At 68.9% G+C, this 44,378-nt stretch carries 36 protein-coding genes and 2 riboswitches; of the genes, 22 read left to right on the forward strand and 14 right to left on the reverse strand.

Annotation, left to right across the window (positions count from 1 at the left end; genetic code table 11):
- Nucleotides 1-226 precede the first annotated feature (226 nt).
- Nucleotides 227-1,804 carry a glycosyltransferase family 87 protein gene (locus KHA85_RS09000; RefSeq protein ID WP_213185535.1) on the forward strand — a complete coding sequence of 526 codons (1,578 nt, stop codon included), beginning with the start codon at nt 227-229 and terminating at the stop codon, nt 1,802-1,804.
- Complete coding sequence (locus tag KHA85_RS09005; RefSeq protein WP_043567330.1) at nt 1,801-1,992, forward strand: hypothetical protein; 192 nt, start codon at nt 1,801-1,803, stop codon at nt 1,990-1,992. The genes KHA85_RS09000 and KHA85_RS09005 overlap by 4 nt, the downstream gene beginning before the upstream one ends.
- Nucleotides 1,993-2,038: 46 nt before the next feature.
- On the opposite strand, the gene KHA85_RS09010 is transcribed toward KHA85_RS09005, so the two are convergent.
- Nucleotides 2,039-6,007 carry an nSTAND1 domain-containing NTPase gene (locus KHA85_RS09010; RefSeq protein ID WP_213185536.1) on the reverse strand — a complete coding sequence of 1,323 codons (3,969 nt, stop codon included), beginning with the start codon at nt 6,005-6,007 and terminating at the stop codon, nt 2,039-2,041.
- A gap of 176 nt (nt 6,008-6,183) precedes the next feature.
- Here KHA85_RS09010 and KHA85_RS09015 point away from each other — a divergent pair, with 176 nt between their 5' ends.
- The 9 genes from KHA85_RS09015 (at nt 6,184) to KHA85_RS09055 (ending at nt 14,150) form a co-directional block, all read left to right on the forward strand.
- Nucleotides 6,184-6,444, forward strand: a complete 261-nt coding sequence (locus KHA85_RS09015; RefSeq protein WP_213185537.1) for a LuxR C-terminal-related transcriptional regulator — start codon at nt 6,184-6,186, stop codon at nt 6,442-6,444.
- 154 nt (nt 6,445-6,598) lie between these two features.
- The gene (gene rpsF / locus KHA85_RS09020; RefSeq protein WP_213185538.1) at nt 6,599-6,886 is read left to right on the forward strand and encodes a 30S ribosomal protein S6; all 288 of its coding nucleotides are present in this window, start codon (nt 6,599-6,601) and stop codon (nt 6,884-6,886) included.
- A 92-nt stretch (nt 6,887-6,978) separates the two neighbouring features.
- A complete protein-coding gene (locus tag KHA85_RS09025; protein WP_007632070.1) occupies nt 6,979-7,563 on the forward strand; it encodes a single-stranded DNA-binding protein in 585 nt (194 codons plus the stop codon).
- A 114-nt stretch (nt 7,564-7,677) separates the two neighbouring features.
- Entirely contained in the window at nt 7,678-8,130 is a 453-nt protein-coding gene (gene rplI, locus KHA85_RS09030) for a 50S ribosomal protein L9 (RefSeq protein ID WP_063972775.1), read from the forward strand.
- 458 nt (nt 8,131-8,588) lie between these two features.
- A complete protein-coding gene (gene dnaB, locus KHA85_RS09035; protein ID WP_306666428.1) occupies nt 8,589-10,412 on the forward strand; it encodes a replicative DNA helicase in 1,824 nt (607 codons plus the stop codon).
- Between the two features lie 330 nt (nt 10,413-10,742).
- Nucleotides 10,743-11,216, forward strand: coding sequence for a hypothetical protein (locus KHA85_RS09040; RefSeq protein ID WP_213185539.1), 474 nt, complete (start codon nt 10,743-10,745; stop codon nt 11,214-11,216).
- A 111-nt stretch (nt 11,217-11,327) separates the two neighbouring features.
- Nucleotides 11,328-12,986, forward strand: a complete 1,659-nt coding sequence (gene istA, locus KHA85_RS09045) for an IS21 family transposase (protein WP_308936905.1) — start codon at nt 11,328-11,330, stop codon at nt 12,984-12,986.
- On the forward strand, nt 12,983-13,741 hold the full coding sequence (locus tag KHA85_RS09050; protein WP_007633699.1) for an ATP-binding protein: 759 nt from the start codon (nt 12,983-12,985) through the stop codon (nt 13,739-13,741). Before istA ends, KHA85_RS09050 begins: the two co-directional genes overlap by 4 nt.
- Before the next feature lie 91 nt (nt 13,742-13,832).
- A complete protein-coding gene (locus tag KHA85_RS09055; RefSeq protein WP_308936907.1) occupies nt 13,833-14,150 on the forward strand; it encodes a DUF4839 domain-containing protein in 318 nt (105 codons plus the stop codon).
- Nucleotides 14,151-14,242: 92 nt separating this feature from the next.
- Here the strand turns inward: KHA85_RS09055 and KHA85_RS09060 are convergent, their stop codons facing one another.
- From KHA85_RS09060 to KHA85_RS09070, 3 genes are read right to left on the reverse strand one after another with little or no spacing between them, the layout of a single operon-like run.
- The gene (locus KHA85_RS09060; RefSeq protein ID WP_213185540.1) at nt 14,243-17,353 is read right to left on the reverse strand and encodes a type I restriction endonuclease subunit R; all 3,111 of its coding nucleotides are present in this window, start codon (nt 17,351-17,353) and stop codon (nt 14,243-14,245) included.
- A gap of 2 nt (nt 17,354-17,355) precedes the next feature.
- Nucleotides 17,356-18,645 carry a restriction endonuclease subunit S gene (locus KHA85_RS09065; protein ID WP_213185541.1) on the reverse strand — a complete coding sequence of 430 codons (1,290 nt, stop codon included), beginning with the start codon at nt 18,643-18,645 and terminating at the stop codon, nt 17,356-17,358.
- A complete protein-coding gene (locus tag KHA85_RS09070; protein WP_213185542.1) occupies nt 18,642-20,621 on the reverse strand; it encodes a type I restriction-modification system subunit M in 1,980 nt (659 codons plus the stop codon). The genes KHA85_RS09065 and KHA85_RS09070 overlap by 4 nt, the downstream gene beginning before the upstream one ends.
- 388 nt (nt 20,622-21,009) lie before the next feature.
- Between KHA85_RS09070 and KHA85_RS09075 the strand changes: the two genes are divergently transcribed.
- A complete protein-coding gene (locus KHA85_RS09075; RefSeq protein ID WP_236885425.1) occupies nt 21,010-21,519 on the forward strand; it encodes a YflT domain-containing protein in 510 nt (169 codons plus the stop codon).
- Nucleotides 21,520-21,538: 19 nt separating this feature from the next.
- Here the strand turns inward: KHA85_RS09075 and KHA85_RS09080 are convergent, their stop codons facing one another.
- Both KHA85_RS09080 and KHA85_RS09085 read right to left on the reverse strand, forming a co-directional pair.
- On the reverse strand, nt 21,539-22,231 hold the full coding sequence (locus KHA85_RS09080; RefSeq protein WP_213185543.1) for a phosphatase PAP2 family protein: 693 nt from the start codon (nt 22,229-22,231) through the stop codon (nt 21,539-21,541).
- A gap of 204 nt (nt 22,232-22,435) precedes the next feature.
- Nucleotides 22,436-22,612, reverse strand: coding sequence for a hypothetical protein (locus tag KHA85_RS09085; protein WP_167400748.1), 177 nt, complete (start codon nt 22,610-22,612; stop codon nt 22,436-22,438).
- A gap of 270 nt (nt 22,613-22,882) precedes the next feature.
- Here KHA85_RS09085 and KHA85_RS09090 point away from each other — a divergent pair, with 270 nt between their 5' ends.
- From KHA85_RS09090 to KHA85_RS09120, 7 genes are all read left to right on the forward strand, one after another.
- Nucleotides 22,883-23,236 (forward strand): hypothetical protein, encoded by a 354-nt coding sequence (locus KHA85_RS09090; RefSeq protein WP_213185544.1) that lies wholly within the window; start codon nt 22,883-22,885, stop codon nt 23,234-23,236.
- Nucleotides 23,237-23,300: 64 nt separating this feature from the next.
- Nucleotides 23,301-24,692: an NAD(P)/FAD-dependent oxidoreductase gene (locus tag KHA85_RS09095; protein ID WP_213185545.1), complete on the forward strand. Its 1,392-nt coding sequence runs from the start codon at nt 23,301-23,303 to the stop codon at nt 24,690-24,692.
- Nucleotides 24,693-25,070: 378 nt separating this feature from the next.
- Entirely contained in the window at nt 25,071-26,324 is a 1,254-nt protein-coding gene (locus tag KHA85_RS09100) for a Mur ligase family protein (RefSeq protein ID WP_308936906.1), read from the forward strand.
- Between the two features lie 60 nt (nt 26,325-26,384).
- Nucleotides 26,385-26,948, forward strand: coding sequence for a dihydrofolate reductase family protein (locus tag KHA85_RS09105; protein ID WP_213185546.1), 564 nt, complete (start codon nt 26,385-26,387; stop codon nt 26,946-26,948).
- Between the two features lie 250 nt (nt 26,949-27,198).
- The gene (locus KHA85_RS09110) at nt 27,199-28,647 is read left to right on the forward strand and encodes an MFS transporter (protein WP_236885427.1); all 1,449 of its coding nucleotides are present in this window, start codon (nt 27,199-27,201) and stop codon (nt 28,645-28,647) included.
- A 63-nt stretch (nt 28,648-28,710) separates the two neighbouring features.
- Nucleotides 28,711-28,870: riboswitch (cobalamin riboswitch) on the forward strand.
- A 37-nt stretch (nt 28,871-28,907) separates the two neighbouring features.
- Entirely contained in the window at nt 28,908-30,524 is a 1,617-nt protein-coding gene (locus KHA85_RS09115; protein WP_213185547.1) for a cobyric acid synthase, read from the forward strand.
- On the forward strand, nt 30,521-31,270 hold the full coding sequence (locus KHA85_RS09120; RefSeq protein WP_213185548.1) for a cobalt-precorrin-6A reductase: 750 nt from the start codon (nt 30,521-30,523) through the stop codon (nt 31,268-31,270). The genes KHA85_RS09115 and KHA85_RS09120 overlap by 4 nt, the downstream gene beginning before the upstream one ends.
- A 121-nt stretch (nt 31,271-31,391) precedes the next feature.
- Here the strand turns inward: KHA85_RS09120 and KHA85_RS09125 are convergent, their stop codons facing one another.
- The 4 genes from KHA85_RS09125 to KHA85_RS09140 all read right to left on the reverse strand — a co-directional run bounded on the left by KHA85_RS09125 (nt 31,392) and on the right by KHA85_RS09140 (nt 36,222).
- The gene (locus KHA85_RS09125) at nt 31,392-31,817 is read right to left on the reverse strand and encodes a nuclear transport factor 2 family protein (RefSeq protein WP_236885433.1); all 426 of its coding nucleotides are present in this window, start codon (nt 31,815-31,817) and stop codon (nt 31,392-31,394) included.
- Between the two features lie 93 nt (nt 31,818-31,910).
- A complete protein-coding gene (locus tag KHA85_RS09130; protein ID WP_213185549.1) occupies nt 31,911-33,479 on the reverse strand; it encodes a cobyrinic acid a,c-diamide synthase CobB in 1,569 nt (522 codons plus the stop codon).
- Nucleotides 33,473-34,087 (reverse strand): cob(I)yrinic acid a,c-diamide adenosyltransferase, encoded by a 615-nt coding sequence (gene cobO, locus KHA85_RS09135; RefSeq protein ID WP_213185550.1) that lies wholly within the window; start codon nt 34,085-34,087, stop codon nt 33,473-33,475. The genes KHA85_RS09130 and cobO overlap by 7 nt, the downstream gene beginning before the upstream one ends.
- On the reverse strand, nt 34,087-36,222 hold the full coding sequence (locus KHA85_RS09140) for a VWA domain-containing protein (RefSeq protein WP_213185551.1): 2,136 nt from the start codon (nt 36,220-36,222) through the stop codon (nt 34,087-34,089). Before KHA85_RS09140 ends, cobO begins: the two co-directional genes overlap by 1 nt.
- Before the next feature lie 22 nt (nt 36,223-36,244).
- Nucleotides 36,245-36,431, reverse strand: a riboswitch (cobalamin riboswitch).
- A 76-nt stretch (nt 36,432-36,507) separates the two neighbouring features.
- Here KHA85_RS09140 and cbiE point away from each other — a divergent pair.
- Both cbiE and KHA85_RS09150 read left to right on the forward strand, forming a co-directional pair.
- Nucleotides 36,508-37,752, forward strand: coding sequence for a precorrin-6y C5,15-methyltransferase (decarboxylating) subunit CbiE (gene cbiE / locus KHA85_RS09145; RefSeq protein WP_213185552.1), 1,245 nt, complete (start codon nt 36,508-36,510; stop codon nt 37,750-37,752).
- Nucleotides 37,749-38,531, forward strand: coding sequence for a cobalt-precorrin-4/precorrin-4 C(11)-methyltransferase (locus KHA85_RS09150; RefSeq protein WP_213185553.1), 783 nt, complete (start codon nt 37,749-37,751; stop codon nt 38,529-38,531). The genes cbiE and KHA85_RS09150 overlap by 4 nt, the downstream gene beginning before the upstream one ends.
- Nucleotides 38,532-39,579: 1,048 nt before the next feature.
- Here KHA85_RS09150 and KHA85_RS09155 read toward each other — a convergent pair.
- The 3 genes from KHA85_RS09155 to merA all read right to left on the reverse strand — a co-directional run bounded on the left by KHA85_RS09155 (nt 39,580) and on the right by merA (nt 42,172).
- A complete protein-coding gene (locus KHA85_RS09155; protein ID WP_061917937.1) occupies nt 39,580-40,176 on the reverse strand; it encodes a cadmium resistance transporter in 597 nt (198 codons plus the stop codon).
- A complete protein-coding gene (cmtR, locus tag KHA85_RS09160; protein WP_033098512.1) occupies nt 40,173-40,532 on the reverse strand; it encodes a Cd(II)/Pb(II)-sensing metalloregulatory transcriptional regulator CmtR in 360 nt (119 codons plus the stop codon). Before cmtR ends, KHA85_RS09155 begins: the two co-directional genes overlap by 4 nt.
- Nucleotides 40,533-40,771: 239 nt before the next feature.
- Nucleotides 40,772-42,172: a mercury(II) reductase gene (gene merA / locus KHA85_RS09165; RefSeq protein ID WP_213185554.1), complete on the reverse strand. Its 1,401-nt coding sequence runs from the start codon at nt 42,170-42,172 to the stop codon at nt 40,772-40,774.
- Between the two features lie 105 nt (nt 42,173-42,277).
- On the opposite strand from merA, the gene KHA85_RS09170 reads away from it, so the two are divergent.
- Nucleotides 42,278-42,667 (forward strand): heavy metal-responsive transcriptional regulator, encoded by a 390-nt coding sequence (locus KHA85_RS09170; protein WP_007928756.1) that lies wholly within the window; start codon nt 42,278-42,280, stop codon nt 42,665-42,667.
- Nucleotides 42,668-42,908: 241 nt separating this feature from the next.
- On the opposite strand, the gene KHA85_RS09175 is transcribed toward KHA85_RS09170, so the two are convergent.
- On the reverse strand, nt 42,909-44,378 hold a 1,470-nt coding region (locus KHA85_RS09175; protein ID WP_213185555.1), incomplete at its 5' end, for an MFS transporter.

The following is a 44,378-nucleotide window of genomic DNA, read 5'->3' on the forward strand; positions in this document are numbered from 1 at the left end:
CCCCGCCGGGGCGGCCGGGGCGGCCGCCCCCCGGGCGGGGCCGCCGGACCCCGGCGCGGCCGCGGGGGCGGGCCGGGGGGGGGGGGTGCGGCGCCCGCGGGCGGGCGTCGGGCGGCGGCGGGGGGCGGTGGCCGTCGGGCGCCGCGGGGACGGCGGGGCGGGCCCGGCGGACGTCGGCGCGGGGGTTGCCGCCGGCGGCGACGACGACGGCGGGGCCTGACCCGGTGTGACCGTGCAGAACGACGGCCACCTCTCCCCGCTGCCGCTCGACGACGACCTGCGGTCGCTCGAGCCGCACGAGCGGGTCCGACCCGGCGACGGAGCCGGTGCGGGCGCGCTCGCCGCGTGGGGCGGCCCCCTCGGCCGGCACGCCGTGGTCGGCCGCCAGCGCTTCTGGACGCCGCTGCGCGTGATCATGCTGTTCGCCGTGATCTTCCTGGCATTCGGCTTCTTCTCCAAGGCCGCCTGCCTGGAGACCACCCATCCCACCGACGGGTCGCAGCCCGGCCTCAACTGGGACGGTCGGCAGTACTACAAGGCCTGCTATGCGGACCCGCTGCCGCTGTACTCGGCCGAGGGCCTGGACACCGGGGCGCTGCCCTACAAGTACTCGTGGATCGCCGACGGCGGCGAGGTCCGCTACATGGAGTACCCGGTGCTGTCCGGGATGTTCCAGTACGTCACGGCGCAGGCCGCCCAGGCGCTGCACGAGATCTTCCCCGGCGGGCCGCTCGAGGTGGTCACGTACTTCGCGCTGGGTTGTGTCCTGCTGGCGTTCATGTGGATGGTCGCCGTGTGGGCCACCTACCGCTCGGCCGGCCGCCGGCCCTGGGACACGCTGCTCATGGCGGCCAGCCCGCTCGTGATCTTCCAGGCCTTCACCAACTACGACCTCATGGCGGTGATGTTCGCCTCCGTCGCGTTGCTGCTGTGGGCCCGCCGCCGCCCGGTCTGGGCCGGCGTCGTGCTGGGGCTGGGCGTGGCGGCCAAGCTGTACCCGCTGTTCCTGTTCGGCGCGCTGCTGGTGGTGGCGATCCGCCGCAGGCGGTTCGTCGAGCTAGGGAAGGCCGCGGCCGCCGCCGTCGTGGCGTGGTTGGCCGTCAACCTGCCGATCATGGTCCTGTTCCCTGACGGGTGGCGGGAGTTCTTCCGACTCAACTCCGACCGGCCCGCCAACCCCGAGAGTATCTACGTCGTCATCCAGACGCTCACCGGCTGGCAGGGCTTCGACGCGGGCCGCGCCGTCGGGGAGGCCCCCGCGACGCTGAACACCGTCTCGTTGGTGCTGTTCGCGTTCGCCTGCCTGGCGGTACTGGTGATCGGCCTGACCGCACCCGTGACCCCGCGCGTGGCGCAGCTGGCGTTCCTCATCGTGGCGTTCTTCCTGCTCACCAACAAGGTGTGGAGCCCGCAGTATTCGCTGTGGCTGGTCCCGCTCGCGGTGCTCGCCGTCCCGCGCGTGCGCCTGCTGCTGACGTGGATGGCGTTCGACGCGCTGCTGTGGGTGGCGCACATGTCGTACTTCCACGGTGTCGCCAACAAGGGGATCGGCCCCGAGCTCTTCCACCCGCTCGTGTTGGTGCGCGACCTGCTCGTCCTCGCCGTGTGCGCGGTCGTGATCCTCGAGATCTACCGGCCCCACCTCGACCGAGTCCGCATGACGCATCAGGCCACGCCCGAGGGACCCGACCCGCTCGCCGGGGTCCTCGCCGATCCCGGGGAACGACCGGTCACCCGTGCGACCCCCTCAGACTCCGGCGGGACACAGCCCGCCGACCCCGAGACGAAAGACCCGATCCGATGACTACCAGCGCCATGATCTGGATGTTCTTATGCATCCTGGTCGGATTCATCTGCATGGTGACCGCCGCCGGCGGCTACCGCGCGGGGTGGCGTCAACCCGTGTGGATCGGCTGGACCGTCGCGGCCTTCCTGTTCCTCACGGTGATCCCGGTGGCGCAGGCACTGACGATCGGGCTGCAGCACGGCTGACGCATCCCCGCCGCGCGCGGCCCCGCCGCGGCGACAGCCCGAGGGCTCAGCCGCACAGGTCGAACGGCTCGGTGTCCGGGAAGTGCCGCTCCCACTCCTCGCCGGTGAGCTGGACCCCGCCGGCGCAGGCCTCGCTCACCACGCGGTCGGGGTCGAGCTGCCACATCCACATGGCGCCCTCCGCGCCCACCGCGAGCAGTCCGCCCGCCGGGGAGGCGCTGCGGCCCTGGTAGAGCAGCGGGTCGGTGGTCGAGCCGAGCACCGCCCACGGTCGCGGGTCGGACGGGTCGGCGACGTCGATCACCGTCACCTGGCCGGTACTGGAGGTGAGCAGCAGGAGATCGTCATCGGCGGAGAACGCGGTCCAGTAGATCTCACCGGGTGGAGCCGCGAACGAGGCGAGTTCGGCGGGCGCGGACGCGTCGGAGACGTCCCACAGTCGGACGGTCTTGTCGCCGCCGGAGGTGGCGAGCAGCGGGGAGTGGTGGGCGTACCCGGCGGACGGCGACGCGCCGATCCCGGTGGTGAGCCGGTGCGCGACCACCGGCCGGTCGGGGTCGGCGGTGTCGAGGATGACGGTCTCCGGGCCGAGGGTCGGGACGACGAGCTGCCGGGAGTCGGAGGAGAACTCGGCGACCACGCACGGGTCGGGCAGCGGCACGGTCACCCGCAGCGCGGGCCGGGTGGGATCCGTGACGTCGACCAGGCCGAGGTCGGGGCTGGTGTCGCTGCACACGGCGAGGGTGCGGCCGTCGGGGCTGAGCGGGTTGGCCACCACGACGCCGGAGGTGACGGGCAGGCTCGCGACCGGCCGGGTGGCGGGTCCGTAGGGCGCGGTGAACACCTGCACGCCGCCGTCCGCCAGGCCCGCGTAGACGACCCGCCCGTCGGGGGACATCGCCACGGAGCCGGAGAACCGGGTGTCGTCGCCGGGGATGACGCGGCCGGTCTCGCGCGGGACGGGACCGGTGGTATCGACGACGGTGTGGTGCATCTCCGCGGCGGTGACGCCGAGGACCCCGGAGGTCCGGTCCTGCGAGGAGGCGGTCTGGAAGATCGAGTTGGACTCCGACGCGGCCCCGAGGCGTCCCAGCGGCCAGAGCCGGATCAGGCCGTCGACCGAGTACGTCACCAGGTGGTCGGAGTCGGTGAACCGGACGCCGGTCGCGACCTGCGAGGCGGGTAGTTCGGTGAGCACACGCCCCGCGGGATCGTAGACGCGGACCCGCTCGTCGGACCCGGCGGCGGCGAGTCGGCCGAGATCGTCGAAGGCCACGTCGTTGACGTAGGCGTCCCACCCGGTCAACTCCGGCAGCGCCCGCGCGCCGGCGAGCGCCGCGATGCCCGACCCGTCGCCACCGGAGCCGTCAGCACCCGACCCGTCACCGCCGGAGCCCCCCGCGGCGCCGCCCGGCAGCTGCCACAGCTGCACGGTACGGCCGGTCGTGCCGGCGGCGATGCGGCGGCCGTCCGGGCTCACCGCCAACGACATCGGCATCGCGACGGGCCCGGTGTCGAGGGCGGGTCCGCGGCGGGCGGGCCCCTCGGCGTGGGCGCCGACCAGTGTCTTGATCCCGGCGGTCCGGTTGGTTGCGAGCAGGGTCCGCGAATCGGGCAGCCAGGCCAGCGATTCGACGGGCTTGGCGACCTCGGTGCCGGGGTCCGGGACGGCCACGCGCGCCCGCTGGTCGGTGACGGCGGGGGCGCCGCCCCGCGTGGCGAGCGGCCAGCGCAGGACGCGGCCGTCGCCGGTGCCGGCGGCGAGGGTGGCGCCGTCGGGGGCGAAGGCGACGGAGTGGAACGGGCCGGTGCCGGCCTCGAGGACGGACAGGATCGCCGGGGCGGCGGGTTCACGGAGGTCGACCAGGTGCACCCCGCCCTGCCCGGCGGCCGCGAGGACCGAGCCGTCCGGCGAGAGGTCGGCGGCGTACAGCTCGTGCCGGGGCCCGGCGCCGAGCGCGAGGGTGGCGTAGGCGGCCTCGTCGCCCAGTCGGAAGAGCCGCAGCACACCGTCGGAGCTGACGGAGGCGACGCCCGCGCCGTCGGGCAGGGCCACGACGCGCCCGGAGCCGGCGGCGGCCTCGAATCGCAGCGGGACGTCGGCGCGGCTGGTGTTGAGCAGCGCCGATCGCGCCTCGGTGGTGGGGTGGATCCGGTAGGCGGCCAGCGCGAGAGCGCGCCCTAGTCCGGGGTCGCGGCTGAACGCGGTGGTCGAGGACACCGACCCCGAGCGCGACAGGGCGACGTCGCGGGTGTGGCGGGCGTCCGCCTCCGCACGGAGCGCGAGCACACTGGCGACCAGGGCCAGGACGGTCACCACCGCCAACGACGCCGCGAGCCCTGTCAGCGCGCGGATGCGTCTGCGGTCCCGCCGGGCCACGGACCGGTGATGCGATTCCGCGGCGGCGAGGAACTGCCTCTCCGATTCCGCCAGGTGGGAGCTGGCGACCTCGTCGTCGTCCCTCCATCTCACATAGTCGGCGGTGGCCGACGCCGGCGGCAGGGCGGCGTCGGCGCGGCCGGAGTCCTCCCAGTCGGTGGCGGCCGCGCGCACGCGGGCGAGGACGCGCAGGCCCTCGCGGTCCGCGTCGATCCAGTCGACCAGGCGCGGCCAGGAGGAGAAGAGGACCTCGTGGGTGGGGGTGACCGAGTCACCGTCCACGGTGAGGAGTCCGGCGTGGGCGAAGGGGGTGGCGACGACGAGGAGGTCCTCGGACAGCTCGGCGAGCGGGGCGTGGCGACGGACGGGTCGGGCGGAGCGGACGTCGACGAGCCGGAGGAAGAGGGCCCGGCAGTTCGCCCGTCCCGCCCGGTCGAGTTCCTGGTAGACGGACTCCGCCGACGCGCGGACGGCGCCTTCGACCCCGCCCGACGAGTAGTAGTCGTCCACGGTGATCCGGCGCCGTCGGCTGCGCTCCCAGCACACGAGCAGCACGTGCGACAGCAGCGGCAGCAGCGAGCGCTCGTCGGCGCCGGCGTGGGTGGGGGCGACCGCGTCGAGCAGGAGGTTCACCAGTGACGGCTCGACCGTGTAACCCAGGGACCGGGCGGGCTCGACGATGATCTCGGCCAGCTGCTCGCGGCTCGGCGGGCCGAGCACCACCGGGTCGTCGAGCGCGTCGCGGAGGACCGGTTCGGCGAGGGCGGACTGGAAGAAGTCGGCGCGCAACGCCAGGACGGTCGGATGGCCGGCGGCGGCACGTCGGCCCAGCTGGTCGAGGATCGCGGAGCGGCGGACGGCCTCGACGTCGTCCGCCCAGATCTCCTCGAGCTGGTCCACCACCAGGAGGCCGGCGCCGTCGGCGGACTCCGCGGTGACCTCGGTCGGCCGGACGATCACCACGGACGCGTCACCGGGGACCCCGCCGGCGGTCCAGCGCGGGGCGAGACCCGCGGCGAGCAGCGAGGACTTACCCGACCCGGACGCCCCCACCACCATCAGCGGGCGGACCCGCGGCGAGGCCAGCCGGCGGAGGATCTGTTCGACTTCCGCCTCGCGGCCGTGGAACAGCGGCGCGTCACCCGCCAGATAGGGACGCAGTCCGACGTACGGGCTGCCGGTGTCGTCGGGCTGGGGCACCGGTGTGCGGGGCACCGGCCGGGTGGGCTCGGTGATCTCTCCGCCCAGACGATCCCGGTCCGCCGTCGTGGCCCGGCCACCCGGTGGGCCCACGCCCGGGGAGCGGCGGACGGGACGTCGCGGCCCCGGTCGGGACCGGACCCGTTCGACGGCGGCACGCCATTCCGCCATGGACCCGGCGTCGTCCACGCCCAGGAGCCGGAGCATCTCGACGAGCGTCGATTCGCTGGCGCGGGTGGGGACGTGCTGGCCGGAGAACCACCCCGAGGCGGTCCCCAGGGACAGTGAGGGCACCAGGCGGACGACGTCGCGGACCGACAGGCCGGCCCCCGCACGGAGCGCGGTGAGGGCGGCCCCGAGCTCCTCCCGTGTCCGAACCTGAGAGGGCGCTGATCGATCGTCGGCGTTATCGCCGGGCCCACGGGTTGTCTCCACGGTCAACATCGTACGGCCGACCTCCGCTTGTGCGGGGCAAGAAGGCGCAGGAAAACCAGGCGTTTCATGTGAACGTACGACGCGACCGTACGGACTCGTCCGGACATCTCGCCCCGAGTCGACGGTGGCCGTGCGGGTCCTCAGGATGAACTCGCATTCATCTCGACGGGGGCATCATGACGGCAACACTTCCTTTCTCATCCGCCGCGAACCGGCCGGACCTCAGCGACCGCGAGGTCGAGGTCCTCATCGCCTGGCTCACCTCGGACAGCAAGCGGGAGGTCACCGAGCGGCTGTTCCTGGCCGACTCGACGGTCAGTACGTACATCCAACGTGTGCGGTCGAAGTACGACGCGGTGGGCAGACCCGCGCGGACCAAGGTGCGCCTGCTCCTGCGCGCCGTCGAGGACGGGTACGTCCGGCTCGACGATCTGTGAAGGGGCGGGCCGCGCCCGGCGCGGTCCGACTCCTGCGGGGATTTCGTCAGCCGAGTTCGGGCGGGGTAGCCTTGAGCGGTTGCTGACGCAACGACCCTCCTGCCACGGAGACACCGTGGCCGAATCTGTAGTCCACAGGAGGTGATGAGGTCCCATGCGTCAATACGAAGTGATGGTCATCCTCGATCCCAGTCTCGACGAGCGCACCGTGGCGCCGTCGCTGGACACGTTCCTCAACGTGATCCGGCAAGAGGGTGGATCGGTCGACAAGGTCGATGTCTGGGGGAAGCGCCGCTTCGCCTACGAGATCAACAAGCTCAACGAGGGCATCTACGCCGTCATCCAGCTCAAGTCCGAGCCGGACGCGGTCAAGGAGCTGGATCGTCAGCTCGGTCTGAACGAGAACGTTCTCCGCACCAAGGTGCTGCGCGCCGACAAGTGACCCGGACTGTCCGACCACCCCGGTACTCTGGGCGCGGTCGGTCGGCCTCCGATCACCATCCACACCAGGCCTGAAACACGGAGGACAAGCGAATGGCACAGGGCGACACCCCCATCACGGTGGTCGGGAACATCGTCGCGGACCCCGAGCTGCGGTTCACGCCGTCGGGTGCCGCGGTGGCGAACTTCCGGATCGCCTCCACGCCGCGTCGCTTCAACTCGCAGACCAACCAGTGGGAGGACGGCGAAGGCCTGTTCCTCACCTGCAACGTCTGGCGGCAGGCGGCGGAGAACGTCGCCGAGTCGCTGCAGAAGGGCATGCGCGTCATCGTCAACGGCCGGCTCCGCCAGCGGTCGTACGAGACCCGTGAGGGCGAGAAGCGCACGGTGTACGAGGTGGAGGTCGACGAGGTCGGCCCGTCCCTCAAGTACGCCACCGCCAAGGTGACCCGCACCAACCGCGAAGGCGGCGGGGGCGGCGGTTTCCAGGGCGGCGGCCAGCAGGGTGGTGGCTTCCAGGGCGGCGGCCAGCAGGGTGGCTACGGCGGCGGTCAGTCGCAGGGCGGCTACGGCGGCGGCCAGGGCCGCGGCCAGCAGAACGACGACCCGTGGGGCAGCGCCCCGCAGGCCGGCGGTTCCGGTGGCTTCGGCGGCATGGACGACGAGCCCCCGTTCTAGATCGGGTCGATTCCTCGGGGCGCTGCCGGCGTCCCACCCCACAAGCATGAGACATGACCTCGCGACAATCCGGCCCAGGTCGGGTCCGTCGGAGGAAAGAAAGGTAGACGGATCATGAAGCTGATCCTCACCGCCGACGTCGACAAGCTCGGTGCGCCGGGCGACATCGTCGAGGTCAAGGGCGGATACGGTCGTAACTTCCTGCTCCCGCGCGGGATGGCCATCGTGGCCACCCCGGGTGCCGAGCGCCAGATCGAGTCCATCAAGCGTGCCCGCGAGGCCCGCGAGGTCCGCGACTCGGATCACGCCAACGAACTCAAGCAGAAGCTCGAGTCGATGACCGACGTCAAGGTCGCGGTCAAGACCTCCGACACGGGCAAGCTGTTCGGCTCCGTCACCGCGGGTGACGTCGCCTCGGCCATCAAGGCCGCCGGCGGCCCCACGCTCGACAAGCGCTCCGTGGAGATGCCCAAGGAGCACATCAAGGCGACCGGCAGCCACAACGTCGTCGTCGACCTGGGCCACGACACCACCGCGCGCGTCGCGGTCGAGGTCGTCCCCGCCTGATACACCGCGCAGGGCCCCGGTCGTCACTGTGACGGCCGGGGCCCTCGCCATTGTGGACGGCCTGTGGATAACTGGTTGTAAAGGCCAGAGTCCGATGCGTTCTCAGATCCGTGGTGTTCATCTTTCGTTATCTATTGTGTCCCGGTTTGTGACGTGATACACGAGGTTCTCCACGGGGCCTCCGACCTGCGGCGATGCCCGTGACCTGCGGTTATTCGGGAAGTGACCTGGGCTTTCCACCGGTTCTCCACAGTGATACGCCCATCGGCCCTGCGTAACCCCCAACCATTCACAGTTCTCCACAGACGCCCTCTCGCAAATGTGGAGAAGCCTGTGGATAACCGTGGGGGCGCGACTCCGGGCGTGTCGTGTCGGTGCCCTACAGTGAAGGGGTCGCTCGCCGGTTCCCAGTCGGGACCGGGCGGGCGGCCGAGTTCGACAGTGAAAGAGGAGCGGTCATGGCGCAGGCGGGATACGACGGTCCCGGCGAGCTGCCCCCTCCGCCCGACGAGGGTGGCGGCGGCGAGTTCGGCCGTACCCCGCCGCAGGATCTCACCGCCGAGCAGTCTGTGCTGGGCGGCATGCTGCTGAGCAAGGACGCCATCGCGGACGTGGTGGAGGAGATCCAGCCGGGTGACTTCTACAAGCCGGCGCATCAGGCCATCTACGACGTCATCCTCGACCTGTACGCGCGCGGGGAGCCGGCCGATGCGGTGACCGTGGCCGCCGAGCTGGATCGCCGCGGGGATCTCCGCCGCGCCGGTGGTGCGCCCTACCTCCACACGCTCATCTCGACCGTGCCCACCGCGGCCAACGCGGGGTACTACGCCCAGATCGTCGCGGAGAAGGCGGTACTGCGTCGTCTGGTCGACGCGGGCACCCGCATCGTGCAGTACGGCTACTCGGGATCCGAGGGCTCGGACGTCGCCGAGGTCGTGGACCGGGCGCAGGCGGAGATCTTCGAGGTCACCGAGCGCCGCACCACCGAGGACTACGTCATCATCGAGGAGCTGCTGCAGCCCACGATGGACGAGATCGACAACATCCATACCGCGGGCGGTCTCGCACAGGGTGTTCCCACGGGGTTCGCGGACCTCGACGCCGTGACGAACGGCCTGCACGGCGGGCAGATGATCATCATCGCCGCCCGCCCCGGCGTCGGTAAGGCCCTCGGCCTGGACACCGTCCTGCCCACCCCGGACGGTCAGACCACCATGGGCGAGGTCGCGGTGGGTGACCGCGTGCTCGGCGCCGACGGGCAGCCCACCGAGGTCGTGGCCGTGACCGAGGTGTGGGAGGACCGTCCTTGCTTCACCGTGCGGTTCAACGACGGCACCGAGCTGGTCGCCGACGCCGAGCACGAGTGGCGCATCGAGATGGGCGGCACCGAGCAGATCGTCACCACCAAGTCGCTGGACACGCTCATGCTGGTCTGCGACTTCGGCATCGTCGTCCCCGAGCACCCGGACTCCGGACGCGCGGCTCGGCTCATCACCGACGTGCGTGGCGCCGCGAGCGTGCCGGTCAAGTGCATCGAGGTGGCCGCCGACGACCACCTCTACCTGGCGGGTCCCACCGCGATCCCGACGCACAACTCCACCATCGGCCTGGACATCATGCGGTCCTGCTCCATCAAGCACGGGCTCACTTCCGTGGTGTTCTCGCTGGAGATGAGCCGCACCGAGATCGTCATGCGTCTGATGAGCGCCGAGGCGCGGGTCAAGTTGTCCGACATGAAGTCGGGCAAGATGAGCGACGAGGACTGGACGCGGCTGGCCCGGCGGATGGGCGAGATCTCCGAGGCGCCCCTGTTCATCGACGACTCTCCCAACATGACGATGATGGAGATCCGCGCCAAGGCCCGTCGGCTCAAGCAGAAGCACGACCTGCGCCTGATCGTGGTGGATTACCTCCAGCTGATGTCCTCGGGCAAGAAGGTCGAGTCTCGTCAGCAGGAGGTCTCGGAGTTCTCCCGTCAGCTCAAGCTGCTGGCCAAGGAGATCGACGTGCCCTTGATCGCGATCTCGCAGCTGAACCGTGGGCCGGAGCAGCGTACCGACAAGCGGCCGCAGGTCTCCGACCTGCGTGAGTCGGGCTCGCTGGAGCAGGACGCGGACATCGTCATGCTGCTGCACCGCCCGGACGCCTCCGAGCGCGACGACCCGCGTGCCGGTGAGGCCGACCTGATCCTCGGTAAGCACCGTGGCGGTCCGACGTCCACGATCACGGTCGCGCACCAGCTCCACTACTCGCGCTTCGTGGACATGGCGCGCGGGCTGTAGTCACTCTGTCGGTTCTCAAACAATCTGTCAATTTCTCACTGGCGTGTCACACGGTTCGCAGGAATCTGTCACCTCCCCGGTAGAAGGAGACCCTGGAGGGCCGTGAGTAGGCGGGCACGGCGAGCAAAGCAACACAGTGCGATTCAAAGCGCCGCTGCGCTGTCGCTGACTGCAATGGCGCTGTCTAGCTTCGTTGTAAACTCCCAGAGTCGCTGTGCCCATTCGAGGCGGCGTAGAGATGGTCAATTCGACATTGAGGGTCGTGCTTTTGATCGGTTTACTTCCGCCGCGCTAAGAGTGCGGGTCTCGCTCCGAGAATGTAGGTACAGAATGGCTAACGAGGACATCAAGTATCAGTTCGTTGAGGTGACTGCAGTGCGCGGCACCGAACGCCGGGCGGTGGCTAAGAAAGAGGCAGAGGGCTGGGAGCTGGTCGAACAGGACCAGGGCAGGGTGAAGACCACTTTGAAATTCCGGCGACCCAAACCGCCCCTCCCGCGGAAGCAGATTGCCATCGGTGCAGGGGTCGCAGTGGTGCTGGTTGGCATTCTTGCGGTGGGTGCGGCGCTGGAGGGCGATGACGACGCAGTAGAGGCGGAATCGGCGGCCGCGATGATCGAGGAACCGGCGGAGCCCCTGGATCTGCCGCCAGCGATTGAAGCTGGGGCACCCAGCGACAATCCGGTCGCAGCTGAGGCTCTCACCGCCGAGACCAACCCGGATCTGGCCGCGCTACTGCAGCTGACAGACACGTGCTCGCCGAGCATCGCTGTTAGGGACGTGCTTCGGAAAGCAGGGTTCTGATGATCGGGTAGCGCGAGTATGAGCATCCGATAGCGGTGCCGGTCACCGTGTGCTCGTGTCGGTTCTACGTGTGGCAACTGGGCTGCGCGTGATTCCGAACAGGAGGCGCGGGTGACTGATTACCGATTGGTGATGTCGCTACTGCTGCAGGACAGGTCCTACCGAGACATCGAGGCGATCGCGGGCTGCTCGCACCGCACGATCGCCAAGGCGAAAAAGGTGTGCCGCGAGCACGGGTTGACCGCCGTCGATCAGGTCGAGGCGCTCAGCGGCGAGGAGATCGACGCCTTGTTCACCGATGGCCGTAAGACGCCGTCGGCGGAGTTCGTCGCCTTCGACGTGGCGGCGACCGTGAAGAAGCGCACGGGCAAGAACAAGCTGCCGCTGCGGGTGCTGTGGGCCAATTACCTCGACAGCGAGGGATCGCCGGGGCAGCGGCACTACAGTTATCAGCGGTTCTGCCAGATCGTCGGCGAGTACGTCGAGGTCAACGAGCTGACGATGCGGATCGCGCACGTGCCCGGGCACACGATGCAGGTCGACTGGGCGGGCACGAAGATGGCGATCTTCGATCCCGTCCTCGGCACCAAGACCACGGTCTCGGTGTTCGTGGCGTCGCTGCCGTACTCGGGGTTGGTCTTCGCCTCGGGCTGCGTGGACGAGAAGATGCCGAACTGGCTCGACGCGCACCTGCAGGCCTTCGAGTACTTCGGCGGCGCGGCGCAGGTGATCGTCCCGGACAACGCCTCGACGGCATCGAACCAGATCGCCCGCGGCGACCGGGCCCGCGAGGTCAACCGTGAATACCGTGACTTCCTCGAGTACCACCACACCGCCGCGGTGCCCACTCGGCCGGTGCGCCCGACGGACAAGGGCAATGTCGAGGCCGGGGTGAAGGTGGTGACGAACTGGGTGATCGGACGGCTGGCCGATCGGCGTTTCGCGAGCCTGGACGATCTGAATGAGGCGATCGCCGCCGAGGTGGAGGCGATCAACGACCGGATCCCGTTCCGCGGCCAGAAGACCAGCCGCCGCGAGCTGTTCACCGAGCACGAGCAGTCGGAGCTGATCGCTCTGCCCGAGGTCCGCTGGCAGCCGGTCATCTGGAAGAAGTCCAAGGTCAACCGGGACTATCACGTGGAGATCGCCACGGTGAAGTACTCGGTGCCCTACACCTTCGCCGGCCAGCACGTCGACGTGAAGATCACCGGCCCCACACTGGTGGTCATGGCTGGCGGGGAGGTCATCGCCTCCCACACCGTCTCCGGTAGGCGGCACGCGTTCGTCACCGACCCTGACCACGTGCCCGCCCAGCACCTGCAGTCATCCGACCTGTGGTCACGGGCCTACTTCGTGCGCCAGGCCCACAAGATCGGACCGAACACCGTCGCCACGATCAGCGAGGTCCTCGATCGCCAGCGGATCGAAGCGCAGGGCTACCGATCGTGCCAGAACATCCTCGCCATGGCCCGCGGCGACAACAAGCAGCTCCTCGAGCGGGCCTGCGGGCAACTCGTCTCCGAGACCGCACACCGGGCTATCAGCTACACCGCCGTCAAACAGCAACTGGCGGCCCTGCGGGCCCAGGCCGCGGCCCGACCCACGACGACGGAGGCGCCGCCGGCAACGACGGCCCGGGTGGAGCCGCCGCCGGGTCGGCGGGATACAACGGGGGCGCATCTGGCCGGGCCTGAGCAGTTCAGTCTCGCCGCCCTGACCGGACGCCCGAGTACGAGCACCGGCATCGCGGGGAAGGAGGAGCTGCAGTGACTGATCGTCATCTCACCGACGCCGACATGCCGCTGTTCACGCAGTTGCGGATGACCGCGTTCGGACAGACCGTCATTGACCTGGCCAACGATCCCGCCTGCGACGAGTGGACCTTCTCCGAGAAAATCTTTCACGCCCTGGACAAGGAGATCACGGCCAGGCAGGAACGCCGGACCCAGAAACTACTCAAGGCCTCCAGATCGCCAAACCCTGACGCCTGCGTAGAAGAGATCCGCTACCTGCCTGACCGCAACGTCAACCGCGAGCTAATCGCACGACTGAGTAGCTGTCAATGGATCGACGCCACTCGTAATCTCGTCGTGCTCGGCCAGTCCAGCGTGGGCAAGACCTACCTCGCCCAAGCGCTTCTCAATGCCGCGTGCCGAAAGTACTACACCGCGAGATTCTTCCGGCTCGACGACCTGGCCAACCGGCTCGCCGTGCTGGAGCCGACCTCGCAGCGCCGGCTGGACTTCCTCACCGACCTGCACAACTGCGACCTACTGGTTCTGGACGATTTCCTGACCACGCCGGTGGCCCCGCACACCGCGGCCGAGCTGCTCAACATCCTGGCCGCTCGGGAAGGGCGGGGTTCGACTCTGGTGACCTCACAGTTTGATCCGCCCGATTGGTACAAGTCGCTCCAAGACGCGGTCATCGCCGAATCGATCCTCAACCGGATCGTCGCCGGCGCCGAGATCATCGCCCTCGACGGCCCCAACATGAGACGGCACCTCGCCACGGCAACGCCATAGCGGCCAAGCGGTCGGACGGGCCGCTATCCGATGCCCGTCCGACCGCTACCCGATCATCAGATCCGCGCTTTCCGAAAGGCGTCCCAAACACATCGCCGATTTCGCAGCAACCTACGCCGGCCAGACGATTCAGTTCGACGGACATATTGGAGCTCTCGCCAACTACGAGAACTACGACACCCGCTACCTCGTGTTGCTGTCCGTTGGGGACTATGACGAGTCCAATCCCACCGGGCCGAATTTCCAGTACCGGGACGTCAACCTCGTTAGTGACCTCAACTGGACTGGGCTCAACATTCCCGACGGCATCAAGGTCAACGACAGGTTCCGATTCACCTCGACTGTCCAGACGTACGAAGAGCAGACATGTCTGCTTCAGCTCGAGCCTGTCGCCACCGAGGCGCGCTAGGCGCACTCAGGGGAGCTTCACCCTCAGACCGGATACTCAACCTGCGTGGACAGAACAGCTAGTCACGACTTGAAAAGCGCGGGCTGCGCCACTCAGCTCGCCTTGCTCAGGGCCCGGTAGATGCTCGGCAGAAGCTCGTCGCGGAGAGCGCGGGCCAGGTCCTGATTGTTGAGGATCTGGGCGGACAGGTCTGCCGAGGAGTCCATGGATCCGATGACGGCGTCGGTGAAGGCGACATCGATGTCGGGGCTCGCGCGGAACTGGGCGAGTGAATTGTTCTGGGCCTGGGTCTTAAGGGTCTCGCTCTCTTCGAGACGGTCCTTGATGTGGGTAACCACGTTGCGGACGGAGGAGTCGGGGTGGTTTCCGGCGAACAGGTCGTTGATGCGGTTGATCACTTCGTCGAGGGCGACCATGTCGGGGTCGCGGACCGTGCCGGTGCCAGCCTCGCGCGCGGGCTCGAGCGGGGTGCCGCCAGAGAGCTCGCCGTCCCGGGTGGTTTGACGGTGGTGGCCGAGGTAGTCGATAGCCACCGCCGACAAGTCGATCGGCGTGTCTTTCTCCCCACTGCTTAGCTGCGGGGCCAAGAGTTTGAGATACAGCGCGAGCTTCTCCAGCCACGGGTTTTCGTAGTCGAACAGCTGGGACAGGAACTCGTACTGCCGCACGTAGGTGCCCACGTCCTTACGGAACATCTGCAGCTCGTCGATCTCTACTGCATCTGAGGCTTCGACCGCGGACCGCATCCGAACCGTGAAACGGTCGGCAGCGGGAGCGACCCACTTCACCAGCGCGTTGTGGCCCTCACGGGCCAGGAGTGCATTGGCGAAGCCGTCGACCTCGGAGCGTTCATAGATGCCGGCGACGGAGAGTTTGCGTTCGGTGTCGTGGACGATGTTGGGATCCGTGACGTCGGCCAGGGTGGTGGCCTCATAGTAGGGCGCGAACGCGTCAACGATGTCGTCGACCTCGTTGGTGAAATCCAGCACGAAGGTCTGGTCTTTCAGCGGCGGAAACGTCCGGTTTAGCCGCGAGAGGGTCTGCACAGCCTGGACCCCGCCGAGCCGCTTGTCGACGTACATAGCAACGAGTTTGGGCTGGTCGAAACCGGTCTGGAACTTGTTGGCCACCAGCATCACTTGGAACTCGTCGGTGGCAAATGCTTCCCGCAGGTCGCGGCCCTTGAGTCCGGGGTTCATGTTGATCTCGGAGAACGGCTCGTCGGCACCGGACTCGGGGTCGGTGACCTCCCCAGAGAACGCGACCAGCGCGGCGACGTCGGTGTAGCCGTTTTCGGCCACGTACTTGTCAAAGGCGAGTTTGTAGCGCACGGCAGCCTTGCGGGAACTGGTCACCACCATCGCCTTGGCTCGCCCATCCAGGCGCCAGGCCACGTTCTGTCGGAAGTGCTCGACGATGATCTGCACCTTTTGCGAGATGTTGGTGGGGTGCAGCTTGACCCAGTTCATCACCGACCTCACCGCGGCGGACCGGTCTACCAGGTCGTCGTCGCCACCCTCGGTGGTCACGGCGACGGTGCCTTCCCCGGTGTCGCTGGTGGCGTAGGTTTGGCCGTTGTGCGAGAGCCGGAACGCGGTCTTGTACGGGGTGTAGTTGCGCAGAACATCCAGGATGAAGCCCTCGTCGATCGCCTGCTGCATCGAGTACAGGTGGAACGGCTGCGGCGTGCCGTCGGGGCCAGGGCGGCCGAACAGTTCCAGCGTGGTGGCCTTGGGTGTGGCGGTGAAGGCGAAGAAGGAGATGTTGCCGGCCTCGGCGCGGGCTTTGGTTTCGGCGGCGATCAGGTCCTCCGCCGACACGGCCCCGCCCTGGGCGACCTCGTCGAGCTCGGCTTGCGACAGGACCTGCTTGAGTTTGTTGGACGCTCCGCCAGCCTGGGAGGAATGGGCTTCGTCGGCGATGATCGCAAAGGACCGACCGCGGAGGGTGGTGCGGTCGGCGATGGCGTCCAGAGCGTAGGGGAAGGTCTGGATGGTGACGACGACGATGTGGGTCCCCGACTCGAGAGCCTCGGCCAGTTCCGCCGATTTCGAGCCGGTCAACCCATCGATGTGGGCCACGACGCCGGTGGTGCGGTTGATCTGGTGGATGGCCTCTTGCAACTGCGCGTCGAGCACGGTCCGGTCGGTGACCACGATGACGGAGGAGAACACCTTGTCGTCGTCATCGTTGTACAGCGACGATAGGCGCTGGGCGAGCCAGGAAATCGAGTTGGTCTTTCCCGAACCGGCGGAGTGCTGGACGAGGTACTTATGCCCGGGACCTTCGGTGCGGGCGGCCTGGACGAGTCGAGTGACGGCGTCCCACTGGTGGTAGCGCGGAAAGAGCAGGGTCTCTTTCCGTGTCTTCTTGCCGGTGTCCGGGTCGCGCTTGTCGGTGATCTCCAGATGCATGAACCGGTCGAGGATCTCCAGCCAGGTGTCGCGCTGCAGGATGGTCTCCCACAGGTAGGCGGTGGACGAGCCGTGCGGGTTGGGCGGATTGCCGGCGTGGTGGCCGTTGCCGCGGTTAAAGGGCAGGAACACGGTGTCCTGGCCGGCGAGCCGGGTGGTCATGTGCACTTCGGTGTTGGAGACGGCGAAGTGCACGAGGGCGCGGGTGGCAAAGCCGAGCAGCGGCTCGCCCTTAGGTAGGCGGTCCTTCTTGTACTGCTCGATAGCGTGCTCGACCGATTGGGTGAAGTCCGTCTTGAGCTCGGCCGTCGCCACCGGGATTCCGTTGACGAAGAACACCAGGTCGATGGACTTCTTCGGGTTGGATTTGGAGTAATGGACCTGCCGCATGACTCTTAGCCGCACCGCCTGGTACTTGGCGGCGGTGGTGGCGTTGAGTCCGGAGTTGGGCTTGAACTGGCACATCGCGAAGTTCGCGTTGAAATCCGAGAAACCGCGCCGCAGCACCGCAAGCGTCCCGCCGTCGGCTTTCAGATCCGCCGAAAGTGCTTTGGCCAGCCGCTGCAGAAGCGCGGCCTTTGACTTTTCCTGTGCCGCGGAAGGGTCGGCGGGCTTGACGCGCTTGTCCCACTCGTCGGGCTGGGAGTGCTGCAGCCACCAGCACACGTCTTCGGGGATCAGCGCGAGGTCGCGGTCGTACCCGGCATCGTTGGGCGAGTACTCCCACCCATGCGCGGCAAGATGCGCACAGATCTCGTCCTCAAGCACGGATTCGTGATGCTGGGCCATGACTACACAGCCTCCCTCACGTCGATCTTTCCCGTCACAGCATTGGTGATCAGCGCTGACCGATACTCGCTGAGAGTCTCGATCATCTCAACCGACTTGTCGATGAGCGCGTCAATTCTCGAGCAACGTGAGTCGAGAAACTTCACAATTTCGCTCTGCTCTGCGAATGGAGGGAATCCGACTCGCTCATTAAAGTAGCTCTGCTGGTCTAGGTTCTGGATCCCTGTGTTTTGCTTTATCGAGGGGTAGGTCAAACGCGATTGATACAAGCAATGGTGTACGTAAGTCCAGAACTTTGGATCTTGATTTGGGGCCAATTGCACTCGAGCGACAAAGTTTGAGCAAATCGCCGGTTCGTCTTTTTCGTAGAGGACGACGAAGCCGACCGGGTTCTTATCGCCGCCGCCTGACTTCTCGAGTAGTAGGTCTCCACGCTGGAGGATGCGCCCACTGCGTTCCGATGAGGTGACCTTACGGTATGTGATGTTTCGATCGTGGATAGCGAGTTGGGGGCGGTCGAAATCAGCCACACGGACACAGCGGATATCCTCGCTGCCACCATCTGGTTCCGCTCCCCAGACTCCGTTCCGAGCAGACTCGACGGAATTTTTGATCCGATCCACGCACCAATGGGCTGGTATCGCTCCCATCCACCGCACGCCGGACTCCCGTAGTTCAACCTGCGAATCGAGCCCCTTTGTGACCGCCTGGGTGATCGTGGCGGCGCGGTCATCGCGCAGGGTGGCGATGAGCTGCTCCTGCTTGTCGATCAGCGCATCGATCTTGGCGGTCTCACGGTCGAGAAATTGCGAAATCTCCCGCTGGTCAGCCAGCCCGGGGAGCGGAATTCGCATCGCCCTGTACTTACTGGCGCTGAAGTTCTCTATGGTGGAACCTACGTAGCCGCTTCGAATCTGATGTCCGTAGTGCGAGGACTGGGTCCAATACGCGACAAAGCGTGGATGCGCCAATGCCTTATCGGCGCGAAATCGGACAAGGTAGCCCGCGAAGCAGGCAGGGTCGTCAGACTGATGGATATAGGCGCTGCCAACTGTAGCGCCGACTGCTGCCATTAGGATGTCGTCTCGTTTCACCGTGGCCTTCGCGGCTAGAGCCGGTTCCAGCGACATTCTGTCTTCAGACTTCAACTGGTCGAGGCCGCGGATATCGGTGATTCTTATGTACCTTGGCCAGTCCGGTTCGCCGACATCAGATGCCTCCCCGATGCCATTGATAATAGGGGTCGCGGCAATTCGCGATAGCCGAATGTCTGAGTAAATCTGCGCACTCACGCCCCCACCTCCGCGAGCATGGCTTGGATCTCCGTGACGAGTTGGCGCAGGTCCTTCTGGATTTCTTCGAGGGGGCGGGGTGGGGTGTAGCGGTAGAAGTGGCGTGTGAAGGGGATTTCGTAGCCGATGCGGGTCTTGTCGTGGTCGATCCACGCGTCCGGCACGTGGGGCAGGACCTCGCTTCCGAAGTACTCCTCGATGTCCTCGGTCAGCGGGACGTTCTCTGTGTCCCGGAGTGAGGTGTCGGGTTCGGGCTTGCCCTTGGTGGTGATGACGTCGGCCTCGGGATCGTGTTCGCCGATCGTCGTCCAAATCGTCTTGATCACCGGGGCACCGACCTTGGCCATGCCCGCAGCCTTCAGCGCGGCCCTGAGCTCGGTGACAAAGGCATCGCGGTTGGTCCACTCGCGGCCCGAGAGGCCATCGAGGGCGCTGCGGATGGCGTCCTGGTCGGCCGCAGGGAGCTTGGCGATGGCCTTGGTCGCGAGCACGAGTTCGGCGGTGTCGTCGGCGATGTGGAATCGCAGCTGCAGGGGCCGCTCAACGGTGATGGTGCGGTATCCGAACTCCGAGTTGTCGAACACCTTCGAGAGGGCGGGCGCGTTGTCGTCGTCGTTGTCGTGGTTTTCGAAGCCGTCGTAGAGCTCACAGATCTTCTCGATGTCCTGCGGGCGCAGCATCTTGCGCTTGGAGCCCAGGGACTTGCGCATCTTGCCGAACATCTCGACTGCGTTGATGAGCTGGATCTTGCCCTTGCGCTCGTCGGTCTTGGCGTTGTCGAGGATCCAGATGTAGGTGGAGATGCCGGTGTTGTAGAACATGTCCGTCGGCAGCGCGATGATCGCGTCCAGCAGATCGTTCTCGATGATCCACTGCCGGATGTTGGACTCGCCCGAGCCGGCGCCGCCGGTGAACAGGGGCGAGCCGTTGAGGACGATCGCCAGCCGGGAGCCCTTGTCGTCGGGTGAGCGGACGGGCCGCATCTTGCTGATCAGGTGCATCAGGAACAGCAGAGAGCCGTCGGAGACCCGCGGTAGGCCGGGACCGAAACGGCCCGCGAAGCCCCGCTGCTCGTGCTCGTCCTTGACCGCCTTCTGCTGCGTCTTCCACTCCACCCCGAACGGCGGATTCGACAGCAGGAAGTCGAAGTGCTCGCCGTGGAAGCCGTCGTCGGTGAGCGTGTCACCGTTGTAGATGTTGTCCACGCCCTGGCCCTTGATCACCATGTCCGACTTACACATGGCGTACGAGCGCGGGTTGACCTCCTGGCCGTACAGCACCGGCTTGGCGTCGGGGTTCATCTCCACCAAGTGGTCGTAGGCGACCGAGAGCATGCCGCCCGTGCCCGCCGCGGGGTCGTAGATGGTGCGCACGATGCCGGGAGTGGTGAGCTCGAGGTCCTTGTCGGCGTACAACAGGTCGACCATCAGGGAGATGACTTCACGCGGAGTGAAGTGGTCACCGGCCTGGGCGTTGTTGGACTCGGCGAACTTTCTGATGAGTTCCTCGAAGATGTAGCCCATGTCGTGCCCGCTGACCCGATCCGGGTGCAGGTCGACGTTCGCGAAGTCCTTGACGATCAGGAACAGGCGGTCTTTCTTGTCCAAGTCCTCGATCAGTTCGGGGAGCTTGTAGCCGTCGAAGACGTCCCGGATGTTGGGCGAGAACCCCTCGATGTAGTCGATGAGATTGTCCGCCAGGCCCGCCGGGTCCGCGGCGAGCTTGCCGAAGTCCCACACCGAGGTGTTGAAGAACGGCAGCCCGAACTTCGACCGCAGCACGATGAACGGGTCGATGCCGCTGTCCTGCAACCTGGCGTACTGGGTGAGCACCTCTGCCTTGGTGGGCGCGAGGATCGCGTCCAGGCGCCGCAGGATCGTGAACGGCAGGATCACGTCGCCGTATTGGTTCGGCTGGTACGGGCCCCGCAGCTTGTTGGCGATGGACCAGATGAAGGCGGCGTTAGTGGTGGGCAACTCGGGTAGTTCCTTAATCGAGGATGGCTGACTACTTAAACGTAGTGGTCGCACCTGGTGTCCGTGGTTAAGACGCACCGCCGCCAGGGTCGGGCGCATTGGACATCATTGGCCATTGACCACCGACAGATGTCCGTGATGAGATGGGCGGATCGGAGACAAGCTGCCCCGAGCCGAAAGAAGGGAGGTCGACCGGGTCGCTAACGCGGCTCTGCAGACCGACCAGGCGTCGGGTGCAGGTTCGGTCTTTCGATATGAACACACTCGCCGTGCGGCCCCAGTTCGTGGGCCCGGACCCTCACCTCGTCTCGGTACGATCGTGTATGCATTAATAACTTTCGTCGAGGCGGCGCCTGCGGAGGGCGTCGCAGAGAAGGAGGACACCACGTTGACGACAGCCCGCAACGACCACCCGGAGTCCGAGTACGGAACGAGTGTGACCGACTACCGGGTTCTGCAGAGCGTGCCGCACTACTCGATCGCGCAGGAGATCGTCGATCGACTGTCTGATCGCGGTTTCCCCGTCGAGCGGGTTCGGATCGTCGGCAGCGGCCTCCGCTCGATCGAACAGGTGACGGGCCGGATGACCACGGGTAAGGCCGCGGGTCGAGGAGCGCTGGCCGGACTGTGGTTCGGTCTCCTGCTCGCGATCCTCTTCCTCATCCTCGCCCCGATGGCGAGCTTCCTGTGGATCCTCGTCTGGTCCCTCGGCTTCGGCGCACTGTGGGGCGCGCTCTTCGGCGCCATCGGCCACGCCTCGACGGGCGGACGCCGCGACTTCTCGTCGGTGCAGACGATGGAAGCCGACTCCTACGACGTGCTCGTCGAGTCGACGCATCTGGATGAGGCCGTCCGGCTCATCGGCGGACCAGCGCCCAGGACCGACCTGCAGCGCTGAGCTGATGGCGCTCGGCCCCTCAGCTCGAGAGGGCCGGAGCGCGGCGGCGGATCCGCTGGGAGGCCACCTGCAGGATCACGACGAAGACCGTCACCACGGCCACGGTCATGCACCACCCCGCGATGACGTCACTGGGGAAGTGGACCCCGAGGTAGACGCGGGACGCTCCCACCGCCAGCACGTAGAACGCCGCCGCCACGAGAACCGGCCAGCGAAACCTGGTGCCCCAGGCGAGAACGACGAGTGGCGCCGCGATCGACATCGACCCCATCGCGTGCCCGCTGGGGAACGAGAAGGTGTTCTCCGCGGAGAGGTGCTCCCAGAAGTCGGGGCGAGTTCTCTCGAAGACGGCCTTGAGCGCTACGTTGATCCGCGACGCGGCGAAGTAAACCGCCAGTACGAAGCCGGCGTCCACCCATCGGCGTCTGATGCACAACACGAGGGCGGTGAGGGCGGCGGCGACCGGTACACCCTTCCCGCCGAGTAGGGAGGCGAACGTCGCGGCGTCGGTCAGCCAGGGTGTCGTCGCGCCGTGCACCCACAGCATCACGGTCCGGTCGAACGCGAAGGAACCCTGCCGGGCGACTTCCACGGCCAGGACACCGACGACCAGGAGCGGGATGAGGATCAGGGCGGCGGCCGCGCCGGGAGCCAGGCGCGTGGTCGTCACCGCGGATCGCCAGCGGCGCCGGCCGTCGTCATCGGTGTTCACGGCATCAGCCTAGAAAGAACCGCTGAGAAAATCAGGAAAAACTTCGGGGCGGCGAGCGCGAGCGGGAGCGCGGCCAGCGAGTGCGGCCGGCCAGCGCGGGCGCAGGGCTCACCGGCCGCACAGATGCAGCGACCCGGGGGCTCCGCCCGCCGGACACCGAGATGTCCGGGGCGGGAGCCCCCGGGTCGCCGAGAAGTCGTACAGCTAGGACAGTCCGCCGAGCAGGTCGGTCGGCAGGAGGCCGGTCAGCGAGTCGGTCGCGCTGCCGGAGCCGCTGCCGGGCCCACCGAGAAGCGAACCGAGGCCGAGCGAGCCGAGGATGGGTGCCGCGAGCGACCCCGCGGCGAGCGAACCGAGCGATCCGAGAGCTTCAGAACCCATGGATGTGTCTCCTTTCGACGGGCATCTGGCGTGGACGGAGTGTGATCCCCGCTCACTCGGCCGAGAGTAACAGCGACTCTCGGCCTTTCGGACCGCTCGCGGACTGATTTTTTCCTGGGGATCGACCGGGGGCGCGGCACCGTGAACCGGTCCGGCCTCGGGAACTGCAGGGACGCCGAATCCACAGGCCCGGCACTGCATCCACAGCGCCGGCGCTCGCTGCGCCCGCCGCGGGCCGCGCACCCCCGCCGCCGTGTGAGGGTGCCGGGCATGGATATCGCAGAACCGATCTCGGGCACCCATCGCGACACCGTCATCCGCCGGGTGTTGCGCCTGGCGCGGGCAGGGGACCACCGCGCCCGCCGCGTCACGCTGCTGGGGCAACCGGGAGCCGTGCCGGACCGGGTCGGCATCGTCAGCCCGCACCGGGACGCCGACGGCGAGCTCGACGCCGCGGACCTCGTCGCGCAGGTCTACGCGATCGCGCACGAGTGCCCGTCCGTCACCGGCACGTACACGAACGGGTTCTGGGTCGGGGAGGGTGGCTCGTCGTACCTGATGGATGCGGAGATGTACGAGGACGGCGATCCGGAACCGGACGACGCGCTCGACGAACAGGACTAGGGTCGGCCGAAACGGGCCCGGCGACGGGCTCGTGGGTTCGGCACAGTCAGTTCGAGGAGGCGCCATGACCGGATACTCGCACTCGCCGATGAACAGTGGGCCGTCGAGCGAGCACCGCCACCGGGTGGTCATCATCGGGTCGGGATTCGGCGGGCTCGCCGCGGCCCGGGCGCTGGAGAAGGCCGACGTCGACGTCACGCTCGTCGCCCGGACCGGCCACCACCTCTTCCAGCCGCTGCTGTACCAGGTCGCGACTGGCATCCTGTCCGTGGGTGAGATCGCGCCCTCGACCCGGCTCGTGTTGCGGGATCAGAAGAACGTGACCGTCGCGCTGGGGGAGGTGGACCAGATCGACGTCACCGCCCGGAGGGTGCACGCGACGGCCGGGCACGTCGACTTCGAGCTCGAGTACGACTCCCTCATCGTGGCCGCCGGGGCCAACCAGTCCTACTTCGGCAACGATCACTTCGAGCACTGGGCGCCGGGAATGAAGTCCATCGACGACGCGCTGGAGCTGCGGAGCCGCATCATGGGCTGCTTCGAGCAGGCCGAGGTGACGGACGACGAGGAGGAGCGTCGCAGGCTGCTCACCTTCGTCGTCGTCGGCGCCGGCCCGACCGGTGTGGAGATGGCCGGGCAGATCGCCGAGCTGGCGCGGCGGACCCTCAAGCACAGTTTCCGGCGGATCGACCCGGCCCGGGCCCGGGTCATCCTGCTCGACGCGGCCCCGGCGGTGCTCCCGCCGTTCGGGAACAAGCTCGGCAACGCCGCTCGTGCGCGCCTCGAGGAGATCGGCGTCGAGATCCAGCTCAACGCCATGGTGACCGACGTGGACTACTACGGGATCGAGGTCAAGGACCCGGACGGTTCCCTGCGACGCATCGACGCCACCTGCAAGATCTGGTCGGCCGGCGTCCAGGCGAGCCCGCTGGGCAGGATGCTCGCCGAACAGACCGGCGCCGAGGTGGACCGGGCCGGGCGCGTACTCGTGAACAAGGACCTCTCCCTGCCGGGCAGGCCCGAGATCTTCGTGATCGGCGACATGATCAACCTCGACAACCTGCCCGGCGTCTCACCGGTCGCGATCCAGGGCGGCAAATACGTCGCCAAACAGATCGCCCGCGAGGTGGCGACGGGACGGTCGCCGGCCGCACGCCGCCCGTTCAAGTACTTCGACAAGGGATCCATGGCGACCGTGTCCCGCTACAGCGCGGTCGCCAAGATCGGCCCGTTCCAGCTGCAGGGGTTCATCGCCTGGGTCCTGTGGCTGGTCGTGCACCTGGCGTTCCTCATCGGCTTCCGGAACCGGGTCATCACCCTGCTGTCCTGGGGACTGCACATGGGCGACCATCGCTCGCACCTCAACTCCACGGCCCGGTGGGCGTACGGGCGACAGGCCCTCGCCCGCGCGGAGCAGTCCGCCGAGCGCGACACCGACCGCGCACCGGCCGACTGACCCCGCGCCGGGTGGGCTCAGCGGTCGCGGCCGACGGTCCGGGGGGGACCGTGGCGGTCGACGACGACGACGTGAGCCCGGGCGGAAGGGGTGCGGTGACCCGATCAGCCGATGAGTCCGCGAGACGCACCCGTTCCGTCCGCACCAGCCCGGACGTGCCCCAGCGGGCACCGATCACGGTCGGGGACCTCTCCCGTCTCCTCGGAACTCCGCTGGTGGGCGGGCCGCGGGCGGCAGCCCGGGCGGTGGCCGACCTCGTCGTCGTCGACATCACCGACGACTCCCGCAGCGTCTCCACCGGCCACGCCTACCTCGCCCTGCCGGGCAGCCACCACCACGGCCACGCTGCCGACCCTCGTCGTCGGCGATCCCCGCGCGGTGAGTGGCCCGCTCAGCGCGTCGTTCCACGGCTGCCCGTCGAACGCGATGCGGGTCTTCGGCGTCACCGGGACCAACGGCAAGACCAGCACCGCGCACTTCCTCGAGGCCGGCCTCGCCGCGGCGGGCGAGAGCAGCGGGTTGATCTCCGGCGTCGCGATCCGCGGCGCCGGCCTCGACCTGCGGCCCGTCCGCACGACGCCCGAGGCCCCCATGCTCCAGCGCACCCTCGGCCGGTTCGTCCGCGGCGGAGCCACCGCGTGCGCGATGGAAGTCTCCTCGCGCGCGATCGACCAGGGCCGCGTCGACGGGGTCCGCTTCCGCACGGTGGCGTTCACCAACCTCGGCCACGACCACCTCGACTACCACCACACGATGGAGGAGTACTACCGGGTCAAGGCGTCGCTGTTCACGGCCGCGCGCGCCGACACGGCCGTGGTCTCCGTCGACGACCCTCACGGGCGCCGGCTCGCCGCGGAATCGGAACCGCCCACGTGGACGTGCTCGGTCCGCGACGTGGGGGCGGACGTCTACGCCGAGCGCGTCGACTGTGACGGCACGGGTTCGCGCTTCACCGCCCGGACGCCGCTCGGGGCCGTCCCGGTCCGGCTGCACGTCCTGGGGCCGCACCAGGTGCCCAACGCCCTCGTCGCGCTGACCGGTCTCCTCGCCGACGGCATCGATCCGCGCGCGGCGGCCGAGGGCATCTCCCGGTTGTCGCGGGTCCCGGGGCGCTGCGAGCCGGTGCACGCCGGGCAGTCGTTCACCGCGCTCGTCGACTACATGCACAACGAGCCCGGTCAGCGTGCGCTGCTGCCGCACCTGAGGTCGATGGCGACCGGGCGGTTGATCCTGGTGATCGGGGCGACCGGCGGACGAGACCGCACCAAGAGACGCCCGCTCGGGCGCACCGCGGCGTCGTTCGCCGACCTGGTGATCGTCACCGACGAGAGCCCCGAGGACGAGGACCCGGCCGCCCTCCGTGCCGAGGTCCTCGCCAGCGCGCGCGAGGCCGCGGTGGCCCGCGCGGGTGGGGCCGCGGGGGTCGAGGTCGTGGAGGAGTCGGACAGGGGAGAGGCTGTGGCCCTCGCCGTGGCGGTGGCCGGGCCGGCGGACGTGGTGGTGGTCGCCGGTCGTGGCAGCGAGGTGTCCCGACGCTACGGGTCCCGCCGGGACGACTTCGACGACCGCGCCCGCCTGCTGCAGGCGATCCTCGAATCCTCGGTGGAGAACCCCGGTCAACGCTCAGCCTAGGGGCGGAATCCGGGGTTAGGCTGCCCCCATCGTCCCCGCGCCATCCGCGAAAGGCCGACCATGGGCACGCTGAGCTACACCGCGACCGTCTCGCTCGACGGGTACGTGGCAGACGCGGACGGGGATTTCCAGTGGTCCGCGCCGGACGCCGAGGTGTTCCGGTTCCACGTGGACCGCATGGAGGCCGTCGCCCACGAGGTGCTGGGGCGCCACACCTACGCGCTGATGGAGTACTGGCAGAACCCACCCGAGGGCGAGGAGTGGGGACCCGACGAGCAGGAGTTCGCTCGCCGCTGGCAGGCCATCCCCCGCACCCTGGTCTCGTCCACCATGACGGCCGCGGACCTCGCCTCGGACACCGACCGCCTGGTGCCGCGTCTCGACCCGGGCACCCTGCGCCGCATCGTCGACGAGGCCGACGGTGAGGTGGAGATCTTCGGTCCGACCACCGCGGCGGAGGCGATCCGCGCGGGAATGGTGAGCGACTTCCTGTTCTTCGTCGTCCCGAAGGTGGTCGGCGGGGGCCTGCGCGCGCTGCCGCCGGACGCGCGCCTGGATCTGGAGCTCGCCGAGCAGCGCCTCTTCGGAGGCGGGACGGTGTTCCTGCACTACCGGAGCCGGTGACCCCGTAGCAGAGCGCGTGGGCGGTGTAGCGCAGCCCGTGCGCCGCGGCCAGGTCGTCGTCGTCACACCCCCGCCCGTACACCCGACGGCGTGTCCGGGATTGGACACGGTGCGCAGCGGGCGAGAAAAATGACGATCCACACTGTGCCACGTGCACATCCACCGCTGGGCGGGGTGATCCAGATCACCGGGACGCCTAGCCTTGTCGCGGTCGTCGGTAGCCACCCCGCTACCCGGACCTAGGAGGAACATGGCAACGCCGGACGGGAACACCGATCCCCACGGGAGCACAGCCGCGGTCGCCGAGACGATCTCGGCCGAGCCGGTGCCCCGTCACCGAATCATCCTCGCCTCGCTCATCGGCACCACGATCGAGTTCTACGACTTCTACATCTTCGCCACCGCCGCGGTGTCGGTCTTCCCGCTGCTGTTCTTCGCCGGCGGCGACGCCAGCACGGCACTGCTGGCGTCGATGGCCACGTTCGGCACGGCGTTCATCGCCCGCCCGCTCGGGTCCATCGTGTTCGGCCACTACGGCGACCGCCTCGGCCGCAAGGTCACCCTGGTGGGCGCGCTGCTCACGATGGGTATCGCGACGTTCCTCATCGGACTGTTGCCGACGATCCACCAGATCGGCCTGTGGGCCCCGGCGATGCTGACCATCCTGCGCTTCTTCCAGGGCATCGGCCTCGGCGGCGAGTGGTCGGGCGCGGCGCTGCTGGCGTCGGAGACGGCGCAGCCGGGCAAGCGCGGGTTCGCCGCGATGTGGCCGCAGCTCGGCGCACCGTTCGGCTTCATCCTGGCCAACGGCATCTTCCTGCTGCTGACCGTGTGGTTCGCCTACGACTCCACCGCCGCGGAGCTGTCGGACCCGTTCCTCGTCTGGGGCTGGCGCCTGCCGTTCCTGCTGTCGATCGTCATGGTCGGCGTGGGCCTGTACGTGCGGCTGCGCATCGAGGAGACGCCGGTCTTCGCCCGCGCGGTCGCCAACAAGGAGCGCGTTAAGACCCCGGTGTCCGAGGTGTTCCGCCGCAACTGGTGGGAGATCATCCTCGGCACGTTCATCATGTTGGCCACCTACGGCCTGTTCTACCTCATGACCACGTGGATCCTGTCGTTCGCGATCGGTAGCGAGGAGACCGGCGGGCTCGGCTACGGCTACCAGTCGTTCCTCATCATCCAGGTCATCGCGATCCTGCTGTTCGCGGCGTTCGTCCCGATCGCCGGCTGGTTGGCCGACGTGCTCGGCCGCCGTCGGATGCTCATCGGCGTCACGGCCGCGATCATCGTCTTCGGCCTGAGCTTCGGCTGGTGGCTCGAGCCCGAGGCCATGGGCACCGGCGAGGGCCTGGACGTGACCCGCATGCTGCTGTTCCTCAGCGTGGGCATGATGCTCATGGGCCTGACCTTCGGTCCGATGTCGGCGGTGCTGCCGGAGCTGTTCCCCACCAACACCCGGTACACGGGCTCGGGTGTGGCCTACAACTTCTCCGCGATCCTCGGCGCGGCGCTCACCCCGTTCGTCGCGGTGTGGCTGGTGCAGAACTACTCGGTCGCCTACGTCGGCTACTACCTCGTGGGCCTGTCGGTGCTGACGATTATCTCGCTGATCCTCGCGCCGGAGACCAGCAAGGCCTCGATGTACACCGAGGACGCCGAGATCGGCCGGACCGCCCGCTCCGGGGGCGCGTCCGCCTGACGCGCGCCGCAGCGCATCCCGCGCCGCGCGCCGCTGACAGGGCCCGCCTCCCAGCCCGGGAGGCGGGCCCTGGCGTCTGTCGGTAGCATCCTGTGCGTTGGTCCAGGGAACCCGGTGAGAGTCCGGGGCTGTCCCGCAACGGTGTGACCTTTTCGCCCCTCGGCGCCGCGGCGCCCCCGCGGGCGAGGTCGAGCCCGATACCTGCCGACCGCCGCCCGCGTCCGTGGTCGGCGCATGCCGGCCGAGGAGCCCCCCAGCACATGGATATCGCGCGCCCTCCGCGCGGGGAGCGGGTCACCCCGCACGCCCCGGCGGCCTCCCTACTCGTCGCCGGGACGACGTCCGATGCCGGCAAGAGCATCGTCACCACTGCCCTGTGCAGGGCGTTCGCCCGCCGCGGCCTGAGGGTGGCGCCGTTCAAGGCGCAGAACATGTCCAACAACTCGATGGTCGTCGCCGGGAGCCCGGGGCCGGGGCAGCCGGGTCGCCCGGACCAGCCGGACCCAGCAGGCCAGCCGTGCCCGTCCACCGCCGAGATCGGCCGCGCCCAGTGGATCCAGGCCCTCGCCGCGCGCGCCGAGCCCGAGCCCGCCATGAACCCGGTGCTGCTCAAGCCGGGCGGCGACCGGCGCAGCCACGTGGTGGTGATGGGCCAGCCGGCGAGCACGGTGTCCTCGCGGGACTTCGTCGACGGGCGCGCACACCTGGCGGAGGCGGCGTTCGCGGCCTACGACGACCTCGCCTCCCGGTACGACCTCCTCATCTGCGAGGGCGCCGGCAGCCCTGCCGAGATCAATCTGCGCTCGAGCGACTACGTCAACATGGGCCTGGCCCGCCACGCCGACATGCCCGTGGTTGTGGTGGGCGATATCGACCGCGGCGGCGTCTTCGCGGCGCTGTTCGGGACGGTCGCGCTGCTCGAGCCGGCCGACCAGCGGCTGGTCGCGGGCTTCGTGATCAACAAGTTCCGCGGCGACCCGAGCCTGCTCGCGCCCGGACTGGACCAGCTCAGCGCGCTCACCGGCCGCCCGGTCCACGGCGTCCTGCCCTGGCATCCTGACCTGTGGCTGGACTCCGAGGACGCCCTCGCGGTCAGCCCCCGCGCCGCCGACGCCACCGCGGCCCTGCGCGTGGCCGTGATCCGTCTGCCACGCATCAGCAACTTCACCGACGTTGACGCGCTCGGCCTGGAAGCCGACGTCGAGGTCGCCTATGTCACGGAGCCCCGCGACCTCGCGGGCGCGGACCTCGTCGTCGTCCCCGGGACCAGGGCGACCCTCGACGACCTCGCCTGGCTCCGCGCGCGGGGCCTCGACCGCGCGGTCACCACCCATGCCGAGCGGGGTGGCGCGGTGCTGGGGATCTGCGGCGGCTTCCAGATGCTCGGCGGCGAGATCATCGACCCCGACGGCATCGAGGGCGAGCCCGGCGCGCGCGTCGCCGGGCTCGGGCTGCTCGACGTGACCACGCGGTTCGGCGCGGAGAAGGTGCTGCGCCTGCCGACCGGGACCGCGCTGGGCCAGCCGGTGAGCGGGTACGAGATCCATCACGGCCGGGTGAGCGTCGGCGGTGGTGTCGGTGGGGGCGACGACGACGAGGTGTTCCCCGGCGGAGCCCGGCGGGGGCGGGTGTTCGGCACCATGTGGCACGGGAGTCTCGAGTCGGACGGGTTCCGGGGCGCGTTCCTGGCCGAGGTCGCGGCAGGGTCGGGGCGGACCCGCGAGCCCTCGGGCGTGAGCTTCGCCGCCGCGCGAGAGCGCCGCCTCGACCTGCTGGGCGACCTCGCCGAGGAGCACCTCGACCTGGATGCGCTCCTGGAGTTGGCGCGCTCGGGCCCGCCGCCGCTGCCGATCCTGCCGCCGGGGGCGGGCCGGTGAGCGTGCTCATCCTGGGCGGCACGGCCGAGGCCCGCGAGCTCGCCGCCCTGCTGGTCGAGCGCGGGGTGGCTGCGGTGTCGTCGCTGGCGGGCCGGGTGGCGCGGCCGCGGCTGCCGGAGGGCGACGTGCGGCTCGGCGGGTTCGGCGGCGTCGACGGGCTGCAGCAATACCTGATCGAGGTCGGCGTGACAGCGGTCGTCGACGCCACCCACCCGTTCGCGGCCGGGATCTCGGCCAATGCCGCCGCTGCGTGCGCGGCCGCGCGGGTTCCGCTCCTGCGCCTGGAGCGTCCGGGCTGGGCCGAGGCCCCGGGGGCCGACCGCTGGCACTGGGTTGACGACCACCACGAGGCCGCGGCGACCGCCTCTCGCCTGGGCCGTCGGCCGTTCCTCACGATCGGCCGGCAGTCGCTGGACAGGTTCGTCGGCCCCCTCGCCGAGCATCAGGCGCTGGTCAGGGTCGTGGACCCGCCCGAGGTGGAGCTGCCCGAGCCGTGGCGGTTGCTGCTGAGCCGGGGCCCCTACTCTGTCGACGCCGAGCGCGATCTCTTCGCCGAGCACGGCGTGGACGTGCTGGTCACCAAGGACTCGGGCGGCGACCACACGTGGTCGAAGATGGCTGTGGCCGACGAGCTCGGCGTGCCGGTCGTGGTGGTGCGCCGACCCGGCCCCGCGCCGGGTGTGCAGGTGGTGGACGACGCCGCGGCCGCCGCAGACTGGGTCAGCGCGTCCGCCGCGAACTCCTAGGCGAACTTCGGTGTAGCTACTGCGAGAATCCGGCCGGTTCATCGCAGTAACTACACCAAAGTCTCGCGTCGTGTCAGTCGCGGACCGCCTGGCCCGTCGTGGAGCCCCCGGCCGACTCCCGCTAGAGCAATTCGAGGTTGATCTCGCGGATCCGGTCGCCGTCCACGGTGTACCGGCCCTTCAGGTTCAACGTCATGGCCTGCCCCTCGTCGAGCGACATCCCCATGAAGTCCTTCACGTCAGCGCGCGCGGTGAGCGTGTTCACGATGGTGACGGTGGCCGTGTCGCCGTCGACCTCGATCTCTTCGGGCGTCATGCGGTCGACGAAGGTGCTGGTCATCGCGCGGTAGGTGTCGAGGTAGGCGGAGAGCCCGAGCTGCGTCCCGGCGGCGGAGTGTAGGACCGCGTCCTCGTGCAGCACGGCCGCCAGCTGGTGCGGGTCCTCGCTGTTGTAGGCCTCGAAGTGGGCTGTGATGACGTCGTGGACACTCTCATGGTCTCCTCGCTTGCCGCGGTCGGCCGGGGCGCTGGTCCGGTCGATGCCCAGCCCATTCTTGTTCGGTCGTCATCATCGCGGAACTGGTCGTAGCCATCGAGCGATTCCGGCCGCATCTACGCGATGGCTACGACCAAACCGGGGTCAGGGCCGGGCGAGTTGGGCTGGCCGGCGACCCGACGCTCGGCGGGGCGGTTGGGGCGCTCCGGCGAACGCCCGGACCAGCTCCGCGAACCGTACCGCCAGCGCAGGATGCCCCGCCCAGTGCGTGTGCAGGTACGAGGCGTGGATCGAGCCGGTGACAAAGCCCTCCGGCCCCGCACTGCTCGTCCACGCCGGGTTCGCGCTCAAGCCCGGGCCCGGGCCCGCGCCTGAGCCCTGCCCCGTCGGCCGCGGCTCCGTGTCCGCACCCGCCGTCGGCGTGACCGCCGTGCGGTGGAACTCGTGCCCGGTGACCTCGGCGCCGGCGGCGGCGAGGACGCTGTCGGCGACGGCCGTCGAGCGCCGGTAGGCCAGCGTGAGCCGCGGGGCCATGGCGGCGTCGGCGTCGATCGCGCCCACCATCGGCACGCCGTCCAGGCTCCGGCAGAGATACAGCAGGCCCGCACATTCGGCGACCGTCGGCACGCCCGCGGACGTCGCCGCGCGCAGTGCCCGCAGCATGGGCTCGTTGGCGGCGAGGTCGCCCGCGTGTACCTCGGGGAACCCGCCACCGAGGTAGATCCCTGCGGTCCCGTCGGGCAGGGACTCGTCGGCCAGCGGGTCGAACGGCGCGACCGAGCAGCCGGCCGCCTCGAGCAGCTCGACCGTCTCGGCGTAGCGGAAGGTGAAGGCCCGGCCACCGGCCACGGCGACGAGGGGACGCGCGGAGTTGTCGTCGTCGCCCTCACCAGGGCGGCCACCCACGGCGGTGTCACCGACCGCGCCACTCACCGTGCCATCCGCCGCGCCTCCCACCGCGCCGGCGACAGCCTCCCGCGCCGACCACGCAGGGCCCGCCAACGCCGGCGCGGAGCGCGCGATGCGCACCACGGCCTCGAGGTCGATCGCCTCGGCGACCTTCGCGGCGAGGTGGTCCAGCGACCGCGCGGCCTCCGGGCGTTCGGCGGCGGGGACCAGGCCGAGGTGGCGGGAGGGGGCGGTGACGTCGTCGTCGCGCTGGAGGACGCCCAACACCGGGATGCCGAGCGGGGCGAGCGCGCGGCGGACCTCGTCGGAGTGGCGGACCGAGCCGGCCTTGTTGAGCACCACGCCGGCGATGCGCAGGTCAGGGCCGTATGCGGCCATGCCCATCACCACGGCGGCGATGCTGCGGGAGGCGTGCGAGATGTCCACCACCAGCACCACTGGGGAGTCGGTGAGGCGGGCGACGTGGGCGGTGGAGGCGAATCCGTCGCCGCCGATGTGCCCGTCGTACAGGCCCATCACGCCCTCGATCACGGCGATGTCCGCGGTGCGGCCGGCGTCCCGCGCGCCGTGCCGGAGCAGCGGGACGATGCGCTCGTCGCCCACGAGGTGCGGGTCGAGATTGCGGCCGGGCCGGCCGGTGGCCAGCGCGTGGTAGCCGGGGTCGATGTAGTCGGGCCCCACCTTGTGGCCGGACACGCGCAGGCCGGAGCGGCGCAGCGCGGCCATGAGGCCGGTGGCCACGGTGGTCTTGCCGTGCCCGGACGCCGGCGCGGCCACCACCAGGCGCGGGAGTTCGGTCACCATTCGATGCCCCGCTGCCCCTTCTGCCCGGCGTCCATGGGGTGCTTGACCTTGGTCATCTCGGTCACCAGGTCGGCCACCTCGAGCAGGCGGGGGTCGGCGTCGCGGCCGGTGATCACCACGTGCTGCCGCCCGGGTCGCGTGGCGAGCGTCTCCACCACGTCGTCGACGTCCACCCAGCCCCACTTCATGGGATAGGTGAACTCGTCGAGCAGGTACAGGTCGTGCCGCTCGGTGGCGAGGCGACGCTTGATCTCGGCCCAGCCCTCGGCGGCGTCGGCGGCGTGGTCGTCCTCGGTGCCGCCCTTGCGCGACCACGACCACCCCGAGCCCATCTTGTGCCATTCGACCGGCCCGCCCTCTCCCGTCTCGGCGTGCAGCCGGGCGAGGCGTTCCATGACGGTCTGCTCGCCGATGCGCCACTTGGCGGACTTGACGAACTGGAACACGCCGATGTCCCAGCCCTGGTTCCACGCGCGCATGGCCAGGCCGAACGCGGCGGTGGATTTGCCCTTGCCGGGCCCGGTGTGGACCATCACCAGCGGCCGGTTGCGGCGCTGGCGGGTGCTCAGACCGTCGTCGGGGATGATCTCGGGCTGTCCCTGGGGCATCAGGCCACCTCGTTCCGGGGGCCGGAGGTGCGCGCGCGGGCAGTGTGGACGGCGACAGTTCTGGTGAGGCCCTCGGCGGTGACCTCGCCCAGCGGCACGTGCTCGGCGCCGAGGTGCGCGGCGAGCTCGGCGGCCAGGCCCATGCGGAACCGGCCGGTCTCGCAGTCCACCACCACGGACGCCACGCCGAGGGAGGCCAGCCCGGCCGCCGCGGTGCGGGACCGGGCGAGGGCGTGCCGGCCGTGGGTGGCGCGGCCGTCGGTGACGACGACGACAAGAGGTCGCCGCCGCCGATCGCGGATGCTCTCGATGCGCAGGACCTCGGCGGTGGTGAGCAGTCCCTCCGCCAGTGGGGTCCGGCCGCCCGCGGGGAGGTCGGCGAGGCGGGTGGCCGCGACGTCGACCGAGGAGGTGGGCGGGAGAGTGACCTGCGCGGCGGACCCGCGGAACGTCACCAGGCCGACCTTGTCGCGGCGGCGGTAGGCGTCCAGCAGGAGGGACAGGATGGCGGTCTTGACCTGCTCCATGCGGGTGCGGGCGGCCATGGAGCCCGAGGCGTCCACGCAGAAGAGGACGAGGTTGGACTCGCGACCCTCGCGGACGGCTGAGCGCAGGTCCTCGGGGGCGAGCAGGAGGCGATTGCCCGCGGCGCTGTCGTCGCGGGCCGCGCGTCCGCGGGCGGCCTGGTGCGGGGCGGCCGAGCGGATCGTGGCCGGGAGGTGCAGGTCCGTGCCGGTGAACTCGCCGGCCCCGACCCGCCGACCGCTACTCGTGCGGGCCCGCGACCGCCGACCGGCCGCACCCTCGCCGGTGCCGGCGACGCTGAACAGTCGCGTCCGGTACGGCTCCGACGCGGAGGCCACGGTGCCGGGCTGCGGCGCGGCGGGGCCGGGCGCGGAGCCCGGGGCGGTGTCGGGGTCCGGGCTGCCGTCGGCGTCAGCCGGGTTGTCCCGCTGAGCGTGCCCGCCGCCCTCGGTCGCGTCGCTGCCGGGCCCGCCGGCCGAGGCCTCGGCCGGGGTTTGGTCGGTGGACTGGGTGTCCGCACTGCTCGAGTCGTCGGCGGACTCGGACGGACCGGTGTCCTCGGCCTGTGGCTCCTCGTCGTGGGGGTCGGGATCGGGCTCGTCGTCGTCGCCCAACAGCCGGTCCAGCAGCTCCTCGTCGAGGCCCGGCGCGTCGAACGGTGCGCGGCGGCGGCGGTGGGGTAGTGCCATGCGCGCGGCGACGCGGATGTCCTCGCGGGTGATCCGGGTCCGGCCCTGCCAAGCGGCGTGGGCGGCGGCGGTGCGGGCGGTGACGATGTCGGCGCGCATGCCGTCCACGTCGAAGCCCGCACACACCCGGGCGATGGTGGACAGCGCCCAGGGGGTCAGCGTCACCCGGTCGAGCACGCGCCGCGCGGCGGCGATCCGCTCGCGCACGGCGGCCTCGTCGGCGGCGTGGGCGGCGACGAATCCCGCCGGGTCGGCCTCGAACGCGATCCGGCGGCGCACCACCTCGGCGCGCAGTTCCGGGTCCCGGGGCGCGGCCACCTCCACGGTGAGGCCGAAGCGGTCAAGCAGCTGGGGCCGGAGCTCACCCTCTTCGGGGTTCATGGTGCCGATCAGCACGAAGCGCGCGGCGTGCTCCACCGAGATGCCGTCGCGCTCCACGGTCACCCGGCCCATCGCGGCGGCGTCGAGCAGCAGGTCCACCACGTGGTCGTGGAGCAGGTTGACCTCGTCCACGTAGAGCAGTCCGCGGTGCGCGCGGGCGAGCAGGCCAGGTTGGAACACGGTCACACCGTCGGCGAGCGCACTCTCCAGGTGTAGTGATCCGGTGATGCGGTCCTCGGACACCCCGATAGGAAGCTCGACCAGGCGGACCGGCCGCCGCTCGGTGGGCGCGTCGTGGGGGATCCGTCCGTCCGGGGTCTCGGAGCCGCGGTCGTCGGGTGCGGAGGAGAAGCGGTCGCCGGTGACGACCTCGACCTCCGGCAGGATCCCGGTGAGGGCGCGGACCATCGTGGACTTGGCCGTGCCCTTCTCACCGCGGATCAACACGCCGCCGACCGCCGGGGACACCGCGGTCAGGGTGAGGGCCAGCGCCATGTCGTCGGAACCGACGACAGCGCTGAAGGGGTAGTGCAGTGGCATGGGGGCTCCCGCTCTCGTCTGCCAGGCTGGTCAGCGCGAGGCCGGTCTCCGGACTTCCCGGCTCATCTCGGACGTGCGCGCGGGGCGCGATCGTCTGAGAGGCCGGGTTACCGTAGCGGGCCCTGTGCCGGATTCTCACCGGCTTCCCTGATTCTCCCCTCCGCTCCGCCTGTGGCGGGTCGTGGGGCACCTCGTGCTGTGGGGTCTGTTCGGTTGTGTGGTGCTTCAGGCTAGCCCAACGGCCTGTCCCGGGGCGCCTCAGGTGTCGCGGTAGGGTTCCGCGTCATGAACGCACGGGTGGTGGTCGTCGGCATCGGCGGCGACGGGTGGGCGGGGCTCGACGAGACCCGCCGTCGCGCCGTCCTGGGCGCCGATGTGGTGCTCGGCGGCGAGCGTCATCTGGCGATGATTCCCGGCGACGTGACGGCCGAACGAGTGCCGTGGCCGCGGCCGCTGCGGGACGGGTTGCCGGAGCTGCTCGAGCAATTCCGCGGGCGGTCGATAGTGGCCCTGGCCTCGGGCGATCCGCTGGTCGCCGGGATCGGCACCACCCTGATCGACCTGCTCGGCGCGGACGCGGTGGAGGTGCTCCCGGCGGTGTCCTCGGTCGCGCTGGCCCGCGCCAGGATGCGGTGGCCGGCCGAGTCCGTGGCGGTGCTGCGCGACCACCGCGGGTTGCCCCGGGAGCTGGCGCCGGGACGGCGGGTGCTGGTGCTCTCGGCCGACCGGCACACGCCGGGAGAGGTCGCCGCGGTACTCGTTGGCGCCGGCTTCGGGGGGAGCGCGATGACCGTTCTGTCCGATCTCGGGGGCCCGGCCGAGGCCCGTTTTTCCCGCGCGGCGCGCGACTGGGCGGCTGGCCGCGAGGCTCCCGCCCTGCACGTGTTGGCGGTGGAATGCGTGGCCGACGCGTCCGCTCGCCCGCTCGGGCTGGCGCCGGGATTGCCCGACGACGTCTTTGAGAACGACGGCCAGCTCACCCGCCGCGACCTGCGAGCCTCTGCCCTCTCCCGGCTCGCGCCCTCGGCCGGAGAGCTGCTGTGGGACGTGGGTGCCGGCGCCGGGTCGGTGGGCATCGAGTGGATGCGCGCTCACCCGTCCTGCCGGACTATCGCCATCGAGGCTGATCTCGGGCGGGCCGCGCGAATCGAGCGCAACGCGACCGCGCTCGGCGTGCCCGGGTTGGAGATCGTCCACGGTCGTGCGCCGGAGGTCTTGGAGGGTTTTCCGCGGCCGGATGCGGTGTTCGTCGGAGGGGGCGGCACGGCCCCTGGCCTGCTCAGACAGTGCTGGGACGCGCTTCGTCCCGGCGGACGGCTGGTCGCGCATGCGGTGACCCTGGAGACCGAGCGCGTGGTGGTCGACGCCCGCGCCGAATTCGGCGGGGAGCTGACCAGGATCCAGGTCGAGCACGCGGACTCGATCGGCCGGTTCACTGGCTGGGCGCCAGCTCGGGCTGTGGTGCAGTGGGCGGCCGTGAAGCCCTTCGTCGCTGCGGCTGATACTTCGGAGACAGGGGAGAGCTCGTGACCGTTCACTTCGTGGGAGCCGGCCCCGGCGCCGCCGACCTGCTGACGCTGCGCGCGGCTGCGGCGCTTGCCGCCGCCGACGTGTGCCTGTACGCGGGGACGTATCTCGACGACGGTGTGCTCGACCACTGCCGACCCGAGGCCCGGTTGGTGGACACCCAACATCTGGACTTGGATGGGATCATCGGCGAGATCGTCGCCGCTCACGCAGAGGGTCTCGAGGTGGTCCGGCTGTGCTCGGGTGACCCGTCGCTGTACTCGGCGCTCGCCGAGCAAACTCGCCGACTCGACGCGGCGGGCGTTCCGTGGGATGTAGTTCCTGGTGTTCCCGCCTATGCCGCCGCGGCCGCCGAGCTGGGCGTGGAGCTCACGGTTCCCGAAGTGGTTCAGTCGGTGGTGCTCACCCGTGTTCAGGCGCGATCGACGGCGATGCCGTCGACTGAGTCGTTGGAGAATTTCGCCGCCACCGGCGCGACGCTTGTGTTGCACCTGGCGATCACCCGTACCCGCGAACTCGCTGAGCGGCTGATCCCCACGCACGGCGCCGACTGCCCGGTGGCCGTGGTGGCCAACGCGAGCCGCCCGCACCGCGTGGAGCTGCGCGGCACTCTCGCTGACATCGCGGACGCGGTCGAGGCTGCCGGACTGAGGCAGGCTGCCGTGATCCTGGTCGGCCGCGCGCTGGTCAGGCCGGGCGAGGCTGAGTCGTGGCTGTACGCGTCGAGCCCGGAGCGGGAGGCGAAGCGGCGGAGTGCCGCCGATCAATTCGGAGGGGCTTGAACTCGGACGGCGCCAGAGTTGTGACTAGGGAGTTCCACAACCGTCTGGGGGAGAATCGGGGACATTGGCGAAGCCGTTGGCGACAAGTAAATGCCAGTAGTTGCGTCCGTTGGCAAAGTTTTGAGCTTCTCCGCCATTTGCGGCCGGGTAGGGCCACGTTTGGCACCGGCCAAGAGGTCCCGCGACGCCCCCAAGACCGGCGTAGTTGTCGCCGAGTCTTCCGTAGGAAACACACTGATTGGGAGAGTATATTGCGTCACCATCCCCTTGAGGATTATCCCAATTGGTGTGCCAGGATCCCGGAACGCTTAGACCTTGGGAGATGCTAAGCATATTTAAATTGCCGTCTGAGTCATAAATGTCGAGCCCCATGCAGGCGCTACCCCGTTCAAGTGGGCCGCAGTTGTCCTCTGGTGTTTGCATGTCGGAGTGTATAAGGCTTGACCCCTTGTTGGCTCGCGCAGTTCGGATCTCGGTGTAGAGATGTGTGAAGGGCCAGTCGATCTCTGCATAAATGTTAGTCCGTGACACAATCGAGATCGCTTGGAGGCCAAAGATCCTGCTCTATCCACGGGTTTTATCGGCTACTTCCCGCTCCGCGTGTCGGTCTCGGCCCGGAGCGCCCAATTACCAGACCCATGCGGCGGGCAGCTCAATTCAGTCTTGCCCAGAGGCATGACAATGGCAGCCAAAGCCACACTCTGAGTCGACCACACTTTCGGTCGCCGACGACCTGCCCTCCGAGGAGCTTTCGCTGCGCGGGGCGCTTGGTCGCGGGCACCGGAAGCTCGAGAGGGCCTGGTGAAGCAGATCGGACCCTCCGACACCATCGAACGAAAGTCGATCTGTTGGGGTACACCCGTACGGGACGAGAGGCCGCCAACCATCGCTGCTGTGTCACAGGGGCCAGTTCGTGTGGACTTGATCGCTCTGTGGCGGTCTTCTGTGGCTACTTCTTGGCGGCGACGTACCAATCGGGCGTTCTGGCCGGAAGAATTAGAGCGAGTCGGCGGTTCACGGGTGCGTGGTGGGGTTTGCGTCGGTTTTGTCAGAGTCCGAATGCTCCGCCGCTGATCAGGATGAACGCGCCCAGGCCGATCAGGACTGTCGGGAACAGGATGTGTTCCCAGCGCTCTAGGACTTCGGCGATCGGTCGGCGGGTGGCGACGAACTTGGCCAGGCCCACCAGTCCTGCCACCAGCACTAGGAACACGATGCAGTAGGCGACTACGGCTCCCGGGCCCACGTTGAGAAAGACGGGGACGTAGACGCCGATGTTGTCGCCGCCGTTGGCGAAGGTTACGCCGGCCACGGTCCACACGGCGACGTTCTTGCCCTCGATCTTTGCGTCGTCGTCATCATCGTCCCCGCGCCAGGCCTGCCACGCGGCCCACAGTCCCAAGCCGAGTGGGATCAGCCCGAAGTAAGGGATGGCCTGCGGGGGCAGGAAGGCTCCCGCGCCCAGGGAGACGAGCACTGCGGCGCCGAGGATGCCGATGAAGCCGAGGTACTGGCCGACCAGGATGCGTGCGGTGGTGCCGCGTTGGCCGGCGCCGCGGGCGAAGAACAGCGACAGAACGATGATGTCGTCGATATTGGTGGCAATGAACAGGCCGATCGCCTGCAGGGCCGAGGACAGGATCACGCCTGCACCTCCGTGGCGTGACAACCCGGCACTGAGCAGTCGGGCTCCAAGCATGGGGCGTTTTCGTTGACCGCGAGGGTGACCTCGACCAAGGAGGACAGCGACCGCGCCAAGTGCGGGTCTGCGATCTCGTACCGGGTCTGGCGACCTTCGGGCACGGCGACAACGATTCCGCAGTCGCGCAGGCATGCCAGATGGTTCGACACGTTCGACCGTGTCAGCTCCAAGTCCCGGGCCAGCTCCGCCGGGTAGGTCGGCTGCTGTAGCAAGGTCAGCAGTATTCGGGACCGTGTCGGGTCGGCCATCGCCCGCCCTAACCGGTTCATCACATCCATACGGGAAACAATAGTCAGCACTTGCTGAACTATACAGCGTCTGCTGAACTGTTGGGACAACGCATTAAAAACCTAAAGGTTGTCAAGACACTTAATCTCGTCCAGGACTACGGCCAGTTTTGAACAGGTTTCCTGGCGCTACAGGCACCCACCGGAGTCTCACTAAGTCGTCTTGACAACCTGTAGGTTCTTAAGGCACATTCACGGTGCCAGGCGGGCCGCCGCGGGAGCCCTCGTCCACCCCGCTGGGGCCGCGGGTTTCAGGCGCAGCATGACGTCGGCATCTGGTTTCGGAAGAGGCCGGCCACGATGCGCAGGCTTTCGCTCATGGTCAGGTACGGCGCCCAGGTGTCGGCCAGATCGTCGACGGTCATGCCGCTTTTGATGGCGTAGGTGGCCGCCAGCATGATCTCCCCGGCCCCGTCCGCCAGAGCGTGCACGCCCAGAACCTTGCCGCTCACGGCGTCGGCGACGAGCTTCACCGCCCCGCGGGTGTCGTGCTGGACGAGCGCCCGGGGGACATCGGACAGGTCCAGGACGCGGCAGTCGCACGCGTGCCCTCGGGTGAGGGCCTCGTCCTCGGTCAACCCCGCCGAGGCCAGCTGGGGCCGGGTGAACACGACCGCAGGAAAGCCGGCGTAGTCGACCCGAGCTGCCGGCGGGTACCTGTCCTCGGTCAGGGCGTTGAGCGCGGCGGCCCGACCGCCGGCGGCGGCGGCGTAGACGTACTGGGGAGCCCCCGAGACGTCACCGGCGGCCCAGACGCGCGGGTTGGAGGTGCGCTGGGTCTGGTCGACCACGACGAAGCCGCGCTCGTCCACGTCCACACCGGCAGCGGCCAGGTTCAGGCCGTCGGTGCGGGGCAGGCGTCCGGTGGCCACCAGGACCTGCGCGCCGCGCACCTGTTCGCCCGAGTCCGTGGTCACCACCACCTCTCCTGCGGGGCCTGGTTCGCGGGCCACAGTGGTCGCGCGCTCTTCGACCACGGTGATGCCGTCGTCGGTGAAGACTTCCCGAAGTCTCTGGGCCAGCTCCGGCTCGGCGTGCGGCGCCAGACGCCCGACCACAGAGACCCGGGTGCCGAGGTGAGCGAACAGCTGGGCCTGCTCCATCCCGACGTACCCGCCACCGATAACGACCAGGGACTCAGGCAGCTCGGTCAGCTGCATCGCGGTGGTGGACGTCAGCCGGTCCACAGAGTCGAGACCGACCACCTCCGGGATGGCGGGGGTGGCACCGGTGGCGACCAGATAGGCCCGGGCCCGCAGCGCCTGGCCGTCGACGGCCAGGGTCTCCCTGTCCAGGAAGGCGGCCTGGCCAGAAAGGACCTCGAAGCCGTAGGCGGCGGCCACATCGGCGTACTTCGCATCACGCAGGCGCTCGATAAGTGAGTCCTTCTGGGCCACCAGATCGCCGAGGTTCACCGGTGCGGCTGACGTTGGGGCACCTTTGAAGGGATTGGTGAGCGCGGCGTGCCGGGCCCCGGCGGCCGCCAGGAGCGTCTTGGACGGCACGCAGCCGATGTTCACGCACGTCCCGCCGAGAACACCGCGCTCAACCAGCACGACACTCCTGCCGGCCTGACTGGCCGCGATAGCGGCTGACATCGCCGCGCCTCCTGAGCCGATCACGGCCAGATCGACGTCGTAGTCCACACCCATTTCCGCCCCTTCCTTCGCGTGCCCAATCTTCAGCGCCCATAGTGGACGTTCCAGCGCAGGGGAAGGTCAAGGAGAACATGGACGAGAGCCGAGATAGGGGCCACTGTGCGCATCGGTGAGTTGGCCGTGGCCAGCGGAACCACAACCAAGACGCTGCGCTTCTACGAAGAAGCCGGCCTGCTACCTGCGCCTGAGCGCACCGCCAACGGATACCGCGACTACACCCCTGCGGCCCTGGCGCGCCTGGACTTCGTTCGCCGCGGCCGCACCGCTGGGCTCACCCTGGCCCAGATTCGCGAGATCCTCGACATCCGCGACGCCGGAGTCGCACCCTGCCAGCACGTGCACGCCCTGCTCGAAGCCCACCTGGGCGACCTGGACCGCCAAATCGCCGACCTGCAAGCACTGCGACACACCGTCGCGCACCTTCACCACAGTGCCACCACCAGCGATCCCACCAAATGCGACACCACGACCGTCTGCCGCTATCTGTGACCAGACCGGTGCTCGCGTGTATCGCCATGAGCAGATGCCGCCACAGAGCGTCGACAGAACCCCGCCATATAACGGCGAAAGCCACACACCAGCCACTGACCCCGCCCTGAAGATGGTGGGTATCGCTAGCCACAGCAGCTCGACCGCCGAGATTCGGCACTCGGGAGGGACCGCGGTTCTTGCTGACCTTGCGCAGTTTCTCCAGGCACGAGTCAGTGCAGCCGGAAGCCGGACGGGCCACCTATCCGACGCTGTCCCGGTGTGCCGGTGCTGTGGAACTGGCCGTGGTCTTGTGGTCACGCGGAGCAGTGCCCGGGGCAAGGATCGCTAGCAAGACTGCGGCTGCGGCGGTGAGGATTGCCAACGTAAGTGTGGCCTGACTGCTGCCGTTGACAAATGCCTCTTTGGCGTAGTCGACCAATGGTTGCGCCATTGGTCCGGCTTGTGCGGCGATCTCTAGGGCGGCGGCCAGGGAGTCGGAGACCGGACCGCGGGCAGGTTCGGGTAACTGAGGCAGGGCGGGTTGGATGTGGCGGGTGTATCCGGCGGCCAGCACGCTGCCGGCCACTGCGATCCCCATCGCAGCGCCGATCTCGCGGGCCGCATCGTTGACTGCGGCGGCGACCCCGTGTTTGCTCTCCGGAGTTTCGGCGATGATCGCGTAGGTCGCTGGGGCTGTGCATAGTCCGAGCCCTGCGCTCATGATCAACAGCGGCCATAGCAGGTCGAGGTAACGTGCGTCGACGGTCATCCGGCTGACCAGCATCAGGCCAACTGCGATGGTCGCCAGACCGGCGACGGTCATCACTCGTAGTCCAAATCGCTGTGACAGTCGGGGGGCGATCACCGAGATCACGATCAGGGGGACCGTCATCGGCACCAATCCCAACGCCGAGGCCAGCGGTCCGTATCCCAGGATCAGTTGCAGGTACTGCACCAGGAGTAGGAATACCCCGAAAGTGACCAAGAATTGGATGGCCACCGACAACGAGCCGGCGCTGAAGCCGCGCTTGGCGAACAACCGAACATCCAACAAGGGGGCCGAGGATCGCAGCTCAATCAGGATAAAAAAGGCTGTCGCCAACATACCGGCCCCGGCGCTGGCGAGAACGATCGGGTCGGCCCAGCCCCGCGCGGGAAACTCGATCGTGGCGAATACGATTCCCGCAACCGCGACTGCAGCTGCCGCCGCGCCCACCCAGTCCACGGGAGGGTGATCATGCTGGCTGGACTCAGCGATCGTGCATGCCAGCGCGGCCAGTAGGGCTCCCGCTGCGGTCAGTCCGACAAATACCGACACCCACGACCAGCGCTCAAGCAGCACCCCGGCGCCGAGGATGCCTAACACTGCTCCGGAGCCGGCGACTCCAGCCCACACACCTACTGCTCGGCCGCGATGAACGGCGGCGAAACCAGCAGTCAGAATCGATAGCGTCGAGGGCATTACCAGTGCAGCGCCCGCCCCGGCAATCGCTCGCGCAGCGATCAACCAGGCCGGGTCAGACAGCAGAAGGGGAAGTGCGGACGCCATGGTGAATATCGCCAGGCCTATTACGAGAACCGCGCGTCTGCCATAGCGGTCACCGATCGCTCCAGCGGGCAGGACCAGGCACGCCAGTACCAGCGTGTAGCCGTCGACGATCCAGGTCAGCTGGGCTTGTGAGTGTGCCAGTCTGAATTGGCCCCACTTGGAGGCGTAGTGCTGGTCTGA

It is taken from the genome of Dietzia massiliensis (assembly GCF_018390595.1).
In the GTDB taxonomy this organism is placed as follows: Bacteria; Actinomycetota; Actinomycetes; order Mycobacteriales; family Mycobacteriaceae; genus Dietzia; species Dietzia massiliensis.

Bases quoted from the DNA above. Each gene is read 5' to 3' on its own strand.
- KHA85_RS09005 (WP_043567330.1), top strand. From the start codon at position 1,801: ATGACTACCAGCGCCATGATCTGGATGTTCTTATGCATCCTGGTCGGA.
- KHA85_RS09015 (WP_213185537.1), top strand. From the start codon at position 6,184: ATGACGGCAACACTTCCTTTCTCATCCGCCGCGAACCGGCCGGACCTC.
- rpsF (WP_213185538.1), top strand. From the start codon at position 6,599: ATGCGTCAATACGAAGTGATGGTCATCCTCGATCCCAGTCTCGACGAG.
- KHA85_RS09025 (WP_007632070.1), top strand. From the start codon at position 6,979: ATGGCACAGGGCGACACCCCCATCACGGTGGTCGGGAACATCGTCGCG.
- rplI (WP_063972775.1), top strand. From the start codon at position 7,678: ATGAAGCTGATCCTCACCGCCGACGTCGACAAGCTCGGTGCGCCGGGC.
- dnaB (WP_306666428.1), top strand. From the start codon at position 8,589: ATGGCGCAGGCGGGATACGACGGTCCCGGCGAGCTGCCCCCTCCGCCC.
- KHA85_RS09040 (WP_213185539.1), top strand. From the start codon at position 10,743: ATGGCTAACGAGGACATCAAGTATCAGTTCGTTGAGGTGACTGCAGTG.
- KHA85_RS09060 (WP_213185540.1), bottom strand. From the start codon at position 17,353: ATGGCCCAGCATCACGAATCCGTGCTTGAGGACGAGATCTGTGCGCAT.
- KHA85_RS09085 (WP_167400748.1), bottom strand. From the start codon at position 22,612: ATGGGTTCTGAAGCTCTCGGATCGCTCGGTTCGCTCGCCGCGGGGTCG.
- KHA85_RS09090 (WP_213185544.1), top strand. From the start codon at position 22,883: ATGGATATCGCAGAACCGATCTCGGGCACCCATCGCGACACCGTCATC.
- KHA85_RS09095 (WP_213185545.1), top strand. From the start codon at position 23,301: ATGACCGGATACTCGCACTCGCCGATGAACAGTGGGCCGTCGAGCGAG.
- KHA85_RS09105 (WP_213185546.1), top strand. From the start codon at position 26,385: ATGGGCACGCTGAGCTACACCGCGACCGTCTCGCTCGACGGGTACGTG.
- KHA85_RS09110 (WP_236885427.1), top strand. From the start codon at position 27,199: ATGGCAACGCCGGACGGGAACACCGATCCCCACGGGAGCACAGCCGCG.
- KHA85_RS09115 (WP_213185547.1), top strand. From the start codon at position 28,908: ATGGATATCGCGCGCCCTCCGCGCGGGGAGCGGGTCACCCCGCACGCC.
- KHA85_RS09130 (WP_213185549.1), bottom strand. From the start codon at position 33,479: ATGGTGACCGAACTCCCGCGCCTGGTGGTGGCCGCGCCGGCGTCCGGG.
- cobO (WP_213185550.1), bottom strand. From the start codon at position 34,087: ATGCCCCAGGGACAGCCCGAGATCATCCCCGACGACGGTCTGAGCACC.
- KHA85_RS09140 (WP_213185551.1), bottom strand. From the start codon at position 36,222: ATGCCACTGCACTACCCCTTCAGCGCTGTCGTCGGTTCCGACGACATG.
- cbiE (WP_213185552.1), top strand. From the start codon at position 36,508: ATGAACGCACGGGTGGTGGTCGTCGGCATCGGCGGCGACGGGTGGGCG.
- merA (WP_213185554.1), bottom strand. From the start codon at position 42,172: ATGGGTGTGGACTACGACGTCGATCTGGCCGTGATCGGCTCAGGAGGC.